Source organism: Pseudomonas sp. DCA-1 (genome assembly GCF_046523955.1).
GTDB classification, from domain to species: domain Bacteria; phylum Pseudomonadota; class Gammaproteobacteria; order Pseudomonadales; family Pseudomonadaceae; genus Aquipseudomonas; species Aquipseudomonas putida_Y.
In genome coordinates this window covers 900,001-955,919 of sequence record NZ_CP169881.1, presented here as the reverse complement: position 1 = coordinate 955,919, position 55,919 = coordinate 900,001, and the positions used below count along the sequence as shown (strand labels likewise).

The 55,919-nt window shown below is 58.6% G+C and carries 59 protein-coding genes, 5 tRNA genes and 2 rRNA genes (2 of these 66 only partly in view); 3 read left to right on the top strand and 63 right to left on the bottom strand.

Features of this window, described 5'->3' with window-relative positions:
- Positions 1 to 820, top strand: the 3' portion of a protein-coding gene (locus ACE4QZ_RS04665; RefSeq protein ID WP_021783908.1) for an asparaginase. It extends 179 nt beyond the left edge of the window; 820 of the gene's 999 nt are visible here — the last part of the coding sequence; the start codon falls outside the window, past its left edge; its stop codon occupies positions 818 to 820.
- A gap of 83 nt (positions 821 to 903) precedes the next feature.
- Here ACE4QZ_RS04665 and ACE4QZ_RS04660 read toward each other — a convergent pair.
- The 9 genes from ACE4QZ_RS04660 to ACE4QZ_RS04620 form a co-directional block, all read right to left on the bottom strand.
- Positions 904 to 999, bottom strand: a tRNA-Sec gene (locus ACE4QZ_RS04660).
- Between the two features lie 6 nt (positions 1,000 to 1,005).
- Positions 1,006 to 2,928, bottom strand: a complete 1,923-nt coding sequence (selB, locus tag ACE4QZ_RS04655) for a selenocysteine-specific translation elongation factor (RefSeq protein ID WP_279935158.1) — start codon at positions 2,926 to 2,928, stop codon at positions 1,006 to 1,008.
- Entirely contained in the window at positions 2,925 to 4,352 is a 1,428-nt protein-coding gene (gene selA / locus ACE4QZ_RS04650; RefSeq protein WP_410480401.1) for an L-seryl-tRNA(Sec) selenium transferase, read from the bottom strand. The genes selB and selA overlap by 4 nt, the downstream gene beginning before the upstream one ends.
- Before the next feature lie 138 nt (positions 4,353 to 4,490).
- Complete coding sequence (gene fdhE, locus ACE4QZ_RS04645; protein ID WP_021783905.1) at positions 4,491 to 5,417, bottom strand: formate dehydrogenase accessory protein FdhE; 927 nt, start codon at positions 5,415 to 5,417, stop codon at positions 4,491 to 4,493.
- A 4-nt stretch (positions 5,418 to 5,421) separates the two neighbouring features.
- Positions 5,422 to 6,078, bottom strand: a complete 657-nt coding sequence (locus ACE4QZ_RS04640; RefSeq protein WP_021783904.1) for a formate dehydrogenase subunit gamma — start codon at positions 6,076 to 6,078, stop codon at positions 5,422 to 5,424.
- On the bottom strand, positions 6,075 to 7,025 hold the full coding sequence (gene fdxH, locus ACE4QZ_RS04635; protein WP_021783903.1) for a formate dehydrogenase subunit beta: 951 nt from the start codon (positions 7,023 to 7,025) through the stop codon (positions 6,075 to 6,077). Before fdxH ends, ACE4QZ_RS04640 begins: the two co-directional genes overlap by 4 nt.
- Complete coding sequence (gene fdnG, locus ACE4QZ_RS04630) at positions 7,025 to 10,093, bottom strand: formate dehydrogenase-N subunit alpha (RefSeq protein ID WP_143514742.1); 3,069 nt, start codon at positions 10,091 to 10,093, stop codon at positions 7,025 to 7,027. The genes fdxH and fdnG overlap by 1 nt, the downstream gene beginning before the upstream one ends.
- Positions 10,094 to 10,240: 147 nt before the next feature.
- Complete coding sequence (locus tag ACE4QZ_RS04625) at positions 10,241 to 11,002, bottom strand: SDR family NAD(P)-dependent oxidoreductase (protein ID WP_103443401.1); 762 nt, start codon at positions 11,000 to 11,002, stop codon at positions 10,241 to 10,243.
- Between the two features lie 21 nt (positions 11,003 to 11,023).
- Positions 11,024 to 11,809, bottom strand: coding sequence for a sulfite exporter TauE/SafE family protein (locus ACE4QZ_RS04620; protein ID WP_410480400.1), 786 nt, complete (start codon positions 11,807 to 11,809; stop codon positions 11,024 to 11,026).
- A gap of 200 nt (positions 11,810 to 12,009) precedes the next feature.
- Between ACE4QZ_RS04620 and ACE4QZ_RS04615 the strand changes: the two genes are divergently transcribed.
- The gene (locus tag ACE4QZ_RS04615) at positions 12,010 to 13,392 is read left to right on the top strand and encodes a PLP-dependent aminotransferase family protein (protein WP_021783898.1); all 1,383 of its coding nucleotides are present in this window, start codon (positions 12,010 to 12,012) and stop codon (positions 13,390 to 13,392) included.
- A gap of 90 nt (positions 13,393 to 13,482) precedes the next feature.
- Here the strand turns inward: ACE4QZ_RS04615 and ACE4QZ_RS04610 are convergent, their stop codons facing one another.
- Both ACE4QZ_RS04610 and ACE4QZ_RS04605 read right to left on the bottom strand, forming a co-directional pair.
- Positions 13,483 to 14,025 carry a single-stranded DNA-binding protein gene (locus ACE4QZ_RS04610; protein WP_021783897.1) on the bottom strand — a complete coding sequence of 181 codons (543 nt, stop codon included), beginning with the start codon at positions 14,023 to 14,025 and terminating at the stop codon, positions 13,483 to 13,485.
- A 9-nt stretch (positions 14,026 to 14,034) separates the two neighbouring features.
- Complete coding sequence (locus ACE4QZ_RS04605) at positions 14,035 to 15,429, bottom strand: MFS transporter (protein WP_021783896.1); 1,395 nt, start codon at positions 15,427 to 15,429, stop codon at positions 14,035 to 14,037.
- A gap of 129 nt (positions 15,430 to 15,558) precedes the next feature.
- Here ACE4QZ_RS04605 and uvrA point away from each other — a divergent pair, with 129 nt between their 5' ends.
- Positions 15,559 to 18,393 carry an excinuclease ABC subunit UvrA gene (gene uvrA, locus ACE4QZ_RS04600; protein WP_028697804.1) on the top strand — a complete coding sequence of 945 codons (2,835 nt, stop codon included), beginning with the start codon at positions 15,559 to 15,561 and terminating at the stop codon, positions 18,391 to 18,393.
- 72 nt (positions 18,394 to 18,465) lie between these two features.
- Here uvrA and bfr read toward each other — a convergent pair whose 3' ends face one another.
- The 52 genes from bfr to ACE4QZ_RS04340 form a co-directional block, all read right to left on the bottom strand.
- A complete protein-coding gene (gene bfr, locus ACE4QZ_RS04595) occupies positions 18,466 to 18,930 on the bottom strand; it encodes a bacterioferritin (protein WP_003255449.1) in 465 nt (154 codons plus the stop codon).
- Positions 18,931 to 19,093: 163 nt separating this feature from the next.
- Positions 19,094 to 20,533, bottom strand: a complete 1,440-nt coding sequence (locus ACE4QZ_RS04590) for a catalase (protein WP_021783894.1) — start codon at positions 20,531 to 20,533, stop codon at positions 19,094 to 19,096.
- Positions 20,534 to 20,705: 172 nt separating this feature from the next.
- A complete protein-coding gene (rplQ, locus tag ACE4QZ_RS04585) occupies positions 20,706 to 21,092 on the bottom strand; it encodes a 50S ribosomal protein L17 (protein WP_003255451.1) in 387 nt (128 codons plus the stop codon).
- A 42-nt stretch (positions 21,093 to 21,134) separates the two neighbouring features.
- A complete protein-coding gene (locus tag ACE4QZ_RS04580) occupies positions 21,135 to 22,136 on the bottom strand; it encodes a DNA-directed RNA polymerase subunit alpha (protein ID WP_003255452.1) in 1,002 nt (333 codons plus the stop codon).
- 22 nt (positions 22,137 to 22,158) lie between these two features.
- A complete protein-coding gene (gene rpsD / locus ACE4QZ_RS04575; protein WP_003255453.1) occupies positions 22,159 to 22,779 on the bottom strand; it encodes a 30S ribosomal protein S4 in 621 nt (206 codons plus the stop codon).
- A gap of 15 nt (positions 22,780 to 22,794) precedes the next feature.
- Complete coding sequence (gene rpsK, locus ACE4QZ_RS04570) at positions 22,795 to 23,184, bottom strand: 30S ribosomal protein S11 (RefSeq protein WP_003255454.1); 390 nt, start codon at positions 23,182 to 23,184, stop codon at positions 22,795 to 22,797.
- Between the two features lie 18 nt (positions 23,185 to 23,202).
- Positions 23,203 to 23,559 carry a 30S ribosomal protein S13 gene (rpsM, locus tag ACE4QZ_RS04565; RefSeq protein WP_012316515.1) on the bottom strand — a complete coding sequence of 119 codons (357 nt, stop codon included), beginning with the start codon at positions 23,557 to 23,559 and terminating at the stop codon, positions 23,203 to 23,205.
- Between the two features lie 131 nt (positions 23,560 to 23,690).
- Positions 23,691 to 23,807, bottom strand: coding sequence for a 50S ribosomal protein L36 (gene rpmJ / locus ACE4QZ_RS04560; RefSeq protein WP_002555468.1), 117 nt, complete (start codon positions 23,805 to 23,807; stop codon positions 23,691 to 23,693).
- Positions 23,808 to 23,835: 28 nt separating this feature from the next.
- The gene (secY, locus tag ACE4QZ_RS04555) at positions 23,836 to 25,167 is read right to left on the bottom strand and encodes a preprotein translocase subunit SecY (RefSeq protein ID WP_003255459.1); all 1,332 of its coding nucleotides are present in this window, start codon (positions 25,165 to 25,167) and stop codon (positions 23,836 to 23,838) included.
- Positions 25,168 to 25,602: a 50S ribosomal protein L15 gene (gene rplO / locus ACE4QZ_RS04550; protein ID WP_003255461.1), complete on the bottom strand. Its 435-nt coding sequence runs from the start codon at positions 25,600 to 25,602 to the stop codon at positions 25,168 to 25,170.
- Between the two features lie 3 nt (positions 25,603 to 25,605).
- Positions 25,606 to 25,782, bottom strand: a complete 177-nt coding sequence (gene rpmD / locus ACE4QZ_RS04545; RefSeq protein ID WP_003255463.1) for a 50S ribosomal protein L30 — start codon at positions 25,780 to 25,782, stop codon at positions 25,606 to 25,608.
- Between the two features lie 2 nt (positions 25,783 to 25,784).
- Entirely contained in the window at positions 25,785 to 26,285 is a 501-nt protein-coding gene (rpsE, locus tag ACE4QZ_RS04540; RefSeq protein WP_003255465.1) for a 30S ribosomal protein S5, read from the bottom strand.
- A gap of 3 nt (positions 26,286 to 26,288) precedes the next feature.
- Positions 26,289 to 26,639, bottom strand: coding sequence for a 50S ribosomal protein L18 (rplR, locus tag ACE4QZ_RS04535; RefSeq protein WP_003255467.1), 351 nt, complete (start codon positions 26,637 to 26,639; stop codon positions 26,289 to 26,291).
- Between the two features lie 10 nt (positions 26,640 to 26,649).
- Positions 26,650 to 27,183: a 50S ribosomal protein L6 gene (rplF, locus tag ACE4QZ_RS04530; protein ID WP_003255469.1), complete on the bottom strand. Its 534-nt coding sequence runs from the start codon at positions 27,181 to 27,183 to the stop codon at positions 26,650 to 26,652.
- Between the two features lie 12 nt (positions 27,184 to 27,195).
- On the bottom strand, positions 27,196 to 27,588 hold the full coding sequence (gene rpsH, locus ACE4QZ_RS04525) for a 30S ribosomal protein S8 (protein WP_003255471.1): 393 nt from the start codon (positions 27,586 to 27,588) through the stop codon (positions 27,196 to 27,198).
- A gap of 208 nt (positions 27,589 to 27,796) precedes the next feature.
- Positions 27,797 to 28,102, bottom strand: a complete 306-nt coding sequence (gene rpsN, locus ACE4QZ_RS04520; RefSeq protein WP_003255472.1) for a 30S ribosomal protein S14 — start codon at positions 28,100 to 28,102, stop codon at positions 27,797 to 27,799.
- 13 nt (positions 28,103 to 28,115) lie between these two features.
- The gene (gene rplE / locus ACE4QZ_RS04515; protein WP_003255474.1) at positions 28,116 to 28,655 is read right to left on the bottom strand and encodes a 50S ribosomal protein L5; all 540 of its coding nucleotides are present in this window, start codon (positions 28,653 to 28,655) and stop codon (positions 28,116 to 28,118) included.
- 20 nt (positions 28,656 to 28,675) lie between these two features.
- Positions 28,676 to 28,990, bottom strand: a complete 315-nt coding sequence (gene rplX / locus ACE4QZ_RS04510; RefSeq protein WP_003255476.1) for a 50S ribosomal protein L24 — start codon at positions 28,988 to 28,990, stop codon at positions 28,676 to 28,678.
- Positions 28,991 to 29,001: 11 nt separating this feature from the next.
- Positions 29,002 to 29,370 (bottom strand): 50S ribosomal protein L14, encoded by a 369-nt coding sequence (gene rplN, locus ACE4QZ_RS04505; protein ID WP_002555479.1) that lies wholly within the window; start codon positions 29,368 to 29,370, stop codon positions 29,002 to 29,004.
- A 23-nt stretch (positions 29,371 to 29,393) separates the two neighbouring features.
- Positions 29,394 to 29,660, bottom strand: coding sequence for a 30S ribosomal protein S17 (rpsQ, locus tag ACE4QZ_RS04500; protein ID WP_003255478.1), 267 nt, complete (start codon positions 29,658 to 29,660; stop codon positions 29,394 to 29,396).
- Positions 29,661 to 29,662: 2 nt separating this feature from the next.
- Positions 29,663 to 29,854 carry a 50S ribosomal protein L29 gene (rpmC, locus tag ACE4QZ_RS04495; protein ID WP_002555481.1) on the bottom strand — a complete coding sequence of 64 codons (192 nt, stop codon included), beginning with the start codon at positions 29,852 to 29,854 and terminating at the stop codon, positions 29,663 to 29,665.
- Entirely contained in the window at positions 29,854 to 30,267 is a 414-nt protein-coding gene (gene rplP / locus ACE4QZ_RS04490; protein WP_003255479.1) for a 50S ribosomal protein L16, read from the bottom strand. Before rplP ends, rpmC begins: the two co-directional genes overlap by 1 nt.
- Before the next feature lie 12 nt (positions 30,268 to 30,279).
- Positions 30,280 to 30,966: a 30S ribosomal protein S3 gene (gene rpsC, locus ACE4QZ_RS04485; protein WP_003255481.1), complete on the bottom strand. Its 687-nt coding sequence runs from the start codon at positions 30,964 to 30,966 to the stop codon at positions 30,280 to 30,282.
- A 13-nt stretch (positions 30,967 to 30,979) separates the two neighbouring features.
- The gene (gene rplV / locus ACE4QZ_RS04480; RefSeq protein ID WP_003103908.1) at positions 30,980 to 31,312 is read right to left on the bottom strand and encodes a 50S ribosomal protein L22; all 333 of its coding nucleotides are present in this window, start codon (positions 31,310 to 31,312) and stop codon (positions 30,980 to 30,982) included.
- An 11-nt stretch (positions 31,313 to 31,323) separates the two neighbouring features.
- Complete coding sequence (gene rpsS, locus ACE4QZ_RS04475; protein ID WP_003255482.1) at positions 31,324 to 31,599, bottom strand: 30S ribosomal protein S19; 276 nt, start codon at positions 31,597 to 31,599, stop codon at positions 31,324 to 31,326.
- Positions 31,600 to 31,615: 16 nt separating this feature from the next.
- Positions 31,616 to 32,440, bottom strand: a complete 825-nt coding sequence (gene rplB, locus ACE4QZ_RS04470; RefSeq protein WP_003255483.1) for a 50S ribosomal protein L2 — start codon at positions 32,438 to 32,440, stop codon at positions 31,616 to 31,618.
- Between the two features lie 14 nt (positions 32,441 to 32,454).
- Positions 32,455 to 32,754, bottom strand: coding sequence for a 50S ribosomal protein L23 (rplW, locus tag ACE4QZ_RS04465; RefSeq protein ID WP_003255484.1), 300 nt, complete (start codon positions 32,752 to 32,754; stop codon positions 32,455 to 32,457).
- Positions 32,751 to 33,353 (bottom strand): 50S ribosomal protein L4, encoded by a 603-nt coding sequence (gene rplD, locus ACE4QZ_RS04460; protein ID WP_003255485.1) that lies wholly within the window; start codon positions 33,351 to 33,353, stop codon positions 32,751 to 32,753. Before rplD ends, rplW begins: the two co-directional genes overlap by 4 nt.
- A 12-nt stretch (positions 33,354 to 33,365) precedes the next feature.
- On the bottom strand, positions 33,366 to 34,001 hold the full coding sequence (rplC, locus tag ACE4QZ_RS04455) for a 50S ribosomal protein L3 (protein WP_003255486.1): 636 nt from the start codon (positions 33,999 to 34,001) through the stop codon (positions 33,366 to 33,368).
- A gap of 80 nt (positions 34,002 to 34,081) precedes the next feature.
- Complete coding sequence (gene rpsJ, locus ACE4QZ_RS04450) at positions 34,082 to 34,393, bottom strand: 30S ribosomal protein S10 (RefSeq protein WP_003186070.1); 312 nt, start codon at positions 34,391 to 34,393, stop codon at positions 34,082 to 34,084.
- A 142-nt stretch (positions 34,394 to 34,535) separates the two neighbouring features.
- Positions 34,536 to 35,729 carry an elongation factor Tu gene (gene tuf / locus ACE4QZ_RS04445; protein ID WP_038411791.1) on the bottom strand — a complete coding sequence of 398 codons (1,194 nt, stop codon included), beginning with the start codon at positions 35,727 to 35,729 and terminating at the stop codon, positions 34,536 to 34,538.
- Between the two features lie 27 nt (positions 35,730 to 35,756).
- Positions 35,757 to 37,901 (bottom strand): elongation factor G, encoded by a 2,145-nt coding sequence (gene fusA / locus ACE4QZ_RS04440; RefSeq protein WP_021784865.1) that lies wholly within the window; start codon positions 37,899 to 37,901, stop codon positions 35,757 to 35,759.
- A 30-nt stretch (positions 37,902 to 37,931) separates the two neighbouring features.
- Entirely contained in the window at positions 37,932 to 38,402 is a 471-nt protein-coding gene (rpsG, locus tag ACE4QZ_RS04435) for a 30S ribosomal protein S7 (RefSeq protein ID WP_003246741.1), read from the bottom strand.
- A 106-nt stretch (positions 38,403 to 38,508) separates the two neighbouring features.
- Complete coding sequence (gene rpsL, locus ACE4QZ_RS04430) at positions 38,509 to 38,880, bottom strand: 30S ribosomal protein S12 (protein ID WP_003255492.1); 372 nt, start codon at positions 38,878 to 38,880, stop codon at positions 38,509 to 38,511.
- Positions 38,881 to 39,091: 211 nt separating this feature from the next.
- The gene (gene rpoC / locus ACE4QZ_RS04425) at positions 39,092 to 43,291 is read right to left on the bottom strand and encodes a DNA-directed RNA polymerase subunit beta' (RefSeq protein ID WP_021784866.1); all 4,200 of its coding nucleotides are present in this window, start codon (positions 43,289 to 43,291) and stop codon (positions 39,092 to 39,094) included.
- Positions 43,292 to 43,355: 64 nt separating this feature from the next.
- The gene (gene rpoB, locus ACE4QZ_RS04420) at positions 43,356 to 47,429 is read right to left on the bottom strand and encodes a DNA-directed RNA polymerase subunit beta (RefSeq protein ID WP_003255495.1); all 4,074 of its coding nucleotides are present in this window, start codon (positions 47,427 to 47,429) and stop codon (positions 43,356 to 43,358) included.
- A gap of 220 nt (positions 47,430 to 47,649) precedes the next feature.
- Positions 47,650 to 48,015 (bottom strand): 50S ribosomal protein L7/L12, encoded by a 366-nt coding sequence (gene rplL, locus ACE4QZ_RS04415; RefSeq protein ID WP_003255496.1) that lies wholly within the window; start codon positions 48,013 to 48,015, stop codon positions 47,650 to 47,652.
- A gap of 77 nt (positions 48,016 to 48,092) precedes the next feature.
- The gene (gene rplJ / locus ACE4QZ_RS04410) at positions 48,093 to 48,593 is read right to left on the bottom strand and encodes a 50S ribosomal protein L10 (RefSeq protein WP_016715872.1); all 501 of its coding nucleotides are present in this window, start codon (positions 48,591 to 48,593) and stop codon (positions 48,093 to 48,095) included.
- A 197-nt stretch (positions 48,594 to 48,790) separates the two neighbouring features.
- Positions 48,791 to 49,486 (bottom strand): 50S ribosomal protein L1, encoded by a 696-nt coding sequence (gene rplA / locus ACE4QZ_RS04405; protein WP_003255499.1) that lies wholly within the window; start codon positions 49,484 to 49,486, stop codon positions 48,791 to 48,793.
- Positions 49,486 to 49,917: a 50S ribosomal protein L11 gene (rplK, locus tag ACE4QZ_RS04400; RefSeq protein WP_003255500.1), complete on the bottom strand. Its 432-nt coding sequence runs from the start codon at positions 49,915 to 49,917 to the stop codon at positions 49,486 to 49,488. Before rplK ends, rplA begins: the two co-directional genes overlap by 1 nt.
- 119 nt (positions 49,918 to 50,036) lie before the next feature.
- On the bottom strand, positions 50,037 to 50,570 hold the full coding sequence (nusG, locus tag ACE4QZ_RS04395) for a transcription termination/antitermination protein NusG (RefSeq protein WP_003255501.1): 534 nt from the start codon (positions 50,568 to 50,570) through the stop codon (positions 50,037 to 50,039).
- A gap of 9 nt (positions 50,571 to 50,579) precedes the next feature.
- Entirely contained in the window at positions 50,580 to 50,948 is a 369-nt protein-coding gene (gene secE / locus ACE4QZ_RS04390) for a preprotein translocase subunit SecE (RefSeq protein WP_003257081.1), read from the bottom strand.
- Between the two features lie 44 nt (positions 50,949 to 50,992).
- Positions 50,993 to 51,068: transfer RNA gene (locus ACE4QZ_RS04385), tRNA-Trp, on the bottom strand.
- A 54-nt stretch (positions 51,069 to 51,122) separates the two neighbouring features.
- Positions 51,123 to 52,316: an elongation factor Tu gene (gene tuf / locus ACE4QZ_RS04380; protein WP_003255489.1), complete on the bottom strand. Its 1,194-nt coding sequence runs from the start codon at positions 52,314 to 52,316 to the stop codon at positions 51,123 to 51,125.
- A 78-nt stretch (positions 52,317 to 52,394) separates the two neighbouring features.
- Positions 52,395 to 52,470 (bottom strand) — tRNA-Thr (locus ACE4QZ_RS04375).
- 29 nt (positions 52,471 to 52,499) lie between these two features.
- Positions 52,500 to 52,573, bottom strand: a tRNA-Gly gene (locus tag ACE4QZ_RS04370).
- Positions 52,574 to 52,597: 24 nt separating this feature from the next.
- Positions 52,598 to 52,681, bottom strand: a tRNA-Tyr gene (locus tag ACE4QZ_RS04365).
- Between the two features lie 152 nt (positions 52,682 to 52,833).
- The gene (locus tag ACE4QZ_RS04360; RefSeq protein ID WP_021785334.1) at positions 52,834 to 53,259 is read right to left on the bottom strand and encodes a hypothetical protein; all 426 of its coding nucleotides are present in this window, start codon (positions 53,257 to 53,259) and stop codon (positions 52,834 to 52,836) included.
- 7 nt (positions 53,260 to 53,266) lie between these two features.
- A complete protein-coding gene (locus tag ACE4QZ_RS04355) occupies positions 53,267 to 54,016 on the bottom strand; it encodes a pantothenate kinase (protein WP_021785335.1) in 750 nt (249 codons plus the stop codon).
- Positions 54,006 to 54,965, bottom strand: coding sequence for a bifunctional biotin--[acetyl-CoA-carboxylase] ligase/biotin operon repressor BirA (gene birA / locus ACE4QZ_RS04350; protein WP_103443397.1), 960 nt, complete (start codon positions 54,963 to 54,965; stop codon positions 54,006 to 54,008). Before birA ends, ACE4QZ_RS04355 begins: the two co-directional genes overlap by 11 nt.
- A 184-nt stretch (positions 54,966 to 55,149) precedes the next feature.
- Positions 55,150 to 55,265 (bottom strand): 5S ribosomal RNA (gene rrf / locus ACE4QZ_RS04345).
- A gap of 131 nt (positions 55,266 to 55,396) precedes the next feature.
- A 23S ribosomal RNA gene (locus ACE4QZ_RS04340) occupies positions 55,397 to 55,919 on the bottom strand; it runs 2,370 nt beyond the window's last position.

Genomic DNA, 55,919 nt, shown 5'->3' with positions numbered 1-55,919 from the left:
GTTGCTCGACAGCGCCAACATGCAACAACACAACTGGCTGGCGATGCGCGATGCCATCGTCGAGGCGGTGGATGTAGCGGGCCACGATGGCGTGCTGGTGCTGCACGGTACCGACAGCATGGCCTACAGCGCTGCAGCGTTGTCGTTCCTGTTGCTTGGCTTGCCCGTACCGGTGTTGCTGACCGGCTCGATGCTGCCGGCAGGTGCCCCGGACAGCGATGCCTGGGACAACCTGTGCGGCGCATTGCGCCAGTTCGAACAAGGCCTGGAAGAGGGCGTGCAGCTGTACTTCCACGGTCAACTGCTGCATGGCTGTCGGGCGTCGAAGCTGCGTAGCGAAGCGTTCGATGCCTTTGCTGCGCTGCCGCGCCATCGTGACGCTGAGCGGGCCGATACGATCCCTGCCGAGCTGGGCTACAGGCAGCCGCGCAAACCGGTCAACCTGGCGGTCGTGCCGGTTTTCCCGGGGCTGCAGGCCGGGCATTTGCAGGCCTTGATCGACAGCGGTGTGCAGGGTTTGTTGCTGGAGTGCTACGGCAGCGGTACCGGGCCGTCGGATGACCAGGCGCTGCTGAATGTGCTGAGCGCAGCGCGCCAGCGCGGCGTGATGCTGGCGGCTATCAGCCAGTGCCCGGAAGGCTCAGTGGTGTTCGACACCTATGCAGCGGGCAACCGCTTGCGCGGGGCCGGGCTGGTCAGTGGCGGTGGCATGACCCGTGAAGCGGCACTGGGCAAGATGGTGGCACTGCTGGGCGCTGGGTTGGATGCCGACGCAGCAGAGCACTGGTTTGCCCTGGATCTGTGTGGCGAGCGGGCTTGATCAGCGCCCTTGAGGGCCTACGACGATAGGGTTTCCTGTGTAGGAGCGGGTTCGCCCGCGAAGAGGCCCTAAAGCGTGAAAAATGGCGGAAGGCAGCGGGAGTCGAACCTGCCCGGGAACGGCTGCCGTCCCCAACCGGGTTTGAAGCCCGGCCGCGCCACCGGGCGCGATTGCCTTCCTTGAACTCAGTGCCTGACCTGCTGTTGGGCCAGGGCGCTGTCGGCGCGGATGTGACGCTGGTCGGCCACCCTCCGGGTCAGGCCGATGCGGTCGAAGTATTCCAGAATCTGCACACTGCGCTTGCGACCGATGCCCAACATATCGCGAAACGCGGAAACCTGCACTATCGTCGTTTCGCTGGCCTGCTCCAACATCAACGCTGCCATGCGCTGTAGCGTCGCCTCAGGGTAGAACAGGTCGCGCACTACCTGATGCACCAGGCCCAGCCGCGCCAACTTGCGCAGTAACAGGCGCACATCGGCTTCGGCACGGTTCTCCTCACTCGCCAGTGTCCTGACCCAGGGTGGGTCATATTGCCCTGCGATCAACTTCGGCTGCAGACGCGCCCACAATGCACTGTCGGCTTCGCTCAACTGCACCTTGTGATCGGGCAGATGCAGCCATGGCCCGCTGCTGGCGATGGCGCTGTCGTCGAGCAGCTCATCCAGCAGGCTGACGAATGCCGGCCGCTCCAGGGGCAAGGCTACAAAGCGCCGCAAGCGATCCCGGTCAGGGCCGAGCTGGTCGGGCTCTTGCTCGTGAAAGCGCGCCAACTGTTCCAGAACCTGCTGCTTGAGCGCCAGCCATTGGGCATTGGCGAACAACAGTTGGCCCTGCCGGGTGGCCACCACCCGCACATCGTCCGGTAACTGCCAGGTTTCCCGCAGGCGGTTGAACTGCCGCTCGAGTCGCTGCGGACTAATACCGCCCGGTGCACTGGCGAGCAGTGCTGGCAGCGCCTGCTCCAGATCCGCTGCATCGCGCAGTACCTGCAACTGCTGCAGACGGGCATCGCTGCGGCGTTGGCGGCTTGGTGCGAACGGGTCGAGCACCTTGCCGCCGCCCAATGTGCGCTGAGCGCGCTGATCGCGCAGCACCAGGCGGTCTCCGTGCACAGCCTGCAACGGCGCGTTGAGCAGCAACTGGGCAAACATGCGTTGGCCGGCAGCCAGGCTTTCGCCTTCGAGCAAGGCAACCCGGGCCGTGACATCTTGGGTGCCGAGGTGCACATGCACGGCGCTGAAATGTTCGAAAGTACGCGTCTCGTCTGGTAACAGGTGCAACTCGATATCCACCCGAACACTGGGCGCATGCAACCATTCGGGCACCAGCCAGTCGCCCCGGCGCACCTGCTCCACAGCCAGGCGTTCGGCAGCGATGTTCAGCGCCACCCGTTGGCCTGCTTCTGCCACCAACGCGGCCTGGTTCTGCGCATGCAGGCCACGCACGCGCACCACCTTGCCGGCCTTGCCCAGCAGCAACGTATCACCTGCACTGACCCGCCCGGCCAGTGCCGTGCCGGTGACCACCACACCCGCGCCGGTAACCGCAAAGGCACGGTCGACGGCCAGGCGAAAACCACCGTGCACACTGCGTTGCCGCGTACCTGCTTCGGCCTCCAGCAGGGCCTGGCGCAACGCTTCCACGCCCTCCCCGCTGATGCTCGACAGCGGAAACTGCCGCGCACCGGCATACGCCCCAGGCGCCAGCAGCTCACTGACTTGCATCTGCACCTCGGCCAGGCGCGACGGCTCGACCCGGTCGCATTTGCTGATCGCCACCAAGGCCTGGGGAATGCCCAGCAGCTCGATGATCGCCAGGTGCTCACGGGTCTGCGGCATGACCCCGTCGTCGGCAGCCACTACCAACAGCACCACGTCGATACCATGGGCGCCGGCCAGCATGTTGTGGATAAAACGCTCGTGGCCCGGCACATCGATGAAGCCGGTCAGCGGCGCGCCTTCGCTCAGCGCCGCATAGCGGTAACCAAGGTCGATGGTCATGCCACGGGAACGCTCCTCCTGCCGCTGGTCGCCGGCTTGGCCGGTTAGCGCCTGTAGCAGTGCGGTCTTGCCGTGGTCGATGTGGCCTGCGGTTCCAACGATCACTGCACTGGCCCCAGTTGCAGGGCTGGCAACTGGGCCAACCACTGGGCTTCGTCATCCAGTTGGCGCAGGTCCAGCCACAGGGCATCGTCGTCAATGCGGCCCAGCACCGGCACCGGCAGGTCGCGCAGGGCTCGTTCCAGTACATGCAGGCTGCGCCCACGCAGCTTCTTCGACACTTGCGGGCGCAGGCACAGCGCGAAACTGGGCAAGCGCGCAACCGGCTGGCTGCCACTGCCGATCATGCCCAACGCAGGCTCTACACTGATGGCCCATTGCTCACCGAGGCGCGCCTTGAGTTCAGGCGCCAGGCGCTCGGCCTGGGCCTGGATCTCGGCCTGGTTGCGAGTCAGCAGGCGCAGGCTGGGCAGCCGCTCGGCCAGGCGATCGGGGTTGCGGTACAGCGCCAGCACCGCTTCGAGTGCAGCAAGGGTGATCTTGTCGACGCGCAACGCACGCTTGAGCGGATTTTTCTTGATCCTGGTGATCAAGTCCTTGCGGCCGACGATGATCCCGGCTTGCGGACCACCCAGCAGTTTGTCGCCACTGAAGGTGACGATATCGGCACCATCGGCCAGGGCCTGGCGTACCGTGGGTTCGGCGGGCAGGCCCCAGCGGGTAAGGTCGAGCAGGCTGCCGCTGCCCAGGTCTTCAAGCAGCGGCAATTCATGTTGGTGGGCGATACGTGCCAGCTCGGCAGTAGGCACCTGGGTGGTGAAGCCCTGGATGCTGTAGTTGCTGCAATGCACCCGCATCAGCAGGCCAGTGCGCGGGCCGATGGCGGCCTCGTAGTCGCGGGCGTGAGTACGGTTGGTGGTGCCGACCTCGTGCAGCTTGACGCCGGCACGGGCCATGATGTCGGGAATCCGGAAGGCACCACCGATCTCGATCAGCTCGCCGCGAGAGATGATGCCTTCCTTGCGTGCGCCCAGGCTGTTGAGCGCTAGCAGCACGGCGGCGGCATTGTTGTTGACCACGGTGACGGCTTCGGCGCCGGTCAGCTCGCGGATCAAGCCCTCGATCAGGTCATCACGGTCGCCACGTTTGCCGGTGGCCAGGTCGAATTCCAGGTTGAGCGGATAACGAGCGGCGGTCTGCATGGCCTCGATGGCTTCTTCCGGTAGCAAGGCACGGCCCAGGTTGGTATGCAGCACGGTCCCGGTGAGATTGAACACGCGGCGGACCTGACTGCGTTGCTGGAGGGCGAGGCGTTCTGCGCTGCGGCCAAGGAGGATTTCCGGGGCCAGTTCGGCGCTGCCGAGTTCGCCATTACGGGCGGGCTGGCGCAGGTCGTCGAGCAACTGGCGCAGGGTAGTCAGCACGGCGTCGCGACCGTGGCGGTCGATCAGCGGGAGACAAGCCGGGTGGCGCAGGAGGTTATCGATGGACGGCAGGCGTGGGGTGTCGCTGGCTAGGCTGTTGGACATGCGGTACTACCTTGGACTGATCCGTTGTCTGTGCTGGCCCATTCGCGGTGAACCCGCTCCTACAAGTACAGCGTCATCCTGAAGGTTGGCGCAATTACCTGTAGGTACGAAGGCAAGTCGGTGTTTCAGTGTAGACCCTCAACCGCTACCCGGGGCGAGCATCAGGTTGGGCGCCAGGCGATGGAAACCCTCCCCGTCCAGGCGTATATCCAAGGCCAGGCTGGCCAGGTCGTCAGCCAGCGGCTCGGCCGCCGCATCGTTCTCCAGGTAGTTCTGCTTCAGGTAGCTGTCGCAACCAGGGCAGCACTCGGCGCGCAGCGGCGCTTTGCCTGGTGCATGGCGGTCATCCTCAAGGCTGGTGTAACGCAAATCCTTGCTCGACTCGCAGTACACGCACTTGACTCGCACAACATGCCACTCGCAGGCACACAACGAACAGGCCAGGTAACGCAAGCCGTTGTGCTTTCCACGGTTGCGCACCACCCCGGCCATCGCCGGCGAACCGCAAGCCGGGCATTGGGCCAGGCTGCCGGCTGGCTTGAGCTGGTGTGCGGGCAGCGCCAGCAACCAGCTGGACCAGGCTGCCTGCAACGCGGCCCCGAGGAAGGGCACCAGTGCTGCGGGCACACCATCGTACTGGCCTGCCAGCAAAGCAATGCCCCAGCCCTTGCGCTGATGGTCATCACTGCCTCGCAGCAGCTGCAGCGCCTCACCCAGCGGGCCACTGCTTTCGCTGTTGAGGTGCTCAAGCAGTGCCTGCAACCAGACCAGCCACGGCCCTTCACGCACCAGACTGTCAGCCGCCAGCGGCGGCAAACCATGATCCATGCACAGGCGCTGACGTTCCTCGGCCACCGGCAGACCGCCGGGCGGGTTATCCACAAGCTGCTGCTGGATGCGGCATAACCGCGCGATCAGCGTCAGGTAGTCGCCAAGCGCGTTGCCTTCAGCCAGATGCTCCAGGCGCGCGGCGCGCAGTTCAAACAGGTTGGCGGCAGGCAGGTGCAGAAATGGCGGCGTGACAGCCGACGCTTCGATCTGCCCGGGTTCGAGTATGCTGCTCAAGCGCTCATCCTTCTTTTCGTCCGTGATCACCCGGCGTCTTGTCGCCGGTCACTTCGCGGTACCACAACTCATGATGCTTGCGTGCCCAGGCGCGGCTGACCCAGCCATGCAGCATGGCGCTGATCGAGCCCTTGATCCAGATGCCGGCGTAGATGTGCACGATGATGCTGAGAATCAGCACGAAGGCCGCCAGCGCATGCAGCAGCGCAGACAAGCGAATGGCATCGATGCCAAACCAATGGCTGAAGTATGCCCGCCAGATCACCACGCCACTGACCAGCAGCACCAGCATGCACACCAGCAGGGTCCAGAACAGCAGCTTCTGCCCGGCATTGTACTTGCCGACCGGCGGCACACCCTCCTCCTCGTTGCGCATTACCCGGTCCACGCGGCGCAGCCACAGGCGGTCGTTGGCGGTGATGAAGTTGGCCCGCCAGAAGCGCAATACCAGGCCGAGGAAGAACACGAACATCGCTACCCCGAGGAAGGGATGCAGAATGCGCGTCCACGGCCCGCCGCCGAACAGGTTGCTGAGCCAGAATAGCGCCGGATGGAACAGCGCAAGCCCCGACAGCCCAGCCAGGATGAACAGGATCGCCACCACCCAGTGGTTGCTACGCTCGTTGGCGTTGTAGCGCAGTATGGGTTTGTTGTCGTTCATGGCCGCTGCTCCCCTTGCCCACCGGGCTGCTTCGGATCATAGACATGGACCGACGGGTCCACTTGATGCACGCTTTCGTCCGGCGGTGTCGGGTGCTCATCCTCCTCGACACGCTGAGGGCCGATCCGCACATAGTGGAAGAACCCCGCCAGCACCGCCGCGCCCATGGCCAACAGCGCCAGCGGCTTGGTGAAGCCCTTCCACAACCCCACCAACGGGCTGATCACTGGCTGGTCCGGCAGGCCGGCATACAGCTTCGGCGTGTCGGCATGGTGCAGCACGTACATCACGTGGGTGCCACCGACGCCGTCCGGGTCGTACAACCCGGCGTTGTCGTAGCCCCGCGATTTCAGATCGACGATGCGCTCGGCCGCATGCACTTTCATCTCGTCCTTGCTGCCGAACACGATCGCACCGGTCGGGCAGGTTTTCACGCACGCCGGCTCCAGCCCCACGCTCACGCGATCGGAACACAGGGTGCACTTGTACGCCTTGTGGTCTTTCTGCGAGATGCGCGGGATGTTGAACGGACAGCCGGTGATGCAGTAGCCGCAGCCGATGCAGTGGTCCTGGTTGAAGTCGACGATACCGTTGGCGTGTTTGATGATCGCACCAGGGCTTGGGCAGGCCTTCAGGCAACCTGGGTCGGCACAGTGCATGCAGCCATCCTTGCGGATCAGCCACTCCAGGTTGCCGTCGTCGCGCTCATGCTCGGTAAAGCGCATCAGGGTCCAGGTCTCGGCCGTGAGGTCCTGGGGGTTGTCGTAGGTGCCGTGGTTGTGGCCAACCTCGTCACGCAGTTCATTCCACTCCGAGCACGCCACCTGGCAGGCCTTGCAACCGATGCACTTGGTAGTGTCAATCAGCTTGGCGACTTCCTGCTGCTGACGCACCGAGGGCGGAACGGTAGTGGTGGCCGAGCGGGCGATGATGTCTTGGCTGGCCATCAGAGTTTCTCCACTTTGACGAGGAACGACTTGGACTCTGGCGTCTGCGTGTTGCCATCACCGAGGAACGGCACCAAGGTATTGGTCAGGTAGCCATGCCGGGTAACGCCGGTGAAGCCCCAGTGCAGCGGGATGCCGATCTGGTGCACGGTCTGATTGTTGACCTGCAGCGGGCGAATCCGCTTGGTCACCACCGCCACCGCATCGATATGCCCACGCTTGCTCGACACCCGTACCCGGTCGCCGGCCTTGATGCCTTTCTCGTTGGCCAGCACCTCGCCGATCTCGACGAACTGCTCGGGCTGGGCAATGGCGTTGAGCCGGCAATGCTTGCTCCAGAAGTGGAAGTGCTCGGTCAGCCGGTAGGTGGTCGCCGCATAGGGGAACTCGTCGTGCGTGCCGAGGGTGTCCCACACGGAATCGAAGATGCGCCCGGCCGGGTTGCTGGTGGCCTTCTTGTTCTGCGGGTGCAGCGGGTTGATGCCGATCGGTGTTTCGAATGGCTCATAGTGCTCGGGGAACGGGCCTTCGGCCATCTTGTCGATGGCAAAGAAACGCGCCACGCCTTCAGGGTTCATGATGAACGGATTCATCCCAGCCTCGGGCGGCGAGTCGACCTTGAAGTCCGGTACGTCGGTGCCGGTCCAGGCCTTGCCGCTCCACCACACCAGGCGCTTTTTCTCCGGGTCCCAAGGCTTGCCTTGCGGGTCGCTGGACGCACGGTTGTAGAGGATGCGGCGGTTGGCCGGCCAGGCCCAGGCCCAGTTCTGTACCTGGTGCATGCCATACGGGTCGCTGTTGTCGCGGCGAGCCATCTGGTTGCCCTGTTCGGTCCAGCAGCCGGCGAAGATCCAGCAGCCAGACGCGGTGCTGCCATCGTCCTTGAGCTGGCCGAAGCCCGCCAGTTGCTGGCCCGCCTTGATCACCGCGCCAGTCGGGTCGGTGACATCGGCCACCGCCCAGCCGTTCATCTCCTTGGCCAACTCCTCCGGGGATGGCTCCTCAGGTATCTTGTACGGCCAGCTGATGTTCATTATCGGGTCGGGATAGGTGCCGCCCTCGGCCTGGTAGCGTTGGCGCAGGCGCAGGAACAACTCGCTCATGATGTGCACGTCGGTACGGGTCTCGCCCGGGCCGTCTGCGCCCTTCCAGTGCCATTGCAGCCAACGGCTGCTGTTGACCAGCGACCCGTCTTCCTCGGCGAAGCAGGTAGTGGGCAAGCGGATCACTTCGGTCTGGATATTGGCCGTGTCGACGTCGTTGAACGGCCCGGCATTGCGCCAGAACTCCGATGTCTCGGTAGCTAGCGGGTCCATGACCACCAGCCACTTGAGCTTACTCAGCGCCGCAGTGACACGGTTCTTGTCCGGCAGCGCTGCAATCGGATTGAAACCTTGGCACATATAGCCGTTGACCTTGCCCTGGTCCATCATCTCGAACATGCGCAGCACGTCGTAGCCCGGCACGTCGAGCTTGGGTAGCCACTCGTAGCCCCAGTTGTTTTCTACCGTGGCGTTGGCCCCGTACCAGGCTTTCATCAGGCTGACGTGGAACTTGCCGTAGTTCTGCCAGTACGACAGCTGGCCCGGGCGCAGTGGCTTGGAGGCGCGTTTGTCGATGTAGGCGGCGTAATCCTGCTCGGCATCGCCGGGTAAGGTCAGGTAACCCGGCAGCAAGTTGGACAACAGGCCGAGGTCGGTCAGGCCCTGGATGTTGGAGTGTCCACGCAACGCGTTGACCCCTCCACCCGGCATGCCGACGTTGCCCAGCAGCAACTGAACCATGGCCGCGCTACGAATGATCTGCGCGCCGATCGAATGCTGCGTCCAGCCGAGCGCATAGAGGATCGTCATGGTCTTGCCCGGTACCGAGCAGGAGGCGATCTCTTCCCAGACCTTCATCATGGCGTCCTGTGGCATGCCACAGGTCATGCTCGCCAGTTCCGGGGTATAGCGGCTGTAATGCTGTTTCATCAGCTGGAACACGCAGCGAGGGTGCTGCAGTGTCGGGTCGACCTTGGCATAGCCGTCCTCGCCCAGCTCGTAACCCCAGCCGGACTTGTCGGCGTACACACGCTTGGCCTCGTCGTAGCCGCTGAACAACCCGTCCTCGAAGCCGTAGTTCTCTTTGACGATGAACGACACGTCAGTGTAGTTGCGCACGTACTCGTGCTGGATCTTGTCTGTGCTAAGCAGATAGTTGATCAGCCCGCCCATGAAGGCGATGTCGGTACCAGTACGGATCGGTGCATAGTAATCCGCCACCGAAGCGGTACGGGTAAACCGCGGGTCGACCACAATCAGCCGCGCCTTGTTGTGCGCCTTGGCCTCGGTCACCCACTTGAAGCCGCACGGGTGCGCTTCTGCTGCGTTGCCACCCATCACCAGGACCAGATTCGCGTTGGCGATATCGGACCAGTGGTTGGTCATGGCGCCACGGCCGTACGTCGGGGCAAGACTTGCCACCGTCGGGCCATGTCAGACACGTGCCTGGTTATCGAACCCCAGCATGCCTGTTGCGCGGATGACCTTGTGGGTCAGGTAGCCAGCCTCGCTGGAAGCGGCGGAAGCGGCAAGAAAACCGGTGGAGAGCCAGCGGTTGACTGTTTGTCCTTGGGCGTTCTTTTCGATGAAGTTGGCATCGCGGTCCTGCTTCATCAGGTCGGCGACGCGGTCGAGCGCCTCGTCCCAGCTGACCCGCACCCATTCTTTGCTGCCCGGCTTGCGAACCTCGGGGTACTGCAGGCGGCTCGAGCTGTGGATAAAGTCCAGCAGGCCGGCGCCTTTCGGGCAGAGGGTGCCCCGGTTGACCGGGTGGTCGGCGTCCCCTTCGATATGAATGATGTTCTGTTTGACGTTTTTTCCCGCATCACCCTGGCTGTACATGATCAGGCCGCAGCCGACCGAACAGTAGGGGCAGGTGTTACGGGTTTCTTTGGTATGCGCCAGCTTGAAGTGACGCACCTGCTCGGCGAATGCCGGCGTCGGGGCCATGCCCAACGCTGCAAGGCTCGAGCCTCCAAGGCCGACGGCGGCGACCTTGAAGAACTGCCGACGGTTCAGGTCCATCGTGCACTCCTGATCAGGTGGTGGACGCACGGAACATTGCCGGCGCCTCTTGGTAGTCACGGTGGCGGCCAATTGATAGCCGCCAAAGGATAAGACTAGTCAAGAATCCAGAAGGTGCGATGACCTGAGTCAGCGGTACAGCACCAATCAGGTACGTGGCAGGTTGCGCACCACATTCAGCGCCGCACTGCTCTGCGCCACAGGCATGATCTCGATGGTGTTGATGTTTACATGCGCCGGCTGCTCGGCAACCCAGGCTACCGTTGCTGCAATGTCCTCCGGCAGGAGGGCCTCTACATCCCGATACAGGGCCTGCACGGCATCCACGTCGCCATTCAGGCGCACCATCGAGAAGTCAGTGCCTGAGCACAGCCCCGGCTCGATGTTGCTTACCCGCACGCGGGTGCCAGCCAGGTCGGCACGCAGGTTGAGGCTGAACTGGCGGACGAACGCCTTGCTGGCGCCATACACGTTACCGCCCGGGTAGGGGTAAGTACCGGCGATCGAGCCGATGTTGATGATCATGCCGCTATCGGCTTCCACCATCTGCGGCAGAATCTTGTGGGTGACCATGGCCAGGCCGGTGATGTTGGTGTCGATCATCTGCTGCCAGTTTGCGGCACTGCTGGCTTGGGCACGGTCCACGCCCAGCGCCAGCCCCGCGTTGTTGACCAGCAGATCGATCTGCAGCGACGCCTCACGCATCTGCTCGACCGCCTTCTCGAGCGATACTGAATCAGTGACATCCAGCGCCATCGGAATGAAATTGGCGCCCAGTTCAGCCTCCAGTGCTTTCAGTTTGTCCATGCGCCTGGCACCACCGACCACGCGGTAGCCTTTGCCGATCAGGGTGCAGCAGATGGCGCGGCCAAAGCCTGAGGAAGCACCGGTTACAAATGCGGTTTTCATTCGTTATCTCCTATCAATGGATCAAGTCAGGTACTTCACGCCCAGGCTGGTGAACAGGCAGAGCATCGAGAACACCGCCACCTTGCGCACCACTTCGTTGCCTTTACGCAAGGCCAGGGAACTGCCCAGGTGGTTACCGAGGATGTTGCAGGCCACAAGTGGCAATGCCAGCAGGTAGACGACCTTGCCTGCGCTGACGAAGGCGACCAACGCACCGATGTTGGAAGCGAAGTTGAAGGTTTTGGAGTTGGCCGAACTGGAGACCAGGTCCATGCGCAACAGGTAATGGAAAGCGATGATGAACATGCTGCCGGTACCGGGGCCGAAGAAGCCGTCATAGAAGCCAATGGCCAGGCAGGTCAGCGGGACCACGGTGAACAGCATGCGCGATGACAGTTCGCGCTCCTCGACCGGGCGGTCCTTGGGGGTAAGGAAAATGAGAATACCGAGCGGGATCAGTGCCAGGATGATCTTGCCCACAGTTTCCTGCGAGATCGACACGATCAGGTGAGCCCCCAGGTAGGCGCCTAGCAGCGAAAACGGCACTCCGACCAACGCTACCTGCCAGACCATCTTGCTGTTGGCCAGGAAGTTTCGGATAGCCGCCAGTGTGCCAAGGGTACTGACCAGTTTTTCCTGGCCCAGTGCCACCTGCGGCGGCATGCCAACCAGCAGAAAGCCCGGTACCAGAAACAAGCCACCACCACCGGCAATGCTGTCGACGAAACCCGCAACGAAGGCGATCGCGCCAAGCATGAGGATGGCCAGCAACCAGTGCTCCGCCCAGTAAGAACCCAGAATTTCCATAGCAATGTCCATCCAGTGGAGCGTTTAAGCCAGGCACAGCGCGAGTGCGGCTGGCCTGATCGGGCGATGATTGTAATTTCAAAAATTGAATCGATTCAATCTAAAATAAAATCAACTCAATCAAACCAATTACCATCATTACCTGCATCCGAGCTTTCATGCTAGGCTTTCGCGCTCTTGCAGCGTCTGGTGCCATTTCCATGTGGGTCCCTCAATTCAGCCATCAAACACAGCCGGTTTACCTGATGATCGCTGATGCCCTTGAACAGGACATCGAAGGTGGTCGGCTTGCAGAAGGCGATCGCTTACCCACACTCAAGGACCTCGCCGAGGCGCTGAATGTAACCCCCGGCACTGTTGGCAGGGCCTACGACGAAGCAGCCAAGCGCGGTTTGGTGGCGGGCGAGGTAGGCCGAGGCACGTTTGTCAGGCAATTGCGACAGCCATTAACCGCCCCGTCGGTGCCCGCGCCCGTGGCCGGCGAAAGCAGCCAGATCGATCTCTCGATCATCAAGCCCAACGACGCTCACATGAGCGAATGGCTAGGCGCGGCTATCAGCGAAATGGCCGCCTCCTCGGACTTGGGGCAGGTACTCGACTATGTGACAGAGGGTGGCCACACGTCCCACAAACAAGCCGGTGCGACCTGGATACAGCGCTGGCTGCCTGATGCGCGTTGGCAGCAGGTAGTACTGACCGCTGGCGCCCAGCATGGGCTGCTGGTGACCATCAGCAGCCTGTCGAAGAGTGACGATGTGGTGCTGTGCGAGTCGCTTTGCTACCCCGGCATCATATCCCTGGCCCACAGCATGGGCCGGCGCCTGCGCGGCGTAGCCATGGACGAACACGGGATCATCCCGGAGGCATTGCGCGCGGCCTGCCTGGAACACCGCCCTTCCCTGCTGGTGTGCGTCACCACGCACCAGAACCCGACCAACTCGATCATGCCCCCTGCAAGGCGCCAGGCCATCGCCGAGATCGCCCGGGAGTTCGACCTGTACATCGTGGATGACGATATCTACGGTTTTCTCGAGCCCAACCCGGACTACAAGCCGCTTGCAGCGTATGCGCCTGAACGCTCGGTGTACCTCACCAGCCTGTCCAAAAGCGTGCTGCCGGCACTGCGCATCGGCTACCTGTACGCCCCGCCGCAAACCCTGTCACGGTTATCATCGATGGTACGCAGCAGCGTGTGGATGCCATCGCCACTGATGGCGCAACTGGCCAGCAACCTGATCAACAGCGGCAAGGCCGACCAGTTGGTGCGTATGCAACAAGATGAGGCGGCAGCACGCCAGCACCTGGCCCGGGAGATTCTTGGCCGATACAAGGTCCGCACTCAGCCTCACAGCTTCCATATCTGGCTGGAGCTGCCAGAACCGTGGACCAGCGACGAGTTTGCCAACCTTGCGCGTGACAACGGCGTAACGGTAGTCAGCGGCAGCCAGTTCCTGCCAGAACGCAGCCACGCCACCAGCGGTGTGCGCATCGCCCTGATGGCACCCAGCCGCCAGGAACTGGCCTTTGCCCTGACCAAGCTGGCAAGCCTGCTGGATTCGCCGGAGCCGCGATTGTTCTACTGACCGCGATGCCAGATATGCGGTGCTGCCCATAAAAAAACCCAGGGCAACTGCCCCGGGTTTCTGGTCCTGCTGAACGCCTTACCGCTCTGATCAGAACGGAATATCGTCATCGAAGCTGTCGAAATCAGCAGCCGGCTGCGGCGCAGGCTGTTGCGGCGCTGGGCGCTGGGGGGCCTGTTGCGGGCGCTGGGCCTGCTGGCGTGGCGGTGCCTGGTTGTATTGCTGCTGGCCACCACCGTAATTGCCGCCACCCTGGTTGTACGGGTCACCGCCCTGCTGCTGGCCCTGCGGACGACCGCCGAGCAGCTGCATGGTGCCGTTGATGTCGACGATGATCTCGGTGGTGTAGCGCTTGATGCCGTCTTTTTCCCACTCGCGGGTCTGCAGCTTGCCTTCGATGTAGCACTGCGAACCCTTGCGCAGGTATTCGCCAGCGATTTCGGCAACCTTGCCGAACAACGACACACGGTGCCACTCGGTACGCTCGACCTTCTGGCCCGACTGCTTGTCAGTCCACTGCTCGCTGGTGGCCAGGCTCAGGTTGGTCACGGCGTTACCGTTGGGCAGGTAGCGGACTTCGGGATCCTGGCCACAGGTACCGACCAGAATGACTTTGTTAACCCCACGGGCCATAACGTTCTCCTAGGCTTCGCACGCCGAAGAGGCTGGATTCACCAGTCGCTCGAGGGTCGCACGGTCCAAAATTTTCGTATCCAGTTTGATATAGATGGCGGCTTCTTCTGCAACCACCACAGCGTCGGTCACACCCGGCACGGCCATCAGGCGCTCGGTCAGGCCGGCTTCCCGGACCGCCTCAGGCGTCAGGGGCAAGCGCAGGCTGGTCACATATGGCGGCTCGTTCATGCGCAAGGCAACGATCAGCCAGATAGCACACAGCGCCGCACTACCGAGGAACACCGTGTCCAGCCCACCGTGCTGGAACAGCCAGCCACCAAGAATCCCGCCTAACGCTGCGCCGAGGAACTGGCTGGTGGAATACACCCCCATTGCCGTCCCCTTGCCACCGGCAGGCGACACCTTGCTCACCAGAGAAGGCAGCGAAGCCTCCAGCAGGTTGAATGCGGTAAAGAATACCACGGTGCCAATCACCAGTCCGCGCAAACCGTCAGCCCACTCCCAGAAGTATATCTCTGTCAGCAGCAGGACACTGACCGCGCCGGCCAACACACGTTTCATCTTGCGCTTTTTTTCGCCGTAGATGATGAACGGGACCATTGCAAAAAATGAGATGAACAGCGCGGTCAGGTACACCCACCAGTGCTGCTCCTTGGGCAGGCCGCCACGCTCGACGAACGCCAGCGGCAGCGCAACGAAGCTGGCCATGAGGATGGCGTGCAGGATGAAAATGCTTACGTCCAGGCGCAGAAGGTCCGGATGGCGCAGGGTTGGGCCGATGGCCTGGCGTGCCACACCCGACTCGCGGTGCTGCAGGATGCTGTGGGTGTTGGGCACGACAAACGCGATCAACAGGATGCCTACCAGGGCAAGCCCAGCCGTGACCAGGAACAAACCTGACAAACCAAAGGCACTTGTCAGCAGTGGACCAACGACCATGGCGACAGCGAACGACAGGCCGATGCTCATGCCGATCATGGCCATGGCCTTGGTCCGGTGTTGCTCGCGGGTGAGGTCGGACAGCAGCGCCATGACCGCAGCAGAAATTGCCCCGGCGCCCTGCAGGATGCGCCCGGCAATCACGCCCCAGATAGAGTCGGCCTGGGCCGCCAGCACGCTGCCAAGGGCAAAGATCACCAGCCCCAGATAAATCACCGGCCGGCGACCGATGCGGTCGGAAATCATCCCGAACGGAATCTGAAATACCGCCTGTGTAAGGCCATAGGCCCCAATGGCCAGGCCGATCAGCGCAGGCGTGGCGCCAGCCAGGTCCATGCCGTAGGTGGCCAGTACCGGCAAGACCATGAACATGCCCAGCATACGAAAGGCAAAGACCAGGGCAAGGCCGCCAGCGGCGCGGGTTTCGCCGCCACTCATGCGCTCGTTGTGGGTGTCGTGCATGGATTAACCTCGTGTGAACCGGCGGCGATTCTATCAGTCCGACAGCTTGACGGCATCTACGCGACGCTTTGCCGCGTACTGGCAGGGCGCCGTATACTTCCTTGTTTATGCCCGCCGAGCGAGGCCGTAGTGGACAAGATCCTGATTCGTGGGGCACGTACCCACAACCTGAAGAACATCGACCTGACCCTGCCCCGGGACAAGTTGATCGTGATCACCGGCCTGTCCGGTTCCGGCAAGTCGTCCCTGGCGTTCGATACCTTGTACGCCGAAGGCCAGCGCCGCTACGTGGAGTCGCTGTCGGCCTACGCCCGGCAGTTCCTGTCGATGATGGAAAAACCCGACGTCGACACCATCGAAGGCCTGTCGCCGGCGATTTCGATCGAGCAGAAATCGACCTCGCACAACCCGCGTTCCACGGTCGGCACCATCACCGAAATCTATGACTACCTGCGCCTGCTGTACGCCCGCGTCGGTACGCCACGCTGCCCGGACCACGATATTCCGCTGGAGGCGCAAACGATCAGCCAAATGGTCGACCTGGTGCTGGAAAACCCGGAAGGCAGCAAACTGATGCTGCTCGCGCCGGTAGTGCGCGAGCGCAAAGGTGAGCATCTGGCAGTGTTTGACGAGCTGCGCGCCCAGGGCTTCGTGCGGGCCAGGGTCAACGGCAAACTCTACGAACTCGATGAGTTGCCCAAGCTGGACAAGCAGAAGAAGCACAGCATCGATGTGGTGGTGGACCGTTTCAAAGTGCGCGCCGACCTGCAACAGCGCCTGGCCGAATCGTTCGAGACCGCGCTGAAGCTGGCCGATGGTATTGCCTTGGTGGCACCGATGGACGGCGAACAAGGCGAAGAGACGATATTCTCCGCGCGCTTCGCCTGCCCAGTGTGCGGCCACGCGATCAGTGAGCTGGAACCGAAGCTGTTCTCCTTCAACAACCCGGCTGGCGCCTGCCCGACCTGCGACGGCCTGGGGGTCAAACAGTTCTTCGACACCAAACGCCTGGTCAACACCGAGCTCACCTTGGCCGAAGGCGCGATCCGCGGCTGGGACCGCCGTAACGTGTACTACTTCCAGATGCTTGGTTCGTTAGCCGCGCACTATGGCTTCAGCCTGGAGGAGCCTTTCGGCGAGCTGTCGGCCGAACACCAGAAGGTGATCCTGCAGGGCAGCGGCAAGCAGAGTGTCGACTTCAAGTACCTCAACGACCGAGGCGACATCGTCAAGCGATCGCACCCGTTCGAAGGCATTGTGCCGAACCTTGAGCGCCGCTACCGCGAAACCGAATCGGCCACGGTGCGTGAAGAACTGGCCAAGTTCCTTGGCACACAACCGTGCCCGGATTGCCGGGGTACGCGCCTGCGCCGCGAGGCGCGCCATGTGTGGGTGGGCGAGAAGACCCTGCCGGCGGTAACCAATATGCCGATCGGTGAAGCCAGCAACTACTTTGGCGAACTGACCCTGACCGGCCGGCGTGGCGAAATCGCGGCAAAAATCCTCAAGGAAATCTGCGAACGACTTCAGTTCCTGGTCAACGTCGGCCTCGACTACCTGACCCTGGATCGTAGCGCCGACACCCTGTCCGGTGGTGAAGCGCAACGTATCCGCCTGGCCAGCCAGATCGGCGCCGGTCTTGTGGGGGTGATGTACATCCTCGATGAACCGTCCATCGGCCTTCATCAACGCGACAACGACCGCCTGTTGGCCACCCTCAACCATTTGCGCGACCTGGGCAACACGGTGATCGTGGTGGAGCACGACGAGGACGCCATCCGGCTGGCCGACTACGTGGTCGACATCGGCCCTGGCGCTGGTGTGCACGGCGGACAGATCGTCGCCGAGGGCTCGCCCCAGGAGGTCATGGACCACCCCGATTCGCTGACTGGCAAGTACCTGTCCGGGCGCAAGAAGATCGTTGTGCCGGCCAAGCGCACGCCGCGCAACAAGAAGCTGCAACTCAAGCTCAAGGGCGCGCGTGGCAACAACCTGCAGAACGTCGACCTGGAAGTGCCGATCGGCCTGCTGACCTGCGTGACCGGTGTATCCGGCTCGGGTAAGTCGACGCTGATCAACAACACCCTTTACCCCTTGGCCGCCACCGCCCTAAATGGCGCAAGCAGCCTGGAAGCCGCACCACACCACAGCATGGATGGCCTGCAGCACCTGGACAAGGTGGTGGATATCGACCAGAGCCCGATAGGCCGGACCCCGCGCTCCAACCCGGCGACCTACACGGGTATCTTCACACCGATCCGCGAGCTGTTCTCTGGTGTACCGGAGTCACGCTCGCGTGGTTATGGCCCGGGACGTTTCTCGTTCAACGTCAAGGGTGGCCGTTGCGAGGCCTGCCAGGGCGATGGCCTGATCAAAGTGGAAATGCACTTCCTGCCGGACATCTACGTGCCGTGTGACGTGTGCAAGAGCAAGCGCTACAACCGCGAAACCCTGGAGATCAAGTACAAGGGCAAGAACATCCACGAAGTGCTGGAAATGACCATCGAGGATGCCCGAGAGTTCTTCGATGCGGTGCCGGCGCTGGCGCGCAAGCTGCAAACGTTGATGGATGTGGGCCTGTCGTACATCAAACTGGGGCAGTCAGCGACCACGCTGTCAGGGGGTGAGGCACAGCGCGTGAAGCTGTCACGCGAACTGTCCAAGCGCGATACCGGCAAGACTTTGTACATCCTCGACGAACCTACCACCGGCCTGCACTTTGCCGATATCCAGCAACTGCTCGACGTATTGCATCGCCTGCGCGACCACGGCAATACCGTGGTGGTGATCGAGCATAACCTGGATGTGATCAAGACCGCCGACTGGCTGGTTGACCTGGGGCCGGAAGGTGGCTCCAAGGGTGGCCAGATCATTGCCTGCGGTACGCCAGAAGAGCTGAGCGAGATGAAGCAGTCATATACCGGCCATTACCTGAAACCATTGCTGGAGCGGGATCGAGCCTGAGTGTTGCCAGCGCAATGAAAAAGCCCCTGGTACCTATGGTGCCAGGGGCTTTTATTTGAGCCTGTGGATAACTTACATCTGCGACTGCAGGTAGTTTTCCAGCCCGATGGCCTTGATCAGGCCCTGCTGCTTCTCAAGCCAGTAGGTGTGATCTTCTTCGGTGTCGGCCAGCTGAGCACGCAGGATGTCACGGCTGACGTAGTCCTTGTGCAGTTCGCACAGCTCGATACCTTTGCAAAGCGCACCGCGCACCTTGTATTCGAGCTTGAGGTCTGCCTCGATCATTTCCGGCACAGTGCTGCCGACCTCCAGGTCATCCGCACGCATGTCAGGGGTACCTTCGAGCATGAGGATACGACGCATCAGGGCATCGGCGTGCTGCGTCTCTTCCTCCATCTCGTGGTTGATGCGCTCGTAGAGCTTGGACAGGCCCCAGTCTTCGTACATGCGCGAATGAATGAAGTACTGGTCGCGTGCCGCCAGTTCGCCCTTCAGCAGCGTGACGAGATAGTTGATTACGTCCGGGTGGCCTTGCATCGCCCTGATTCTCCATGTGAAAACGTCTATGCCACATAGTGTGAACCAGCTTTTGTCTACGGTCACTGAAAAACGCGCAATCAGACGCAAAAAAACGGTTAAACAGTAGTGATATTCATTGAAAAACCGCCCAAATGAGGGCGGTTCTACTTATCACTTCGACTTAGGCGAAATTGATGCCCAAAGCCTTCGCAATCCCTTCGCCGTAGGCCGGATCCGCCTTGAAGAAGTACTGCAACTGACGCTGGATCACGTCTTCGCTGACGCCCGCCATGGTGCCAGCGATGTTGCTGATCAGCAGGGCCTTCTGCTCATCGCTCATCAAACGGAACAAAGCGCCGGCGTGGCTGAAATAGTCAGTGTCCTCGCGGTGATCGTAGCGATCAGCCGAACCATTCATGGCCAATGCTGGCTCAGCATGGCGTGGGGACTGTTTCGGGGCGTCGCTGTAGCTGTTTGGTTCATAGTTCGGTGCACTACCGTAGCCGCCGGTAGCCATGGAGCCGTCGCGCTGATAGCTGTTTACCGGGCAGCGTGGCGCATTGACTGGCAATTGCTGGTGATTGGTACCCACGCGATAGCGGTGCGCGTCGGCGTAGGCGAATACGCGGCCTTGAAGCATCCGGTCTGGCGAAAGACCGACGCCGGGCACCATATTGCTAGGCCCGAACGCGGCCTGCTCGACCTCTGCGAAATAGTTGAGCGGGTTACGATTGAGTTCCAGCACACCCACCTTGATGAGCGGATAGTCCTTCTGCGACCACGTCTTGGTCACGTCGAATGGGTTCTCGTCACGGCTGGCAGCCTCGGCTTCGCTCATCACCTGAATGCAGACCGTCCAGCGCGGGTAGTCGCCACGCTCGATAGCCTCAAACAGATCTCGCTGAGCGTAATCCGGGTCGGTACCTGCCAGGCGTGCAGCGTCTGCCGGGGTGAGGTTCTTGATGCCTTGTTGAGTCTTGAAGTGCCACTTGACCCAGGTACGCTCACCCTTTGCATTGATCAGGCTGTAGGTGTGGCTGCCAAAACCATGCATATGGCGGTAGCCGTCCGGAATGCCACGGTCGGAAAAGAGGATGGTGACCTGATGCAGCGCTTCAGGGGAGTGCGACCAGAAATCCCACATCATCTGGGCGTTCTTCAGGTTGGACTGCGGGTGGCGCTTCTGGGTGTGGATAAAGTCCGGGAACTTCAGTGGGTCGCGAATGAAGAATACTGGCGTGTTGTTACCGACAATGTCCCAGTTGCCTTCCTCGGTGTAGAACTTCACCGCGAAGCCGCGCGGGTCACGCTCGGTATCAGCCGAACCGCGCTCGCCACCAACGGTGGAGAAACGTAAGAAAGTCTCAGTTTGTTTACCGATCTCTTCGAACAGTTTGGCGCTGGTATAGCCGGTAATATCGTGAGTAACGGTAAAGGTGCCATAGGCACCCGAACCTTTGGCATGGACACGGCGCTCTGGAATGTTCTCGCGGTTGAAATGGGCGAGCTTCTCGATCAGGTGGAAGTCGTCGAGCAGCAGCGGACCGCGCGGGCCGGCGGAGCGGGAGTTCTGGTTGTCGGCTACAGGTGCACCGCTAGCGGTGGTGAGAATCTTGCTCATGGGCTCTCCTTATCGGTCTACAAGCGCCGGCTTATCGGCTGTAAAGAGAGTATTGCCGAGCGAGATTACAGGTACAAATTTATTACATAACTTATATCAATAGAAATAAACAATAGGTATACAAACAAAAAACCGGGCACTAGGCCCGGTTCTTTGTAGCAGACAGAACGTCTTACTCAGCAGCTTCTACAGCACCGCCGACCGGACGATCAACCAGCTCGACGTACGCCATAGGCGCGTTGTCGCCAGCGCGGAAACCGCACTTCAGGATGCGCAGGTAGCCGCCCTGACGGGTGGCGTAACGCTTGCCCAGGTCGTTGAACAGTTTGCCAACAGCGGACTTCGAACGGGTACGGTCGAAGGCCAGACGACGGTTAGCAACGCTGTCTTCCTTGGCCAGGGTGATCAGCGGCTCGGCAACGCGGCGCAGTTCCTTGGCTTTCGGCAGGGTGGTTTTGATCAGCTCGTGCTCGATCAGCGACACTGCCATGTTCTGGAACATAGCCTTGCGGTGAGAGCTGGTACGGCTCAGGTGACGTCCACTTTTACGATGACGCATGATTCATTCCTTACCAAACACTACGTTCGGTGATTACGACGATCAGGCGGTCGCCTTGTCGTCTTTCTTAAGACTTGCAGGCGGCCAGTTGTCGAGGCGCATGCCGAGAGACAGACCACGAGAGGCCAGAACGTCCTTGATTTCAGTCAGGGACTTCTTACCCAGGTTAGGAGTCTTCAACAGCTCTACTTCGGTACGCTGAATCAGGTCGCCGATGTAGTAGATGTTCTCCGCCTTGAGGCAGTTGGCCGAACGTACAGTCAGTTCCAGGTCGTCAACCGGACGCAGCAGGATCGGGTCGATCTCGTCTTCCTGCTCGACTACGACAGGCTCACTGTCACCTTTGAGGTCGACGAACGCGGCCAACTGCTGTTGCAGAATGGTCGCAGCGCGGCGGATAGCCTCTTCAGGATCCAGGGTGCCGTTGGTTTCCAGATCAATGACCAGTTTGTCCAAGTTGGTACGCTGTTCAACACGGGCGTTCTCGACCACATAGGCGATACGACGCACCGGGCTGAACGAAGCGTCCAACTGCAGACGGCCAATGCTACGGCTTTCGTCTTCGTCGGTTTGACGGGAGTCGGCCGGCTCGTAACCACGACCACGAGCTACAGTGAGCTTCATGTTCAGAGCGCCGTTCGACGCCAGGTTCGCGATTACGTGATCGGGGTTGACGATCTCGACATCGTGATCCAGCTGAATATCGGCAGCGGTAACCACCCCCGAACCCTTTTTCGACAAGGTCAGCGTAACTTCGTCACGACCATGCAGTTTGATAGCCAGGCCTTTCAGGTTCAACAGGATTTCAATTACGTCTTCCTGAACACCTTCGATCGCGGAGTACTCATGGAGTACGCCATCGATCTCGGCCTCGACTACTGCACAGCCAGGCATGGAGGACAACAGGATGCGGCGCAGCGCGTTGCCCAGGGTATGGCCGAAACCACGCTCGAGAGGCTCGAGCGTAATCTTGGCGCGGGTCGGACTGACTACCTGCACATCAATATGGCGGGGAGTCAGGAACTCATTTACCGAAATCTGCATGGATGCACCTATTTTCTAGCCCTTACTTGGAGTAGAGCTCGACAATCAGGTTTTCGTTGATGTCGGCAGACAGGTCGCTGCGAGCAGGAACGTTCTTGAAAACGCCCGACTTTTTAGCAGCATCCACGTCAACCCACTCAACGCGGCCACGCTGGGCGCACAGTTCAAGGGCTTGAACAATGCGCAACTGGCCCAGCGATTTCTCGCGGACTGCGACCACGTCACCCGGACGAACTTGGTAGGATGGAATGTTTACAGTCTTACCGTTGACGCTGATCGCTTTGTGCGAAACCAGCTGACGGGACTCGGAACGAGTCGAGCCGAAGCCCATACGGTAAACGACGTTATCCAGACGGCACTCGAGCAGTTGCAGCAGGTTCTCACCGGTTGCGCCTTTTTTCGAGGCAGCAGCTTGGTAGTAACCGCGGAACTGACGCTCCAGAACACCGTAGATACGACGGACTTTTTGTTTCTCACGCAGCTGGGTGCCGTAGTCGGACTGACGGCCACGGCGCTGGCCGTGGATACCTGGGGCTGCTTCGATATTGCACTTCGATTCCAGAGCGCGAACGCCGCTCTTCAGGAACAGATCAGTGCCTTCACGACGAGACAGTTTGCATTTTGGACCAATGTAACGTGCCATTCTTCTGTCTCCTGATTACACGCGACGCTTCTTCGGCGGACGGCACCCGTTGTGCGGGATTGGCGTCACGTCGGTGATGCTGGCGATCTTGTAGCCGCAGCTGTTCAATGCACGAACGGCGGACTCACGACCTGGACCTGGACCCTTGACGTTAACGTCGAGGTTCTTCAGACCGTATTCCAGCGCAGCTTGACCAGCACGCTCAGCAGCGATCTGGGCTGCGAACGGGGTGGATTTGCGCGAACCACGGAAACCCGAACCACCGGAAGTCGCCCAGGACAAAGCATTGCCCTGACGATCGGTGATGGTCACGATGGTGTTGTTGAAAGAAGCGTGGATGTGGGCGATGCCATCAACCACTGTCTTTTTGACTTTCTTACGAGGACGAGCAGCAGGTTTTGCCATGTCTATATTCCTGGGCGATTACTTGCGGATCGGCTTACGCGGGCCCTTACGGGTGCGTGCGTTGGTCTTGGTGCGCTGACCGCGAACCGGCAGACCTTTACGATGACGCAGGCCGCGGTAGCAACCCAGGTCCATCAAGCGCTTGATCTTCATGTTGACGTCACGACGCAGGTCACCTTCGGTGGTGAACTTCGCGACTTCGCCACGCAGGGTTTCGATTTGCTCGTCGCTCAGATCCTTGATCTTAGCGGCTGGGTTTACACCAGCGTCTGCACAAATCTTCTGTGCAGTTGTGCGACCGACACCATAGATGTAGGTCAGCGAGATAACAGTATGCTTGTTATCTGGAATGTTGACGCCTGCAATACGGGCCATTCAGTGGGACTCCAATTGACAGCTACCTACGCCCCGGAAGCCAAGAAATAGGGCGCGAGATAATATCGCTGTAGAAACGAATAATCAACCCAGCAGCACACTAGCTGCTGGGTTTGAAGCGCAGATCACACTCAGCCTTGGCGCTGTTTGTGACGCGGTTCCGCGCTGCAGATCACTCGTACGACGCCTTCGCGACGGATGATCTTGCAGTTACGGCACAGCTTTTTCACCGATGCACGAACTTTCATTACCGACTCCTCGAACCTTAGGGGCGTATCAGCGCAGCAGACCGCTGCCACCGTAGCCTTTCAGGTTGGCTTTCTTCATCAGGGATTCGTACTGGTGCGAAACGAGGTGCGATTGTACTTGGGACATGAAGTCCATCACAACCACTACCACAATCAGCAACGAGGTCCCGCCAAGGTAGAACGGCACATTTGCTGCCACCACCAGGAACTGGGGCAGAAGGCAGACGGCCATCATGTAAAGAGCACCGAACATGGTCAAACGGGTCAGAACGCCATCAATGTAGCGCGCCGACTGCTCACCAGGACGGATACCCGGAATAAAGGCACCGGACTTCTTCAGGTTTTCCGCTACGTCTTTCGGATTGAACATCAACGCTGTGTAGAAGAAGCAGAAGAAAATGATCCCTGCACTAAACAGCAGAATGTTCAACGGCTGACCAGGAGCGATCGACTGCGAGATGTCCTGCAGCCAGCCCATACCTTCAGACTGACCAAACCAGGCACCCAGCGAAGCCGGGAACAGCAGAATGCTGCTCGCGAAAATGGCCGGGATAACCCCTGCCATGTTCACCTTCAGCGGCAAGTGGCTGGTCTGCGCAGCGAAGACCTTGCGGCCCTGCTGACGCTTGGCGTAATGAACGGCGATACGACGCTGACCACGCTCAATGAACACCACAAAACCGATAATCGCTACTGCCAGCAGACCGATAGCGACCAGGGCGAAAATGTTGATATCGCCTGTGCGTGCAGACTCGAAAGACTGCCCGATTGCTCTCGGAAGACCGGCAACGATACCTGCGAAGATCAACATCGAGATACCGTTGCCCACACCGCGCTCGGTGATCTGCTCGCCCAGCCACATCATGAACATCGCGCCAGCCACGAAAGTGGAAACAGCGACGACATGGAAGCCCAGGCCTGCAGAAAACGCCACGCCCTGGTTGGCCAAGCCAATGGACATGCCAATGGCTTGGACCAGTGCCAGGATAACGGTGCCGTAGCGGGTGTACTGGCTGATCTTGCGACGGCCAGCTTCACCTTCCTTCTTCAACTGCTCCAGTTGCGGGCTGACCGCCGTCATCAACTGCATGATGATCGATGCCGAAATGTACGGCATGATCCCCAGTGCAAAGATGCTCATGCGCTCAAGCGCGCCACCGGAAAACATGTTGAACAAGCTAAGAATGGTCCCCTCATTCTGCCGAAACAGATCCGCCAGACGGTCCGGATTGATGCCGGGAACCGGGATATGTGCACCTATCCGATAGACGATGATCGCCATGAACAGAAAGCGCAGACGAGCCCAGAGTTCCGACATCCCGCCCTTACCGAGCGAAGAGAGAGCACCTTGCTTAGCCATTTATTCCTCGAATTTGCCGCCAGCTGCTTCGATAGCCGCACGCGCACCCTTGGTGGCTGCGATACCCTTGATGGTGACTGCGCGAGTAACTTCGCCAGACAGCATGATTTTCACACGCTGAATGTGCTGGTTGATCACGTTGGCATCCTTCAGGGATTGCACGGAGATCACGTCGCCTTCCACTTTGGCCAGCTCGGACAGACGCACTTCAGCGCGGTCCATGGCTTTCAGGGAAACGAAGCCGAACTTCGGCAGGCGACGGTGCAGCGGCTGTTGACCGCCTTCGAAGCCAGGAGCGATCGAACCACCCGAACGGGAAGTCTGACCTTTGTGGCCACGGCCGCCGGTCTTACCCAGACCGCTACCGATACCACGACCTGGACGATGCTTCTCGCGACGGGAACCCGGCGCTGGACTCAGATCATTGAGTTTCATCGATTAGCCCTCGACCTTCAGCATGTAGTAAGCCTTGTTGATCATCCCGCGATTCTCGGGAGTATCCTGGACTTCTACAGTGTGACCGATGCGACGCAGACCCAGGCCTTTAACACACAGCTTGTGGTTAGGCAGACGGCCCGAGACGCTCTTGATCAGCGTTACTTTTACGGTTGCCATGATCAGAAGATCTCCTCGACGCTCTTGCCACGCTTGGCGGCAATGGATTCAGGAGATTGCATGGCTTTCAGACCCTTGAAGGTGGCGTAAACCACGTTCACTGGGTTGGTCGAACCGTAGCACTTGGCCAGAACGTTCTGAACACCAGCAACTTCCAGGACAGCACGCATTGCGCCACCGGCGATGATACCGGTACCTTCCGAGGCAGGCTGCATGTAAACCTTCGAGGCGCCGTGGGCAGCCTTGGTGGCGTACTGCAGGGTGGTGCCCTTCAGGTCAACCTGAATCATGTTGCGGCGAGCAGCTTCCATGGCTTTCTGGATCGCGGCTGGTACTTCGCGCGACTTGCCACGGCCGAAGCCAACACGACCTTTACCATCACCCACCACGGTCAGCGCGGTGAAGGTGAAGATACGGCCGCCTTTTACGGTTTTGGCAACGCGGTTAACTTGAACCAGCTTCTCGATGTAGCCTTCGTCGCGCTTTTGATCGTTATTTGCCATAACTTAGAACTCCAGCCCGCCTTCACGAGCAGCATCAGCCAGCGCTTTGACGCGGCCATGGTACTTGAAGCCGGAACGGTCAAAGGCAACTTGAGATACACCGGCGGCTTTCGCACGCTCAGCTACCAGCTTGCCAACCTTAGTGGCCGCGTCGATGTTGCCAGTGGCGCCATCACGCAGGTCTTTGTCCAAGGTCGAGGCGCTTGCCAGAACCTTGCTGCCGTCGGCCGAAATGACCTGGGCGTAGATGTGCTGCGAGGAGCGGAACACGCACAGGCGCACGACTTCGAGTTCGTGCATCTTGAGACGTGCTTTGCGAGCGCGACGCAGTCGAATAACTTTTTTGTCGGTCATTTACTAGGCCCTACTTCTTCTTGGCTTCTTTACGACGGACTACTTCGTCCGCGTAACGCACACCTTTACCTTTGTAAGGCTCTGGCGGACGGAAGTCGCGGATTTCAGCGGCCACCTGACCTACCAGCTGCTTGTCGATACCCTTGATCAGGATGTCGGTCTGGCTAGGCGTTTCAGCGGTGATACCGGCTGGCAGTTCGTAGTCCACTGGGTGAGAGAAGCCCAGGGCCAGGTTCAGGACGGTGCCTTTAGCCTGTGCCTTGTAACCAACACCGACCAGCTGGAGCTTGCGCTCGAAGCCTTGGCTTACGCCTTGGACCATGTTGTTGACCAGAGCGCGGGTGGTACCGGCCATGGCACGAGCTTGCTGGTCACCATTGCGAGCGACGAAACGCAGCTCACCAGACTCTTCGGTAACTTCAACAGACGAGTGAACGTTCAGTTCGAGAGTACCTTTGGCACCCTTCACCGAAAGCTGCTGACCGGCGAATTTGACTTCGACACCGGATGGCAGCTTAACGGGGTTCTTAGCGACGCGAGACATGTCTATCCCCCCTTAGAACACTGTGCACAGAACTTCGCCGCCGACACCGGCAGCGCGCGCAGCGCGATCAGTCATCACACCTTTGTTGGTGGAGACGATAGACACGCCCAGACCGCCACGTACTTTCGGCAGATCGGTGACGGCCTTGTACTGGCGCAGGCCTGGACGGCTGGAGCGCTTCAGTTCCTCGATGACCGGACGGCCTTCGAAGTACTTCAGTTCGATCGACAGGGAAGGCTTGGCCTCACCAGTTACCTGGTAGCCAGCGATGTAACCTTCGTCCTTCAGAACTTTGGCAACCGCGACCTTCAGGGTAGAGGAAGGCATGCTTACGACGGACTTTTCAGCCATCTGGGCATTACGGATGCGAGTTAGCATGTCCGCTAACGGGTCCTGCATACTCATGGGCTAGATGCTCCTGATACAAGAATTATTAGCCTTGCGGCTATGACAACCACCCGAACGGTTTGGGCAAAAACCCAGGCTCAGGTGAGCCGGTCATTCTAGACACAAGGCAGAAACGAAACAAGCCCCATATAGGGGCTTGTTTGTTGGCAAGGTCACCGGCGGTCGGAAGATTACTCCCCTTCCACCCGTGCCTTGCCTGCAGCGATTACCAGGAGGCCTTGACCAGACCTGGTACGTCACCGCGCATTGCAGCTTGACGCAGCATGTTACGGCCCAGGCCGAACTTACGGTATACACCGTGAGGACGACCGGTCAGGCGGCAACGGTTGCGCAGGCGCGAGGCGCTAGCGTCGCGTGGCTGCTTCTGCAGAGCGACAACGGCAGCGAAACGCTCTTCTGGAGAGGCGTTCAGGTTGACGATGGTCGCTTTCAGCTCAGCACGCTTCTTAGCGAACTTTGCTACCGTGAGCTGACGCTTCAGCTCGCGGTTTTTCATGCTCTTCTTGGCCATTTTCCTACTCCAATCAGTTGCGGAACGGGAACTTGAAAGCACGCAGCAGAGCGCGGCCTTCGTCGTCCGAACGAGCAGTGGTGGTCAGGGTGATGTCCAAACCGCGCAGAGCATCGATCTTGTCGTAGTCGATTTCCGGGAAGATGATCTGCTCTTTCACGCCCATGCTGTAGTTGCCACGACCATCGAAGGACTTGGCATTCAGGCCGCGGAAGTCGCGAACCCGAGGCAGGGAGATCGCCAGCAGGCGGTCCAGGAATTCGTACATCTTGTCGCTACGCAGGGTCACCTTGACGCCGATCGGCCAGCCTTCGCGGACTTTGAAGCCAGCGATGGATTTGCGAGCGAAAGTCACGACCGGCTTTTGACCGGTGATCTTTTCCAGGTCGGCAACAGCGTGCTCGATGACTTTCTTGTCGCCGATCGCTTCGCCCAGACCCATGTTCAGGGTGATCTTGGTAACGCGCGGAACTTCCATCACGTTCGACAGCTTAAGTTCTTCCTTAAGCTTAGGAGCGATTTCGTTCCGGTAAATCTCTTTCAGTCGTGCCATGGTCTTCTACCTAGCAGTGTTCAAGCATCAACCGCTTTTTGGGTCGACTTGAAGACACGAATTTTTTTACCGTCTTCTACTTTGAAACCAACGCGGTCAGCCTTGTTGGTTTCACCGTTGAAGATGGCAACGTTGGAAGCGTGCAGAGGCGCTTCTTTCTCGACGATACCGCCCTGTACGCCCGCCATCGGGTTAGGCTTGGTATGACGCTTGACCAGGTTCACGCCACCGATAACCAGACGGTCATCAGCCAGAACCTTCAGCACCTTACCGCGCTTACCTTTGTCTTTGCCGGCGATCACGATGATCTCGTCGTCACGACGAATCTTTTGCATGTCGGATCTCCTTACAGCACTTCAGGGGCGAGCGAGACGATCTTCATGAACTTCTCAGTACGAAGCTCACGGGTCACTGGCCCGAAGATGCGAGTGCCGATCGGCTCTTGCTTGTTGTTCAGCAGAACAGCAGCGTTGCCGTCGAAACGAATGATGGAACCGTCAGCGCGACGAACACCGTGACGGGTACGTACGACAACAGCGGTCATCACTTGGCCTTTTTTGACCTTACCGCGCGGAATTGCTTCCTTGACGGTAACCTTGATGATGTCACCGATGCCGGCGTAACGGCGGTGCGAACCGCCGAGTACCTTGATGCACATGACGCGACGAGCGCCGCTGTTATCGGCCACATCGAGCATGGATTGAGTCTGAATCATAAAATTTCTCCGACCCCTAGCCCTTAGACTTCAACAGCGCGTTCGAGGACTTCAACCAGTGCCCAGGACTTGGTCTTGGCCAGCGGACGGGTTTCACGGATGGAAACCTTGTCGCCGATCTTGCACTGGTTGGCTTCGTCGTGCGCGTGCAGCTTAGTCGAACGCTTAACGTATTTACCGTAGATCGGGTGCTTTACGCGACGCTCGATCAGAACGGTGATGGTCTTGTCCATTTTGTCGCTGACGACACGGCCAGTCAGCGTACGGACGGTTTTTTCAGCTTCAGCCATGATCACTTACCTGCCTGCTGGTTGAGCACAGTTTTCACGCGAGCGATGTCACGCTTAACTTGCGAGAGCAGGTGCGACTGCCCCAACTGGCCAGTTGCTTTCTGCATACGCAGATTGAACTGGTCGCGCAGCAAGCCGAGCAGTTGCTCGTTCAGTTGCTGTGCCGATTTTTCACGAAGTTCATTCGCTTTCATCACATCACCGTCCGCTTAACAAAGGAGGTGGCGAGAGGCAGCTTTGCAGCAGCCAGGGCGAAAGCTTCGCGCGCCAGCTCTTCAGAAACACCCTCGATCTCGTACAGGACTTTGCCTGGCTGAATCTGGGCAACCCAGTACTCCACGGAACCCTTACCTTTACCCATACGAACCTCGAGAGGTTTCTTGGAGATCGGCTTGTCCGGGAACACACGGATCCAGATCTTACCGCCACGCTTAACGTGACGGGTCAGCGCACGACGTGCGGACTCGATCTGGCGAGCGGTGAGGCGACCGCGAGCAACAGCTTTCAGGGCGAATTCGCCGAAGCTGACTTTGCTACCGCGCAGTGCCAGACCACGGTTGTGGCCAGTCATCTGCTTGCGGAATTTTGTACGCTTTGGTTGCAACATTTGGCGTACCCCTTACTTAGCAGCTTTTTTACGAGGCGCTGGTGCTTGTGGTTTCAGTTCTTCTTGGCGACCACCAATAACTTCGCCTTTGAAGATCCAAACCTTCACACCGATCACACCGTAAGTGGTGTGAGCTTCGTAGGTGTTGTAGTCGATATCGGCACGCAGGGTGTGCAGAGGCACACGACCTTCGCGATACCACTCGGTACGAGCAATCTCAGCACCGCCGAGACGACCGCTCACCTGGATCTTGATGCCCTTGGCACCAATACGCATGGCGTTCTGTACCGCGCGCTTCATGGCGCGACGGAACATTACACGGCGTTCCAGCTGCTGAGCTACGCTCTGCGCAACCAGCATAGCGTCGAGTTCCGGCTTGCGGATCTCTTCGATGTTGATGTGCACAGGCACACCCATCTGCTTGGTCAGGTCCTGACGCAGCTTCTCGACATCTTCACCTTTCTTACCGATAACGATACCGGGACGAGCGGTGTGGATGGTGATGCGTGCAGTTTGAGCCGGACGATGAATATCGATACGGCTTACGGACGCGCTTTTTAGTTTGTCTTGGAGGTACTCACGCGTTTTCAGATCCTTCAACAGGTAATCTGCGTAAGTAGCACCGTCTGCGTACCAGACGGAGGTGTGCTCCTTGACGATTCCCAGGCGAATGCCAGTGGGATGTACTTTCTGACCCATCTGATCGACTCCGTTACTTGTCCGCAACCTTGACAGTGATATGGCAAGACCGCTTGACGATGCGATCAGCACGGCCTTTGGCACGTGGCATGATGCGCTTCAGCGAACGCCCTTCGTTGACGAAGACGGTGGAGACCTTCAGGTCATCAACGTCTGCGCCTTCGTTGTGTTCGGCGTTGGCTACGGCCGACTCGAGGACTTTCTTCATGATTTCAGCGGCTTTTTTGCTGCTGAAGGCCAACAGGTTGAGCGCTTCGCCCACCTTCTTCCCGCGGATCTGGTCGGCGACCAAGCGGGCTTTCTGGGCGGAGATGCGAGCGCCCGACAACTTAGCGGCTACTTCCATTTCCTTACCCCTTAACGCTTGGCTTTCTTGTCAGCCACGTGCCCGCGATAGGTGCGGGTACCGGCGAACTCGCCCAGTTTGTGGCCGACCATGTCTTCGTTCACGAGAACTGGAACATGCTGGCGACCGTTGTGAACCGCGATGGTCAGACCGACCATTTGTGGCAGGATCATCGAACGGCGCGACCAGGTTTTAACTGGCTTGCGATCGTTCTTCTCCACCGCCACTTCGACCTTCTTCAACAGGTGAAGATCGATAAAAGGACCTTTTTTCAGAGAACGTGGCACTGTCGTATCCCTCTAGTTACTTGCGACGACGGACGATCATGTTGTCGGTACGCTTATTACCACGGGTTTTAGCACCCTTGGTTGGGAAGCCCCATGGCGATACCGGATGACGACCACCGGAGGTACGACCTTCACCACCACCGTGTGGGTGGTCAACCGGGTTCATGGCAACACCACGAACGGTTGGGCGAACGCCGCGCCAGCGTTTGGCACCAGCTTTACCCAGCGAACGCAGGCTGTGCTCGGAGTTCGAGACTTCGCCCAGGGTCGCACGGCACTCAGCCAGGACTTTACGCATTTCACCAGAGCGCAGACGCAGGGTCACGTAGACACCTTCGCGAGCGATCAGCTGAGCCGAAGCACCAGCGGAACGAGCGATCTGAGCACCTTTACCCGGCTTCAGTTCGATGCCGTGAATGGTGCTACCTACTGGAATGTTGCGCAGCTGCAGGGAGTTACCGGCCTTGATTGGGGCCAGGGCACCTGCGATCAGCTGGTCGCCAGCGCTCACGCCCTTAGGCGCGATGATGTAGCGACGCTCACCGTCTGCGTAGCACAGCAGGGCGATGTGAGCAGTACGGTTTGGATCGTATTCGATACGCTCGACAGTGGCTGGAATGCCATCTTTGTCGTTGCGACGGAAGTCGACCAGACGGTAATGCTGCTTGTGACCACCACCAACGTGACGAGTGGTAATGCGGCCATTGTTGTTACGACCACCAGACTTCGATTTTTTCTCGATCAGCGGTGCGTGAGGAGCGCCTTTGTGCAGCTCCTTGTTGACCACCTTGACCACGAAACGGCGGCCAGGGGAAGTCGGTTTGCATTTAACGATTGCCATGATGCACCCCTTCCTTACTCAGCACTGCTGCTGAAATCGAGATCTTGGCCTGGCTGAAGGGAGACGATCGCCTTCTTCCAGTCATTACGCTTGCCCAGACCACGTGCGGTACGCTTGGTTTTACCCAGAACGTTAACAGTCGACACGTTTTCAACTTTTACGTTGAACAGGCCTTCGACAGCTTTCTTGATTTCCAGCTTGGTTGCATCAGTAGCAACCTTGAATACGAACTGGCCTTTTTTCTCAGCCAGAACGGTAGCCTTCTCGGAAACGTGCGGGCCAAGGAGGACTTTGAATACGCGTTCCTGGTTCATCCCAGCAGCTCCTCGAATTTCTTCACGGCCGAGACAGTGATCAACACTTTCTCGTATGCGATCAGACTGACCGGGTCGGAACCTTGTACGTCACGTACATCGACGTGCGGCAGGTTACGAGCAGCCAGGTACAGGTTCTGATCAACAGCGTCGGAAACGATCAATACATCGCTCAGACCCATGCCGTTCAGCTTGTTCAGCAGATCTTTGGTTTTCGGTGCTTCAACAGCGAAGTCCTGAACCACGACCAGACGGTCGCTACGCACCAGCTCAGCGAGGATGGAGCGCAGAGCTGCGCGATACATCTTCTTGTTGAGCTTTTGCGAGTGATCTTGAGGGCGAGCTGCGAAGGTTACACCACCGCCACGCCAGATCGGACCACGAGTGGTACCAGCACGAGCACGGCCAGTACCCTTCTGACGCCATGGGCGCTTACCGCCACCAGCCACGTCGGAACGGGTCTTCTGCTGCTTGGTGCCCTGACGGCCGCCAGCCATGTAGGCCACGACTGCTTGGTGAACCAGCGTCTCGTTGAATTCGCCACCGAAAGTCAGTTCGGAAACTTCGATCGCCTGAGCGTCATTTACATTAAGTTGCATGTCAGTTTCCCCTTAACCGCGAGCCTTGACAGCTGGACGTACAACCACGTCGCCGCCAGTAGCGCCAGGTACGGCACCCTTGATCAGCAGCAGGTTGCGTTCAGCGTCTACGCGAACTACTTCCAGGGACTGAACAGTCACGCGCTCGGCGCCCATGTGACCGGACATTTTCTTGCCCTTGAACACACGACCAGGAGTCTGGCACTGGCCGATGGAACCAGGAACACGGTGCGACACGGAGTTACCGTGGGTGTTGTCCTGACCACGGAAGTTCCAGCGCTTGATGGTACCGGCGAAGCCTTTACCTTTGGACTGACCAGTAACGTCAACCAGCTGGCCTGCAGTGAAGAGTTCAGCTTTGATCAGATCGCCAGCCTGGAAATCGCCTTCTTCAAGACGGAACTCCCAAACACCGCGACCAGCGGCAACGTTGGCCTTGGCGAAGTGGCCTGCCTGAGCGGCAGTCACACGCGAAGCACGACGCTCGCCGACAGTGACTTGCACTGCACGGTAGCCATCGGTTTCTTCAGTTTTGAACTGGGTGACGCGATTCGGCTCGATCTCAATGACCGTGACCGGAATGGAGACACCTTCTTCGGTGAAAATGCGGGTCATACCGCATTTGCGACCGATTACACCAATAGTCATGTTGTAAACCTCATGAGTGTACGGGGCTTTCACCCGCTATGGCCGCCCATTTCAGAGCGTTACACGACTAGACCGAAGTCTTAGCCGAGGCTGATCTGTACTTCCACACCTGCCGCCAGATCAAGCTTCATCAGCGCGTCAACGGTTTTATCCGTTGGCTGGACGATGTCCAGAACACGCTTATGAGTGCGAATCTCGTACTGGTCACGCGCGTCTTTGTTGACGTGCGGGGAAACCAGAACGGTGAAACGCTCTTTGCGGGTAGGCAGTGGAATAGGACCACGCACTTGTGCACCAGTACGTTTCGCGGTTTCCACGATTTCCTGGGTGGATTGGTCGATCAGGCGATGGTCGAAAGCCTTCAACCTGATACGGATTTGCTGATTTTGCATTGGATTTCAGACTCCAGGCTGTTCCCAACGGACGCACTACGCCCGCTAAAAGGAGGCGTGATTCTATAGACGCCCCCATTTAGTGTCAACCCAATAAAAAAAACCCCCGCTGAGCGGGGGTTTTTTTCAATCGGTCGAGTGATTACTCGATGATTTTGGCCACAACGCCGGCGCCGACGGTACGACCGCCTTCACGGATAGCGAAGCGCAGACCGTCTTCCATTGCGATGGTCTTGATCAGGGTAACAGTCATCTGAATGTTGTCACCTGGCATTACCATTTCAACGCCTTCCGGCAGCTCGCAGTTACCGGTCACGTCAGTGGTACGGAAGTAGAACTGTGGACGGTAGCCTTTGAAGAACGGAGTGTGACGGCCGCCTTCTTCCTTCGACAGAACGTAGACTTCTGCGGTGAACTTGGTGTGCGGCTTGACCGAACCTGGCTTGACCAGAACCTGGCCACGCTCAACGTCGTCACGCTTGGTACCACGCAGCAGAACGCCGCAGTTCTCGCCAGCACGACCTTCGTCCAGCAGCTTGCGGAACATCTCAACACCGGTGCAGGTGGTGGTGGTGGTGTCACGCAGACCAACGATTTCCAGCGGATCCTGAACGCGGACGATACCACGCTCGATACGACCGGTAACAACGGTACCACGACCCGAGATCGAGAACACGTCTTCGATCGGCATCAGGAACGGCTGGTCGATGGCACGAACTGGCTCAGGAATGTAGCTGTCCAGAGTTTCTACCAGCTTCTTGACAGCGGTAGTACCCATTTCGTTGTCGTCTTTGCCTTCCAGCGCCATACGAGCCGAACCGATGATGATCGGAGTGTCGTCGCCTGGGAAGTCATAGGTGGACAGCAGGTCGCGAACTTCCATCTCGACCAGTTCCAGCAGCTCAGCGTCGTCTACCAGGTCAGCCTTGTTCAGGAAGACCACGATGTACGGAACGCCTACCTGACGGGACAGCAGGATGTGCTCACGGGTTTGTGGCATCGGACCATCGGCGGCCGAGCAAACCAGGATCGCGCCGTCCATCTGGGCAGCACCGGTGATCATGTTCTTCACGTAGTCAGCGTGACCTGGGCAGTCAACGTGAGCGTAGTGACGAATGGTCGAGTTGTACTCAACGTGAGCGGTGTTGATGGTGATACCGCGCGCTTTTTCTTCCGGAGCCGAGTCGATCTTGTCGAACTCAACGACTGCCGAACCGAAAACTTCGGAGCAAACGCGAGTCAGAGCTGCGGTCAGAGTGGTCTTACCGTGGTCAACGTGGCCGATGGTGCCGACGTTAACGTGGGGAAGGGAACGATCAAATTTTTCTTTAGCCACGACAGTGAACCTCTTGCCTAAAGGGGATTAGCCTTGTTTTTTAACGAGTGCTTCGACGATGTTCGACGGAGCTTCGGCGTATTTGGAGAATTCCATGGAGTAGCTTGCGCGACCCTGAGACATGGAACGAACGTCGGTTGCGTAACCGAACATCTCTCCGAGCGGTACTTCAGCACGGACGACACGGCCAGAGACCGACTCATCCATACCCTGGACCAGACCACGACGACGGTTCAGGTCACCCATCACGTCACCCAGGTAGTCTTCCGGGGTTACAACTTCGACCTTCATGATCGGCTCGAGAACCACGCCACCGCCCTTCTGGGCCAGTTGCTTGGTCGCCATCGAAGCGGCGATCTTGAACGCCATTTCGTTGGAGTCGACGTCGTGGTACGAACCGTCGAATACCGCGGCCTTCAGGCCGATCAGAGGATAACCGGCAACAACGCCGTTTTTCATCTGTTCTTCGATACCCTTCTGGATCGCAGGGATGTATTCCTTAGGAATCACACCACCAACGACTTCGTTGGAGAACACCAGACCTTCGGTGATGTTGCCCTTGTCGTCCACGTCTGGCTCGGAGAAACGAACCCAGCAGTGACCGAACTGACCACGACCACCCGACTGACGAACGAACTTGCCTTCGATCTCGACGTTGGATTTGGTGATCTTCTCGCGGTACGAAACCTGCGGCTTGCCGATGTTGGCTTCGACGTTGAACTCGCGCTTCATGCGGTCAACGAGAATGTCCAGGTGCAGCTCACCCATACCGGAGATGATGGTCTGACCGGTTTCTTCATCAGTCTTGACGCGGAACGACGGGTCTTCCTGAGCCAGCTTGCCCAGTGCGATGCCCATCTTCTCCTGGTCGGCCTTGGTTTTCGGCTCGACGGACAGGGAGATTACAGGCTCCGGGAAGTCCATACGCTCAAGGATGATTGGCTTGTCGGCGTTGCACAGGGTTTCACCCGTAGTCACGTCCTTCATGCCGATCAGGGCCGCGATGTCACCAGCGCGTACTTCCTTGATCTCTTCACGCTGGTTGGCGTGCATTTGCACCATACGACCAACGCGCTCTTTCTTGCCCTTGACCGAGTTGATCACGGAGTCGCCGGAGCTCAGAACGCCCGAGTAGACGCGAACGAAGGTCAGAGTACCTACGAACGGGTCGGTCGCGATCTTGAACGCCAGTGCCGAGAACGGCTCGTCATCATCAGCATGACGCTCGTCCTTGCGAACGGCCGGGTCGTCTTTTGCCAGATCCTTGTCGTCCGGGTTGATACCCTGGATAGCAGGAATCTCGGTCGGAGCAGGCAGGAAGTCGATGACGGCATCCAGAACCAGGGGAACACCCTTGTTCTTGAACGACGAACCGCAGACAGCCGGAACGATCTCGCTGGCCAGGGTGCGCGCACGCAGGCCTGCCTTGATCTCTTCGACAGACAGCTCACCTTCTTCAAGGTACTTGTTCATCAGCTCTTCGTTGGCTTCGGCGGCGGCTTCAACCATGTTGTTGCGCCATTCGTTAGCCAGCTCGACCATATCCGCAGGAATTTCTTCCTCACGGTAGGTAGTGCCCTTGTCATCTTCGTTCCAGTAGATAGCCTTCATCTTGATCAGGTCAACCTGACCCTGGAAGTTATCTTCCGAACCGATGGCCAGCTGAACAGGAACTGGGGTGTGACCCAGACGGTTCTTGATCTGACCTACGACGCGCAGGAAGTTAGCACCAGCACGGTCCATCTTGTTCACGTAAACAACACGTGGAACGCCGTACTTGTTGGCCTGACGCCATACGGTTTCGGACTGCGGCTCAACGCCGGAGGTGCCGCAGAACACAACGACCGCGCCGTCGAGTACACGCAGCGAACGCTCTACTTCAATGGTGAAGTCAACGTGGCCAGGGGTATCGATAACGTTTACGCGGTAGTTGTCATACTGACCACGGGAACCTTTCCAGAAGGTGGTAACGGCAGCGGAGGTAATGGTGATACCCCGCTCCTGCTCCTGCACCATCCAGTCGGTGGTCGCGGCGCCGTCATGCACCTCGCCCATTTTGTGGCTCAGACCTGTGTAGAACAGGATCCGCTCGGTAGTGGTGGTCTTGCCCGCGTCAACGTGGGCACAGATACCAATGTTACGGTAGCGGTTAATTGCTGTAGTACGAGCCATAAAGCCCTCGCAAAAAGATTGATGCTTGAATTAGAAGCGGTAGTGCGAGAACGCTTTGTTGGCTTCAGCCATACGGTGAACGTCTTCACGCTTCTTGACTGCAGCACCCTTGCCTTCGGCAGCATCCAGCAGTTCGCCGGCCAGACGCAGAGCCATCGACTTCTCGCCGCGCTTGCGGGCGTAGTCTACGAGCCAGCGCATTGCCAGAGCGTTACGACGGGATGGACGAACTTCAACCGGGACCTGGTAAGTGGCACCGCCGACACGACGGGACTTTACTTCGACCAGCGGAGCGATGGCGTCGAGAGCTTTCTCGAAGATTTCCAGGGGGTCGCTGTTCTTGCGTGCTTTGACGGTATCCAGGGCACCGTAAACGATGCGCTCGGCTACGGCCTTCTTGCCGCTTTCCATCACGTGGTTCATGAACTTGGCGAGAATCTGGGATCCGTACTTCGGATCGTCAAGGATCTCACGTTTTGCTGCTACACGACGTCTTGGCATGATAAGCCCTCAAACGGTCTTCAGGTTAGCCCGGGACCAGGTCATTCGACCCACGCCCGACCTTACTCTTATCGACTCAAAAAAATGGATGTCTGCAAACGACCGATTACTTCGGACGCTTGGTACCGTACTTCGAACGACCCTGGTTACGGCCTTTGACGCCCGAAGTATCCAGAGAGCCGCGAACGGTGTGGTAACGAACACCTGGCAAGTCTTTTACACGGCCGCCACGAATCAGGACGACGCTGTGCTCTTGCAGGTTGTGGCCTTCACCACCGATGTACGAGGAAACCTCGAAACCGTTGGTCAGACGCACACGGCATACTTTACGCAGTGCCGAGTTAGGTTTTTTCGGCGTGGTGGTGTACACACGGGTGCACACGCCACGACGCTGCGGGCAGTTCTGCAGCGCAGGAACGTCGGACTTCTCGACCGAACGCTTACGCGGCTGACGTACCAGCTGGTTGATAGTTGCCATCTACTAGCTCCACTGATTGTCTTGCGACTCTATTGTCTTGCAAGAAAGCCAAAAATTGGCGAGACGGAGCCTCACCAAATTTAAGGGTACAAAAGTCTAAAGAGGATCTTGCACCCAGTCAAGACGAGGCCCCGGCCCTCCCCGCCCGATCATCGGCAACATTTCATGTCACCGATGATCGCCCGAGGCTTGCCGGGGCCTTGCCCTGTACTTAGTTACCGCTGGAATTCAGCGCTTCGGTCAGTGCAGCTTCCACTTCACTGGCGCTTACACGCAGCGGTTTGTCGGCATCACGGCGACGCTTACGCTCGCTGTGGTAGGCCAGACCAGTACCGGCCGGGATCAGACGACCCACGACCACGTTCTCTTTCAGGCCGCGCAGGTAGTCGCGCTTGCCGGTTACAGCCGCTTCGGTCAGTACGCGGGTGGTTTCCTGGAAGGAAGCCGCGGAGATGAACGACTCGGTGGACAGCGAGGCCTTGGTGATACCCAGCAGCACACGGGTGAACTTGGAGATGAACTTATCCTCGCCAGCGAGACGCTCGTTCTCTACCAGCACCTGAGTCAGTTCCATCTGGTCGCCCTTGATGAAGCTGGAATCGCCCGACTCGGAGATCTCGACCTTGCGCAGCATCTGACGCAGGATGGTCTCGATGTGCTTGTCGTTGATCTTCACGCCTTGCAGACGGTAAACGTCCTGGATCTCGTTGACGATGTACTTCGCCAGCGCGCTCACACCCAGCAGACGCAGGATGTCATGCGGATCGCTTGGGCCGTCGGAGATAACTTCGCCGCGGTTTACCTGCTCACCTTCGAAGACGTTCAGGTGGCGCCACTTTGGAATCAGCTCTTCGTACGGATCGCTACCGTCGGTCGGAGTGATCACCAGGCGACGCTTGCCCTTGGTCTCTTTACCGAATGCGATGGTGCCGCTGACTTCAGCCAGAATCGAGGCTTCTTTCGGACGACGCGCTTCGAACAGGTCGGCAACGCGCGGCAGACCACCGGTGATGTCACGGGTCTTCGACGTCTCTTGCGGGATACGCGCGATAACGTCACCAACACCGATCTGCGCACCGTCAGCCACACCGACAAGGGCGTTGGCCGGCAGGAAGTACTGGGCAGGTACGTCTGTACCTGGCAGGTACAGGTCCTTGCCAGCGGCATCGACCATCTTGATTGCCGGACGGATTTCCTTGCCTGCGGCAGGGCGATCCTTGACGTCCAGCACCTCAATGTTGGTCAAGCCGGTCAGTTCGTCGGTCTGACGCTTGATGGTGATGTTTTCTTCCATGCCCACGAAGGTCACGGTACCTTTCAGCTCGGTAACGATCGGGTGGGTGTGCGGGTCCCACTTGGCGACGATCGCGCCAGCTTCGACCTTTTCACCTTCCTTGACCGAAATCACCGCACCGTAAGGCAGCTTGTAGCGCTCACGCTCACGACCGAACTCGTCGGCAATCGCCAACTCACCGGAACGCGATACGGCAACCAGGTTACCGTCGGCACGCTCAACCTGCTTCAGGTTGTGCAGACGCACCATACCGCCATTCTTCACCTGGACGCTGTCGGCAGCCGAGGTACGGCTTGCAGCACCACCGATGTGGAACGTACGCATGGTCAGCTGGGTACCTGGCTCACCGATCGACTGTGCAGCGATAACGCCGACAGCTTCACCGATGTTCACCTGGTGACCGCGAGCCAGGTCACGACCGTAGCACTTGGCGCAGATGCCGTAGCGGGTTTCGCAGTTGATCGGCGAACGCACGATCACTTCGTCGATGCTGTTCAGCTCGATGAACTCAACCCACTGCTCGTCGACCAAGGTACCGGCCGGAACGATAACGTCCTCGGTGCCTGGCTTGAACACGTCACGGGCGATGACACGACCCAATACACGCTCACCCAGCGGCTCTACAACGTCGCCGCCTTCGATGTGTGGAGTCATCACCAGGCCCTGATCGGTGCCGCAGTCGATCTCGGTCACAACCAGATCCTGGGCAACGTCCACCAGACGACGAGTCAGGTAACCGGAGTTAGCGGTTTTCAGTGCGGTATCCGCCAGACCCTTACGAGCACCGTGAGTCGAGATGAAGTACTGAAGTACGCTCAGACCTTCACGGAAGTTCGCGGTGATCGGCGTCTCGATGATGGAGCCGTCCGGCTTGGCCATCAGACCACGCATACCAGCCAGCTGACGGATCTGGGCTGCGGAACCCCGCGCACCCGAGTCAGCCATCATGTACATCGAGTTGAAGGACTCTTGCTCGACTTCCTTGCCTTCGCGGTCGATGACCTTCTCTTTCGAGAGGTTGGCCATCATCGCCTTGGACACTTCGTCGTTCGCCTTCGACCACAAGTCGATGACCTTGTTGTACTTCTCGCCCTGGGTTACCAGGCCGGAGGCGTACTGGCTCTCGATTTCCTTCACTTCGTCGGTAGCGTTACCGATGATGCGGGCTTTCTCGTCCGGGATAACGAAGTCGTTAACACCGATGGAAACGCCGGAAATGGTCGAGTAAGCGAAACCGGTGTACATCAGCTGGTCGGCGAAGATAACGGTCTCTTTCAGACCAACCACGCGGTAGCACTGGTTGATCAGCTTGGAGATCGCCTTTTTCTTCATCGGCTGGTTGACCACGTCGTACGGCAGACCTGCTGGCACAACCTGGAACAGCAGCGCACGGCCGACGGTGGTGTCGACAATACGGGTGTTCTTGACCACCGAACCATCACGCTCTTTCACGGTTTCGTTGATACGAACCTTGATTTTCGCGTGCAGCGCGGCTTCGCCGGCGCGGAATACGCGGTCGACTTCCTGCAGGTCGGCGAACACGCGACCTTCGCCCTTGGCGTTGATGGCTTCACGGGTCATGTAGTACAGACCCAGTACAACGTCCTGCGACGGTACGATGATTGGCTCACCGTTGGCTGGCGACAGGATGTTGTTGGTCGACATCATCAACGCACGCGCTTCGAGCTGGGCTTCCAGGGTCAGCGGCACGTGAACGGCCATCTGGTCACCGTCGAAGTCGGCGTTGTACGCAGCACAGACCAGCGGGTGCAGCTGGATAGCTTTACCTTCGATCAGTACCGGTTCAAACGCCTGAATCCCCAGACGGTGAAGGGTCGGTGCACGGTTGAGCAGTACGGGGTGTTCGCGAATTACTTCGGCGAGAACGTCCCACACCTCTGGCAGCTCGCGCTCGACCATCTTCTTGGCAGCCTTGATGGTGGTCGCCAGACCACGCATTTCCAGCTTGCCGAAAATGAACGGCTTGAACAGCTCGAGGGCCATCTTCTTCGGCAGACCGCACTGGTGCAGACGCAGGGTCGGACCTACGGTAATTACCGAACGGCCGGAGTAGTCAACACGCTTACCGAGCAAGTTCTGACGGAAGCGACCTTGCTTACCTTTGATCATGTCGGCCAGGGACTTCAGCGGACGCTTGTTCGAGCCAGTGATGGCGCGACCACGACGGCCGTTGTCCAGCAGGGCGTCGACCGCCTCCTGCAGCATGCGCTTTTCGTTGCGCACGATGATGTCAGGCGCGGACAGATCCAGCAGGCGCTTCAGACGGTTGTTACGGTTGATCACCCGACGATACAGGTCGTTCAGGTCGGAAGTCGCGAAACGGCCCCCATCCAGCGGCACCAGCGGACGCAGGTCCGGCGGCAGCACTGGCAGAACGGTCAGGACCATCCACTCAGGCAGGTTGCCCGAGCCCTGGAAAGCCTCCATCAGCTTCAGGCGCTTGGAAAGCTTCTTGATCTTGGTTTCCGAGTTGGTCTGCGGAATCTCTTCGCGCAGGCGGCCGATCTCGTGCTCCAGATCGATAGCGTGCAGCAGCTCGCGAACAGCCTCGGCACCCATACGGGCATCGAAGTCGTCACCGAACTCTTCCAGCGCTTCGAAGTACTGCTCGTCGTTCAGCAACTGCCCCTTTTCCAGGGTGGTCATGCCCGGATCGATAACGACATAGCTCTCGAAGTAGAGCACACGTTCGATATCACGCAGGGTCATGTCCATCAGCAGGCCGATACGGGACGGCAGCGACTTCAGGAACCAGATGTGGGCAACCGGCGAGGCCAGTTCGATGTGCGCCATGCGCTCACGACGAACCTTGGCCAGGGCGACTTCAACGCCGCACTTCTCGCAGATCACACCGCGGTGCTTGAGGCGCTTGTACTTGCCGCACAGGCACTCGTAGTCCTTGACTGGGCCAAAGATCTTGGCGCAGAACAGGCCGTCACGCTCAGGTTTGAACGTACGGTAGTTAATGGTTTCCGGCTTCTTAACTTCACCGAACGACCACGAACGGATCATTTCAGGCGACGCCAGACCGATGCGGATGGCGTCGAACTCTTCGACTTGACCCTGGTTTTTCAGCAAATTCAGTAGGTCTTTCAAGGCCTTTCCTCCTGGCGGAGCAGGGAGCGGGCATTACCTGCCCCACTCCCCTTCGCGTCACGTGTTATTCGGTTTCCAGATCGATATCGATACCGAGCGAACGGATCTCTTTGATCAACACGTTGAAGGACTCGGGCATGCCCGGCTCCATACGGTGATCGCCATCCACGATGTTCTTGTACATCTTGGTACGGCCGTTCACGTCGTCCGACTTCACTGTGAGCATTTCTTGCAGGGTGTATGCCGCGCCGTATGCTTCCAGCGCCCACACTTCCATCTCCCCGAAACGCTGACCACCGAACTGCGCCTTACCACCCAGCGGCTGCTGGGTAACCAGGCTGTAGGAACCAGTGGAACGCGCGTGCATCTTGTCGTCCACCAAGTGGTTCAGCTTGAGCATGTACATGTAACCAACGGTCACAGGACGCTCGAACTTGTTGCCGGTACGGCCATCGAACAGCACCATCTGGCCGCTCTCTGGCAGGTCGGCCAGCTTCAGCATGGCCTTGATCTCGCGCTCCTTGGCACCATCGAAGACCGGGGTAGCCATAGGCACGCCTTTCTTCAGGTTGTTAGCCAGGGCCAGGATTTCTTCGTCGGTGAACTCGTCGAGGTTTTCCTGACGACCGCCGATCTCGTTGTAGACCTCGGTCAGGAACACGCGCAGTTCAGCGGCTTTGCGCTGCTCTTCGAGCATGCGGTCGATCTTCTCGCCCAGGCCCTTGGCCGCGAGGCCCAGGTGGGTTTCAAGGATCTGACCAACGTTCATACGCGAAGGTACACCCAGCGGGTTCAGTACGACGTCAACCGGAGTACCGTTGGCATCGTGCGGCATGTCTTCAACCGGCATGATGACCGAGACAACACCCTTGTTACCGTGACGACCGGCCATCTTGTCACCCGGCTGGATGCGGCGGCGGATTGCCAGGTAAACCTTGACGATCTTCAGTACGCCCGGTGCCAGGTCATCGCCCTGCTGCAGCTTGCGCTTCTTGTCTTCGAACTTGTCGTCCAGCAGACGGCGACGGTCGACGATGTACTGCTGAGCCTTTTCCAACTGCTCGTTCAGTGCATCTTCAGCCATGCGCAGTTTGAACCACTGGCCGTGCTCCAGACCGTCCAGCACTTCGTCAGTGATCACGGTGCCTTTCTTCAGGCCCGCACCACCGTCAACTACCTGGCCGTTCAGAGCCGAACGCAGACGCTCGAAGGTTGCACCTTCGACAATGCGGAACTCTTCGTTGAGGTCCTTGCGGATCTCGTCGAGTTGCATCTTCTCGATGGCCAGTGCACGGCTATCGCGCTCCACGCCATCACGGGTGAAGACCTGTACGTCGATGACAGTACCCTTGGTGCCGGTTGGCACACGCAGGGAGGTGTCCTTAACGTCGCTGGCCTTCTCACCGAAGATTGCGCGCAGCAGCTTTTCTTCCGGAGTCAGCTGGGTTTCGCCTTTTGGCGTGACCTTGCCGACCAGGATGTCGCCAGCGCCAACTTCAGCACCTACGTAAACGATACCGGCTTCGTCCAGCTTGTTCAGTGCAGCTTCACCCACGTTCGGGATGTCCGCAGTGATTTCCTCTGGGCCAAGCTTGGTGTCACGCGCCACACAGGTCAGTTCCTGAATGTGGATGGTGGTGAAGCGATCTTCCTGAACAACACGTTCGGACAGGCAGATGGAGTCTTCGAAGTTGAAGCCGTTCCACGCCATGAACGCGATGCGCATGTTCTGACCCAGAGCCAGCTCACCCATGTCGGTGGACGGGCCGTCGGCCATGATGTCACCACGCTGAACCTTGTCACCTTTGCTCACCAGCGGACGCTGGTTGATGCAGGTGTTCTGGTTCGAACGGGTGTACTTGGTCAGGTTGTAGATATCCACACCCGCTTCGCCAGTTTCCACTTCGTCGTCGGCAACGCGAACAACGATACGGCTGGCGTCGACCGAGTCGATCACACCACCGCGGCGAGCAACCACGCAGACACCGGAGTCACGCGCAACGTTGCGCTCCATGCCGGTACCTACCAGCGGCTTGTCGGCACGCAGGGTCGGTACAGCCTGACGCTGCATGTTCGAACCCATCAACGCACGGTTGGCGTCGTCGTGCTCGAGGAACGGAATCAGCGACGCTGCAACGGAAACAACCTGCTTCGGCGAAACGTCCATCAGGGTGACGTCTTCCGGCGCCTTGACAGTGAATTCGTTCAGGTGACGAACTGCTACCAGTTCATCGATCAGTTGCTTCTTATCGTTCATCGCGGCCGAAGCCTGTGCGATGACGTGATCTGCCTCTTCGATTGCCGACAGGAACACGATGTCGTCGCTGACAACGCCTTCCTTTACAACACGGTACGGGCTTTCCAGGAAGCCGTACTGGTTGGTACGGGCATAGGCCGCCAGGGAGTTGATCAGACCGATGTTCGGACCTTCAGGAGTCTCGATCGGGCACACACGGCCATAGTGGGTCGGGTGTACGTCACGAACTTCGAAGCCGGCACGCTCACGGGTCAGACCGCCAGGGCCGAGTGCGGAGACGCGACGCTTGTGGGTAATCTCCGAGAGAGGGTTGTTCTGGTCCATGAACTGGGACAGCTGGCTGGAACCGAAGAACTCTTTCACCGCCGCCGCTACCGGCTTGGCGTTGATCAGATCTTGCGGCATCAGGCCTTCGCTTTCCGCCATCGACAGGCGTTCCTTGACCGCGCGCTCGACACGCACCAGGCCAACACGGAACTGGTTCTCGGCCATCTCGCCGACGCAACGTACGCGACGGTTACCCAGGTGGTCGATGTCGTCGACGATGCCTTTACCGTTACGGATATCGACCAGGGTCTTCAGAACCTCGACGATGTCTTCCTTGCTCAGCACGCCCGAACCCTCGATCTCGGTACGACCGATACGACGGTTGAACTTCATGCGGCCGACGGCGGACAGATCGTAACGCTCGGCGCTGAAGAACAGGTTGTTGAACAGGGTCTCGGCTGCATCCTTGGTTGGCGGCTCGCCTGGACGCATCATCCGATAGATTTCGACCAGCGCTTCCAGTTGGTTGCTGGTGGTATCGATCTTCAGGGTGTCAGAGATGAACGGACCGCAATCGATGTCGTTGGTGTACAGGGTCTCGATACGGACAACCTGCGCCTTGGCGACCTTGATCAGCAGCTCGGTGGTCATCTCGGTGTTGCATTCGGCGAGAATTTCGCCGGTAGCCGGATGCACGATTGCCTTGGCGGTAGTGCGACCCAGGACGTATTCCATTGGTACGTCCAGCTGCTTGACGCCGGCCTTCTCGAGCTGATTGATGTGGCGCGCGGTAATACGGCGGCCTTGCTCGACGATGACTTTGCCGGTTTCGTCATGGATGTCCATGACTGCAACTTCACCACGCAGACGCTGCGGCACCAGTTCCAGGCTGAGTTTTTCGCCGGAAATGTGGAACACGTTGGTGGTGTAGAAGGTATTCAGCACTTCTTCAGTGCTGTAACCCAGCGCGCGCAGCAGCACCGAGGCCGGCAGTTTGCGGCGACGGTCGATACGCACGAACACGCAGTCCTTCGGGTCGAACTCGAAGTCCAGCCAGGAACCGCGGTAAGGGATGATGCGAGCGGAGTACAGCAGCTTGCCCGAGCTGTGGGTCTTGCCACGGTCGTGGTCGAAGAACACACCAGGCGAACGGTGCAGCTGGGAAACGATCACACGCTCGGTACCGTTGATAACGAAGGTACCGTTCTCAGTCATCAGGGGAATTTCACCCATGTAGACTTCTTGCTCTTTGATGTCCTTGATCGCTTTGTTCGACGATTCCTTGTCGAAGATGATCAGGCGCACCTTGACCCGCAGTGGGACCGCGAAGGTCACGCCACGCAGGACACATTCCTTCACATCGAAGGCGGGTTCGCCCAGGCGATAGCCTACGTACTCCAGGGCAGCATTGCCGGAGTAGCTGATGATCGGGAATACCGATTTGAAGGCCGCGTGCAGGCCGACGTCGCGGAAGTGATCCTTGGATGCTCCCGCTTGCAGGAATTCGCGATACGAATCCAGCTGGATGGCCAGGAGGTAAGGCACATCCATGACGTCCGGCAACTTGCTAAAGTCCTTGCGGATACGTTTTTTCTCAGTGTATGAGTAAGCCATCAGCGTTCCCCAGCTTGGTCACCTGCTTGTTTGGCTTCTCCCGGCGGGAGCAGCCAGAAAATCGTGCAAACCCCTTGGTTTGCGCCACCCACATGGGTGTCTTGCAGCTCGTTATCGGGACCGGCCTAACCGGCCACCAATAACGGAAAAAGGCCGGTGGCATAAGCCACCAGCCATCAGCCTTTCGCTCAACGCTCAGGCTGGCATCGCAAGGTCGAGATTACTTCAGCTCGACTTTAGCGCCTGCTTCTTCCAGCTTCTTCTTAGCGTCTTCAGCGGCTTCTTTCGAAACGCCTTCAGCTACAACCTGAGGAGCGCCGTCGACTTTCTCTTTGGCTTCTTTCAGGCCCAGACCGGTCAGTTCGCGAACGGCTTTGATCACGTTCACTTTCTTGTCGCCGGCTTCAACCAGAACAACGTTGAACTCGGTCTGCTCTTCAACAACGGCAGCAGCAGCAGCTGGGCCAGCAGCGGCAACAGCAGCGGTAACGCCGAAGGTTTCTTCCATTGCTTTGATCAGCTCAACAACTTCCAGAACGGTTTTCTGGCCGATTGCTTCGATGATTTGTTCGTTAGTCAGAGACATGACTTAAATCCTGTATTGGGGTGACAGCCTACGCAGCCATCAAATTAAACGTATGATTTTGAAAGAATTCGCGTGCCTTAGGCAGCGGTAGCTTCTTTCTGGTCGCGAATGGCTGCCAGAGTACGAGCCAGCTTGCTGGTGGCGCCTTGAATAACGCTCATCAGTTTTGCGATAGCTTCGTCGCGGGTCGGCAGGGTAGCCAACACGTCGATCTGGTTCGCTGCAATGAAATTGCCGTCAAACGCAGCTGCCTTGATCTCGAACTTGTCCTGACCCTTGGCGAACTCTTTGAACAGACGAGCAGCAGCGCCCGGGTGTTCGTTGGAGAAAGCAATCAGGGTCGGGCCTTTGAACGCGTCGTTGAGGATCGAAAATTCGGTGCCTTCAACAGCGCGCTTGAGCAGGGTGTTACGCACTACACGTACGTATACGCCAGCTTCGCGGGCCTCTTTACGGAGTCCGGTCATTGCGCTTACAGTCACACCACGGGCATCAGCCACGACAGCGGACAGAGCGACTTTGGCAGCCTCGTTGACTTCAGCGACGATGGCCTTCTTGTCTTCGAGTTTAATTGCCACGGGTTTACTCCTGGTTTTTACCGTTTCATCTGGCCGAAGCCGGATGTCGTTTTGGTGTCTGATTCGGTAACGAATCGGGAGCACCATCTGCGTGGGCTGATATTTTAAGGCTTACGCCGCCTACGGTCTTGGATAGCCCCCGCCAGGCAGGGACCCCAATTTTTGCTGGCGGCGCGACTGGTCGCGCCGCCATGTTCTTACACGTTCAGCGAGCTCTGATCGATGACCAGACCTGGGCCCATGGTGGTGCTCAGGGTAACGCGCTTAACGTAGATACCTTTCGAGGAAGCCGGCTTGATACGCTTCAGATCAGCGATCAGGGCTTCAACGTTTTCCTTCAGCTTGTCAGCTTCAAAGCCGATCTTGCCAACGGAGGTGTGGATAATACCGTTTTTGTCGGTACGGTAGCGAACCTGACCAGCCTTGGCGTTTTTCACGGCAGTGGCTACGTCTGGGGTCACGGTACCAACTTTCGGGTTAGGCATCAGGCCGCGAGGACCCAGCACCTGACCCAGCTGACCTACAACGCGCATGGCATCAGGCGATGCGATAACGACGTCATAGTTCAGGTCGCCGCCTTTCATTTCGGCAGCCAGATCGTCCATACCTACGCGATCAGCGCCGGCAGCCAGAGCAGCTTCAGCAGCTGGACCCTGGGTGAAGACAGCAACGCGAACGGTCTTGCCAGTGCCGTGTGGCAGCACGGTAGCGCTACGTACGACCTGGTCGGATTTACGCGGGTCAACACCGAGGTTAACGGCGATGTCGTAGGATTCGACGAACTTGGCAGCGGGCAGCGAGGCCAGCAGAGTTGCCGCTTCTTCGAAGTTGTAGGCCTTGCCTGCTTCGATTTTCTCGGCGATTGCCTTTTGGCGTTTGGTCAGCTTAGCCATTACACACCCTCCACGTTCAGGCCCATGCTGCGGGCAGAGCCAGCGATGGTGCGTACAGCAGCGTCCAGGTCAGCGGCAGTCAGATCAGCCTGTTTAGCTTTGGCGATGTCTTCCAGCTGAGCACGGGTAACGGTACCGACTTTAACGGTGTTCGGGCGAGCCGAACCACTGGTCAGGCCAGCAGCTTTCTTCAACAGAACCGAGGCAGGGGTGCTCTTGGTCTCGAAGGTGAAGCTACGGTCGCTGTAGACAGTGATGATCACTGGAGTCGGCAGGCCGGCTTCTTGACCCTGGGTACGGGCGTTGAAGGCCTTGCAGAATTCCATGATGTTCACACCATGTTGACCCAGCGCTGGACCAACGGGTGGGCTTGGGTTGGCCTGGCCGGCCTTAACTTGCAGCTTGATGTAAGCCTGAATCTTCTTAGCCATGAGCTACTCCAAAATCGGGTACGAACGCCTGATGGCTCCCCGGATGACTTGCGTTTTATCCCAGTGACGACAAAACCCCGCAGCACACAGGGCTGCGGGGTATGGGATGCTTCGTCCGCCTAGACCTTCTCGACCTGGCTGAACTCGAGCTCTACCGGAGTAGAGCGACCGAAAATGAGCACAGCAACCTGCAGGCGGCTCTTTTCGTAGTTAACCTCTTCGACACTACCATTGAAGTCAGCGAACGGACCATCAATGACTCGAACCACTTCACCCGGCTCGAACAGTGTCTTGGGCTTCGGCTTATCGCTACCGTCGGCAACGCGACGCAGGATGGCCTCAGCTTCTTTATCTGTAATCGGCGCAGGCTTGTCAGCAGTACCGCCAATAAAGCCCATCACGCGAGGAGTGTCCTTGACCAAGTGCCAAGTCCCTTCGTTCATTTCCATCTGGACCAATACATAGCCAGGGAAGAACTTACGCTCACTCTTGCGCTTCTGGCCGTTGCGCATTTCGACGACTTCTTCGGTCGGAACCAAGATCTCGCCGAAACCGTCTTCCATGCCAGCCAGCTTGACGCGCTCGATCAGAGAGCGCATTACATGCTTCTCGTAACCCGAGTAAGCATGCACAACATACCAACGCTTAGCCACGGGACACCTTTAGCCAACGATCAAGGAGACCGCCCAGCCGAGCAGGGAATCGAGCCCCCACAGCAGCAGTGCCATAACCAGCACGACAGCCACGACAATCAGCGTGGTCTGGGTGGTTTCCTGGCGGGTCGGCCACACGACTTTACGAATCTCGGTACGAGCTTCCTTCGCCAGCGCAAAGAACGACTTGCCCTTCGCAGTCTGCAGAGCTACAAAGCCCGCGACAGCAGCCAGAACGAGAAGTGCAAGAACGCGGTACAGGATTGGAGAGGCGGAGTAATATTGATTACCCACAACACCAACAACCACCAAAGCCACTACAGCCAGCCACTTGAACAGATCAAAACGCGATTCTTGGGCTTCAGTTTTGGGGGTCATCGAGGAGGATCCTGTAAGAAGAAAGCCATCACACCGAGGTGAAATGGCAGGTCAGGAGGGAATCGAACCCCCAACCTACGGTTTTGGAGACCGTCGCTCTGCCAATTGAGCTACTGACCTGTAACGCTGTATCAGGCCGGCTATTATACCGGCCTGATCAAGTAAATCAACTACTTATTCAATAATTTTTGCTACGACACCGGCGCCGACGGTACGACCGCCTTCACGGATAGCGAAGCGCAGACCGTCTTCCATTGCGATGGTCTTGATCAGGGTAACAGTCATCTGAATGTTGTCACCTGGCATTACCATTTCAACGCCTTCCGGCAGCTCGCAGTTACCGGTCACGTCAGTGGTACGGAAGTAGAACTGTGGACGGTAGCCTTTGAAGAACGGAGTGTGACGGCCGCCCTCTTCCTTCGACAGAACGTAGACTTCTGCGGTGAACTTGGTGTGCGGCTTGACCGAACCTGGCTTGACCAGAACCTGGCCACGCTCAACGTCGTCACGCTTGGTACCACGCAGCAGAACGCCGCAGTTCTCGCCAGCACGACCTTCGTCCAGCAGCTTGCGGAACATCTCAACACCGGTGCAGGTGGTGGTGGTGGTGTCACGCAGACCAACGATTTCCAGCGGATCCTGAACGCGGACGATACCACGCTCGATACGACCGGTAACAACGGTACCACGACCCGAGATCGAGAACACGTCTTCGATCGGCATCAGGAACGGCTGGTCGATGGCACGAACTGGCTCAGGAATGTAGCTGTCCAGAGTTTCTACCAGCTTCTTGACAGCGGTAGTACCCATTTCGTTGTCGTCTTTGCCTTCCAGCGCCATACGAGCCGAACCGATGATGATCGGAGTGTCGTCGCCTGGGAAGTCATAGGTGGACAGCAGGTCGCGAACTTCCATCTCGACCAGTTCCAGCAGCTCAGCGTCGTCTACCAGGTCAGCCTTGTTCAGGAAGACCACGATGTACGGAACGCCTACCTGACGGGACAGCAGGATGTGCTCACGGGTTTGTGGCATCGGACCATCGGCGGCCGAGCAAACCAGGATCGCGCCGTCCATCTGGGCAGCACCGGTGATCATGTTCTTCACGTAGTCAGCGTGACCTGGGCAGTCAACGTGAGCGTAGTGACGAATGGTCGAGTTGTACTCAACGTGAGCGGTGTTGATGGTGATACCGCGCGCTTTTTCTTCCGGAGCCGAGTCGATCTTGTCGAACTCAACGATTGCCGAACCGAAAACTTCGGAGCAAACGCGAGTCAGAGCTGCGGTCAGAGTGGTCTTACCGTGGTCAACGTGGCCGATAGTGCCGACGTTAACGTGGGGAAGGGAACGATCAAACTTTTCCTTAGCCATCGATACAATCCTCCGCAGAAGAAATAGTCTTGCGCTGATAAAACAAAGGCAGATATTTTCATATCTGCCTTGTTTATATGGAGCTCTTGAGCGGACTTGAACCGCTGACCTCACCCTTACCAAGGGTGTGCTCTACCAACTGAGCTACAAGAGCGAAACACTTTGTGCAAAATCCGGCAAACTTGGAGCGGGTAGCGGGAATCGAACCCGCATCATCAGCTTGGAAGGCTGAGGTTCTACCACTAAACTATACCCGCGGAGCTTACGGCTCTCGCTAAAACTGGTGGAGGGAGAAGGATTCGAACCTTCGAAGCTCTCGCAACGGATTTACAGTCCGTCCCCTTTGACCGCTCGGGAATCCCTCCAGATGTGGCCGGCATTCTATTTGTCTGCCGTCCTAGTGTCAAGCGTTTTTTCAAATTTTTTCAATCAAATCTGAAACTTAGCTGCTTTGACACCGCTTCCAGCTCTACCACCTGAGTGGTGTTCCCTGTGAAGCGGGCGCCATTCTATCAAGCTATTCGCCAGTTGCAATACCCTGGCAGAAAATAATTTTATGTTTTAAGTCTTTGAAATCATTAGAAAGAGCCAGAAGCACCGTTTGATCCAGCAAACGCTCGCTTTCCGGAGCAACCTTGAGCCAGCGACCATCCACCCCAGGCAGCTGTCCTGCCACCGGCAAGGTGGCAATATCCAGACTCAGCAGGCGCTGACGCAGCGCATCCAACTGCTCCCGTCCCATCACACCCCCAACTACCAGGCACTCATCACGACGCTTGGGTGGTGCGGACACACCTGTTTCACGCAACAGACGGATTTCTTGCTGATTCCCCTTGTACAGCGACAACGGGGCGACTTCCTTGACCTTCAGCGGGGCTTCCTGCTGATGCCATACGTAATAAAAGACGTTGAGCACCAGTAACAGCAGAAACAACCAGCGCATAGGCACCTCAATCCAATGGGCAGGCCATTGCCAGGCCAACGAAAACCAGATCAGGCACGACACGCGCCTGTGGCAGGGCCTCCCTCACCAGCGGCGCATCACCGCCAGTGAGGAACACGGTAAATTCCTCACCCCATAGCACACGAGCCTGCTCAAGCTGGGTGGAGGCAAAGCCCTGGAGCATCAATACGCAACCGCGCTCTACCGCTTCGACAGTAGAGCGACCGGGTGACAAGCTGGCCAATGCGCGCTCCGCGGAGGCATCGTCATAGCGGATACGCCGGGTGTGAGTACGCAGTTGGCTACGCATCAATGGCATACCCGGGCAGATGTAACCTCCCAGATGCTCGCCGTCCGCGGACACATAGTCCGCTTTTGCCGCAGTACCCAGGTCAATCACAAGGCACGCGCCCTTGGCCAGGTGAAATGCACCCAGCGCTGCCAGCCAACGATCCATACCCAGACGCTGATAGTCGTCATAGCCATTGCGCACACCGGCCATTTCACGGACAGGGTGAGCAACTCGCGCCTGCACGGCAAATGCCTCAGCGATCACCGCGCAAAGCGCATCGGTTTCTTCTTCGCTGCGCACACTGACAATACGACAACCCGTAAGGTGAACTGAAGCAAGCGCAGCCACTTCGGCCACTAGCGCCTGGTCGGAATCGACGATCCCGCCACCTTCAATCACAGCATCGGCGACATGGATCACACGCCACTTTATGAAGCTGTTACCGCAATCGAGCTCAAGAATCATCACGCAACCTCAAACTGAGCTCACCACCACTGAAGCTCTTTTCCATCCCGTCCACCTCAAGGCGCAAACCACCCTGCCCGTCGACGCCAAGAACCACACCATCAATACGTGTAGTACCAGCAACCAGCGATACATTGCGGCCCTGCCACAAGTGCGCCTGCTCCCACTCCTCCTGGAATGCAGCAAAGCCGTAGCGGCGATGGCGCGCCAATTCGTGCTGCAACTGCTGGCTGAGCAGCGCTACCAAGTGATTACGATCTATGGCTGCCCCTACCTCACGCAGCATAGAGGTCCACTGCTGATCGACCTGCTCGTTTACCTGCATGTTTACATTGATACCAATGCCTAGCACTACATGACACACATCTGCAGGATCGCCCACCAATTCCAGGAGAATCCCGGTGATCTTATGCCCACGAACCAACACATCGTTAGGCCATTTAAGCCCGACATCCTTTACCCCGAACGCCTGCAAGGTGCGCATTACGGCCAACCCCACTACCAGGCTCAACCCCTCAAGCTGACGCATGCCGCCATCGACACGCAGCACCAGACTGTAATAGAGATTTTCTGCAAATGGGCTGACCCACTGCCGGCCGCGCCGACCTCGCCCGGCGCTCTGGCGCTCGGCCAGAACCAGGAATGGAGCCGCCTGCCCTTCACTGGCAAGGCGCAAGCCTTCGGCGTTGGTGGAATCGATGGTTTCGTGGATGAACATCGGCCACTGTTCACCTGCGGCAAACCCAGCGATTGCCTGCGCCTCAAGCAAAGCCAGTGGCGCGGCCAACTGGTAACCGCGCCCACGAACCTTGTGAATGGTGAGGTTCAGCTCACTTTCCAGATGCTGCAGCTGCTTCCAAACTGCGCTGCGACTCACCCCTAGGGCTGCCCCCAGAGCTTCTCCGGAATGGAACCGACCATCCTTGAGGAGATTCAACAACTTCAGCATGCCAGTCTCAACTTGGAATTAGGCAGGCATGATAGCCATGGGCTGTTGGCTTGCATAGGAAAAGGGCCTGCAGGATGGGCCGCGCATCGTAATCACATAGAGAGATACTGCCAGGCCCGGAATTTTCGGCCCACAAAGACAAAACCCCTACCTGCATGCGCAGATAGGGGTTTTGCGAAATGAATCTTGACGATGACCTACTCTCACATGGGGAAACCCCACACTACCATCGGCGATGCATCGTTTCACTACTGAGTTCGGGATGGGATCAGGTGGTTCCAATGCTCTATGGTCGTCAAGAAATTCTGTAGCCAGAATGTCCAGATGGACAGCCCAGCGAATCCGGATATGTAATATTTGTGGTCTTACGAATTTTCGGGTCTTTCGTCTTCACCACCGCAATCTGCGTCAGCAAATTGCTTGGGTGTTATATGGTCAAGCCTCACGGGCAATTAGTATTGGTTAGCTCAACGCCTCACAGCGCTTACACACCCAACCTATCAACGTCGTAGTCTTCGACGGCCCTTTAGGGGATTCAAGATCCCAGTGAGATCTCATCTTGAGGCAAGTTTCCCGCTTAGATGCTTTCAGCGGTTATCTCTTCCGAACATAGCTACCCGGCAATGCCACTGGCGTGACAACCGGAACACCAGAGGTTCGTCCACTCCGGTCCTCTCGTACTAGGAGCAGCCCCTCTCAAATCTCAAACGTCCACGGCAGATAGGGACCGAACTGTCTCACGACGTTCTAAACCCAGCTCGCGTACCACTTTAAATGGCGAACAGCCATACCCTTGGGACCGGCTTCAGCCCCAGGATGTGATGAGCCGACATCGAGGTGCCAAACACCGCCGTCGATATGAACTCTTGGGCGGTATCAGCCTGTTATCCCCGGAGTACCTTTTATCCGTTGAGCGATGGCCCTTCCATACAGAACCACCGGATCACTAAGACC

Excerpts from the sequence above, each read along its gene's own strand:
- selA (WP_410480401.1), bottom strand. The coding sequence starts at position 4,352 with ATGTCCAACAGCCTAGCCAGCGACACCCCACGCCTGCCGTCCATCGAT.
- ACE4QZ_RS04640 (WP_021783904.1), bottom strand. The coding sequence starts at position 6,078 with ATGAACGACAACAAACCCATACTGCGCTACAACGCCAACGAGCGTAGC.
- fdxH (WP_021783903.1), bottom strand. The coding sequence starts at position 7,025 with ATGGCCAGCCAAGACATCATCGCCCGCTCGGCCACCACTACCGTTCCG.
- ACE4QZ_RS04625 (WP_103443401.1), bottom strand. The coding sequence starts at position 11,002 with ATGAAAACCGCATTTGTAACCGGTGCTTCCTCAGGCTTTGGCCGCGCC.
- ACE4QZ_RS04620 (WP_410480400.1), bottom strand. The coding sequence starts at position 11,809 with ATGGAAATTCTGGGTTCTTACTGGGCGGAGCACTGGTTGCTGGCCATC.
- ACE4QZ_RS04615 (WP_021783898.1), top strand. The coding sequence starts at position 12,010 with ATGTGGGTCCCTCAATTCAGCCATCAAACACAGCCGGTTTACCTGATG.
- ACE4QZ_RS04610 (WP_021783897.1), bottom strand. The coding sequence starts at position 14,025 with ATGGCCCGTGGGGTTAACAAAGTCATTCTGGTCGGTACCTGTGGCCAG.
- ACE4QZ_RS04605 (WP_021783896.1), bottom strand. The coding sequence starts at position 15,429 with ATGCACGACACCCACAACGAGCGCATGAGTGGCGGCGAAACCCGCGCC.
- bfr (WP_003255449.1), bottom strand. The coding sequence starts at position 18,930 with ATGCAAGGCCACCCGGACGTAATCAACTATCTCGTCACGCTGCTGAAG.
- ACE4QZ_RS04590 (WP_021783894.1), bottom strand. The coding sequence starts at position 20,533 with ATGAGCAAGATTCTCACCACCGCTAGCGGTGCACCTGTAGCCGACAAC.
- rplQ (WP_003255451.1), bottom strand. The coding sequence starts at position 21,092 with ATGCGTCATCGTAAAAGTGGACGTCACCTGAGCCGTACCAGCTCTCAC.
- ACE4QZ_RS04580 (WP_003255452.1), bottom strand. The coding sequence starts at position 22,136 with ATGCAGATTTCGGTAAATGAGTTCCTGACTCCCCGCCATATTGATGTG.
- rpsD (WP_003255453.1), bottom strand. The coding sequence starts at position 22,779 with ATGGCACGTTACATTGGTCCAAAATGCAAACTGTCTCGTCGTGAAGGC.
- rpsK (WP_003255454.1), bottom strand. The coding sequence starts at position 23,184 with ATGGCAAAACCTGCTGCTCGTCCTCGTAAGAAAGTCAAAAAGACAGTG.
- rpsM (WP_012316515.1), bottom strand. The coding sequence starts at position 23,559 with ATGGCCCGTATTGCAGGCGTCAACATTCCAGATAACAAGCATACTGTT.
- rpmJ (WP_002555468.1), bottom strand. The coding sequence starts at position 23,807 with ATGAAAGTTCGTGCATCGGTGAAAAAGCTGTGCCGTAACTGCAAGATC.
- secY (WP_003255459.1), bottom strand. The coding sequence starts at position 25,167 with ATGGCTAAGCAAGGTGCTCTCTCTTCGCTCGGTAAGGGCGGGATGTCG.
- rplO (WP_003255461.1), bottom strand. The coding sequence starts at position 25,602 with ATGAAACTCAATGATCTGAGTCCAGCGCCGGGTTCCCGTCGCGAGAAG.
- rpmD (WP_003255463.1), bottom strand. The coding sequence starts at position 25,782 with ATGGCAACCGTAAAAGTAACGCTGATCAAGAGCGTCTCGGGCCGTCTG.
- rpsE (WP_003255465.1), bottom strand. The coding sequence starts at position 26,285 with ATGGCAAATAACGATCAAAAGCGCGACGAAGGCTACATCGAGAAGCTG.
- rplR (WP_003255467.1), bottom strand. The coding sequence starts at position 26,639 with ATGACCGACAAAAAAGTTATTCGACTGCGTCGCGCTCGCAAAGCACGT.
- rplF (WP_003255469.1), bottom strand. The coding sequence starts at position 27,183 with ATGTCTCGCGTCGCTAAGAACCCCGTTAAGCTGCCATCCGGTGTCGAA.
- rpsH (WP_003255471.1), bottom strand. The coding sequence starts at position 27,588 with ATGAGTATGCAGGACCCGTTAGCGGACATGCTAACTCGCATCCGTAAT.
- rpsN (WP_003255472.1), bottom strand. The coding sequence starts at position 28,102 with ATGGCCAAGAAGAGCATGAAAAACCGCGAGCTGAAGCGTCAGCTCACG.
- rplE (WP_003255474.1), bottom strand. The coding sequence starts at position 28,655 with ATGGCACGACTGAAAGAGATTTACCGGAACGAAATCGCTCCTAAGCTT.
- rplX (WP_003255476.1), bottom strand. The coding sequence starts at position 28,990 with ATGCAAAAGATTCGTCGTGACGACGAGATCATCGTGATCGCCGGCAAA.
- rplN (WP_002555479.1), bottom strand. The coding sequence starts at position 29,370 with ATGATTCAGACTCAATCCATGCTCGATGTGGCCGATAACAGCGGCGCT.
- rpsQ (WP_003255478.1), bottom strand. The coding sequence starts at position 29,660 with ATGGCTGAAGCTGAAAAAACCGTCCGTACGCTGACTGGCCGTGTCGTC.
- rpmC (WP_002555481.1), bottom strand. The coding sequence starts at position 29,854 with ATGAAAGCGAATGAACTTCGTGAAAAATCGGCACAGCAACTGAACGAG.
- rplP (WP_003255479.1), bottom strand. The coding sequence starts at position 30,267 with ATGTTGCAACCAAAGCGTACAAAATTCCGCAAGCAGATGACTGGCCAC.
- rpsC (WP_003255481.1), bottom strand. The coding sequence starts at position 30,966 with ATGGGTCAGAAAGTACATCCCACTGGCATTCGCCTGGGAATCGTCAAG.
- rplV (WP_003103908.1), bottom strand. The coding sequence starts at position 31,312 with ATGGAAGTAGCCGCTAAGTTGTCGGGCGCTCGCATCTCCGCCCAGAAA.
- rplB (WP_003255483.1), bottom strand. The coding sequence starts at position 32,440 with ATGGCAATCGTTAAATGCAAACCGACTTCCCCTGGCCGCCGTTTCGTG.
- rplW (WP_003255484.1), bottom strand. The coding sequence starts at position 32,754 with ATGAACCAGGAACGCGTATTCAAAGTCCTCCTTGGCCCGCACGTTTCC.
- rplD (WP_003255485.1), bottom strand. The coding sequence starts at position 33,353 with ATGCAACTTAATGTAAATGACGCTCAGGCGATCGAAGTTTCCGAACTG.
- rplC (WP_003255486.1), bottom strand. The coding sequence starts at position 34,001 with ATGACTATTGGTGTAATCGGTCGCAAATGCGGTATGACCCGCATTTTC.
- rpsJ (WP_003186070.1), bottom strand. The coding sequence starts at position 34,393 with ATGCAAAATCAGCAAATCCGTATCAGGTTGAAGGCTTTCGACCATCGC.
- fusA (WP_021784865.1), bottom strand. The coding sequence starts at position 37,901 with ATGGCTCGTACTACAGCAATTAACCGCTACCGTAACATTGGTATCTGT.
- rpsG (WP_003246741.1), bottom strand. The coding sequence starts at position 38,402 with ATGCCAAGACGTCGTGTAGCAGCAAAACGTGAGATCCTTGACGATCCG.
- rpsL (WP_003255492.1), bottom strand. The coding sequence starts at position 38,880 with ATGGCAACTATCAACCAGCTGGTACGTCAGCCGCGTAAGCGTTCGGTC.
- rpoB (WP_003255495.1), bottom strand. The coding sequence starts at position 47,429 with ATGGCTTACTCATACACTGAGAAAAAACGTATCCGCAAGGACTTTAGC.
- rplL (WP_003255496.1), bottom strand. The coding sequence starts at position 48,015 with ATGTCTCTGACTAACGAACAAATCATCGAAGCAATCGGCCAGAAAACC.
- rplA (WP_003255499.1), bottom strand. The coding sequence starts at position 49,486 with ATGGCTAAGCTGACCAAACGCCAAAAGGCAATCGCCGAGAAAATCGAA.
- rplK (WP_003255500.1), bottom strand. The coding sequence starts at position 49,917 with ATGGCTAAGAAGATTCAGGCTTACATCAAGCTGCAAGTTAAGGCCGGC.
- secE (WP_003257081.1), bottom strand. The coding sequence starts at position 50,948 with ATGACCCCCAAAACTGAAGCCCAAGAATCGCGTTTTGATCTGTTCAAG.
- tuf (WP_003255489.1), bottom strand. The coding sequence starts at position 52,316 with ATGGCTAAGGAAAAGTTTGATCGTTCCCTTCCCCACGTTAACGTCGGC.
- ACE4QZ_RS04360 (WP_021785334.1), bottom strand. The coding sequence starts at position 53,259 with ATGCGCTGGTTGTTTCTGCTGTTACTGGTGCTCAACGTCTTTTATTAC.
- ACE4QZ_RS04355 (WP_021785335.1), bottom strand. The coding sequence starts at position 54,016 with ATGATTCTTGAGCTCGATTGCGGTAACAGCTTCATAAAGTGGCGTGTG.
- birA (WP_103443397.1), bottom strand. The coding sequence starts at position 54,965 with ATGCTGAAGTTGTTGAATCTCCTCAAGGATGGTCGGTTCCATTCCGGA.